The organism is Breznakia sp. PFB1-19, assembly GCF_029893935.1.
GTDB lineage: Bacteria > Bacillota_I > Bacilli_A > Erysipelotrichales > Erysipelotrichaceae > Breznakia > Breznakia blatticola.
Map to the genome: position 1 here is coordinate 1 of NZ_JARXXJ010000017.1, position 43,169 is coordinate 43,169.

Annotated in this window: 39 protein-coding genes; 8 read left to right on the top strand and 31 right to left on the bottom strand. The window is 33.9% G+C overall.

From position 1 onward, the window contains the following. Positions 1-96: 96 nt before the first annotated feature. From rnr to M2098_RS08450, 10 genes are all read right to left on the bottom strand, one after another. Complete coding sequence (rnr, locus tag M2098_RS08405; protein WP_280683562.1) at positions 97-2,193, bottom strand: ribonuclease R; 2,097 nt, start codon at positions 2,191-2,193, stop codon at positions 97-99. A 69-nt stretch (positions 2,194-2,262) separates the two neighbouring features. Next, on the bottom strand, positions 2,263-2,484 hold the full coding sequence (gene secG / locus M2098_RS08410; RefSeq protein WP_134170231.1) for a preprotein translocase subunit SecG: 222 nt from the start codon (positions 2,482-2,484) through the stop codon (positions 2,263-2,265). A gap of 139 nt (positions 2,485-2,623) precedes the next feature. Beyond that, the gene (eno, locus tag M2098_RS08415; protein WP_134170248.1) at positions 2,624-3,937 is read right to left on the bottom strand and encodes a phosphopyruvate hydratase; all 1,314 of its coding nucleotides are present in this window, start codon (positions 3,935-3,937) and stop codon (positions 2,624-2,626) included. A 199-nt stretch (positions 3,938-4,136) separates the two neighbouring features. Continuing rightward, on the bottom strand, positions 4,137-5,831 hold the full coding sequence (locus tag M2098_RS08420; RefSeq protein WP_280683564.1) for a M3 family oligoendopeptidase: 1,695 nt from the start codon (positions 5,829-5,831) through the stop codon (positions 4,137-4,139). Between the two features lie 93 nt (positions 5,832-5,924). Then, positions 5,925-6,113, bottom strand: coding sequence for a hypothetical protein (locus M2098_RS08425; RefSeq protein ID WP_280683566.1), 189 nt, complete (start codon positions 6,111-6,113; stop codon positions 5,925-5,927). Continuing rightward, the gene (locus M2098_RS08430; RefSeq protein WP_280683568.1) at positions 6,094-7,122 is read right to left on the bottom strand and encodes a dipeptide ABC transporter ATP-binding protein; all 1,029 of its coding nucleotides are present in this window, start codon (positions 7,120-7,122) and stop codon (positions 6,094-6,096) included. The genes M2098_RS08425 and M2098_RS08430 overlap by 20 nt, the downstream gene beginning before the upstream one ends. Beyond that, a complete protein-coding gene (locus M2098_RS08435; RefSeq protein WP_134170256.1) occupies positions 7,122-8,135 on the bottom strand; it encodes an ABC transporter ATP-binding protein in 1,014 nt (337 codons plus the stop codon). The genes M2098_RS08430 and M2098_RS08435 overlap by 1 nt, the downstream gene beginning before the upstream one ends. A gap of 9 nt (positions 8,136-8,144) precedes the next feature. Beyond that, entirely contained in the window at positions 8,145-9,065 is a 921-nt protein-coding gene (gene opp4C / locus M2098_RS08440; protein WP_280683571.1) for an oligopeptide ABC transporter permease, read from the bottom strand. Between the two features lie 10 nt (positions 9,066-9,075). Beyond that, a complete protein-coding gene (locus M2098_RS08445; protein ID WP_280683573.1) occupies positions 9,076-10,056 on the bottom strand; it encodes an ABC transporter permease in 981 nt (326 codons plus the stop codon). 113 nt (positions 10,057-10,169) lie between these two features. Then, complete coding sequence (locus tag M2098_RS08450; RefSeq protein ID WP_280683575.1) at positions 10,170-11,894, bottom strand: ABC transporter substrate-binding protein; 1,725 nt, start codon at positions 11,892-11,894, stop codon at positions 10,170-10,172. A gap of 187 nt (positions 11,895-12,081) precedes the next feature. Here M2098_RS08450 and M2098_RS08455 point away from each other — a divergent pair, with 187 nt between their 5' ends. The 3 genes from M2098_RS08455 (at position 12,082) to M2098_RS08465 (ending at position 17,105) form a co-directional block, all read left to right on the top strand. Continuing rightward, on the top strand, positions 12,082-13,575 hold the full coding sequence (locus tag M2098_RS08455; RefSeq protein WP_280683577.1) for a carboxypeptidase M32: 1,494 nt from the start codon (positions 12,082-12,084) through the stop codon (positions 13,573-13,575). Positions 13,576-13,589: 14 nt separating this feature from the next. Continuing rightward, positions 13,590-15,593: a S9 family peptidase gene (locus M2098_RS08460; protein ID WP_280683579.1), complete on the top strand. Its 2,004-nt coding sequence runs from the start codon at positions 13,590-13,592 to the stop codon at positions 15,591-15,593. A gap of 105 nt (positions 15,594-15,698) precedes the next feature. Further along, positions 15,699-17,105: a C69 family dipeptidase gene (locus tag M2098_RS08465; protein ID WP_280683581.1), complete on the top strand. Its 1,407-nt coding sequence runs from the start codon at positions 15,699-15,701 to the stop codon at positions 17,103-17,105. A 75-nt stretch (positions 17,106-17,180) separates the two neighbouring features. Here the strand turns inward: M2098_RS08465 and M2098_RS08470 are convergent, their stop codons facing one another. The 8 genes from M2098_RS08470 to M2098_RS08505 form a co-directional block, all read right to left on the bottom strand. Then, a complete protein-coding gene (locus M2098_RS08470) occupies positions 17,181-17,603 on the bottom strand; it encodes an SseB family protein (protein WP_280683583.1) in 423 nt (140 codons plus the stop codon). A 76-nt stretch (positions 17,604-17,679) separates the two neighbouring features. Further along, positions 17,680-18,714, bottom strand: coding sequence for a helix-turn-helix transcriptional regulator (locus M2098_RS08475; protein WP_280683585.1), 1,035 nt, complete (start codon positions 18,712-18,714; stop codon positions 17,680-17,682). Between the two features lie 163 nt (positions 18,715-18,877). After that, the gene (locus M2098_RS08480; protein WP_280683587.1) at positions 18,878-19,885 is read right to left on the bottom strand and encodes a Fic family protein; all 1,008 of its coding nucleotides are present in this window, start codon (positions 19,883-19,885) and stop codon (positions 18,878-18,880) included. 138 nt (positions 19,886-20,023) lie between these two features. Further along, positions 20,024-21,505, bottom strand: a complete 1,482-nt coding sequence (locus M2098_RS08485; protein ID WP_280683589.1) for an ABC transporter permease subunit — start codon at positions 21,503-21,505, stop codon at positions 20,024-20,026. Beyond that, entirely contained in the window at positions 21,502-22,749 is a 1,248-nt protein-coding gene (locus tag M2098_RS08490) for an ABC transporter permease subunit (protein WP_280683591.1), read from the bottom strand. The genes M2098_RS08485 and M2098_RS08490 overlap by 4 nt, the downstream gene beginning before the upstream one ends. Next, entirely contained in the window at positions 22,736-23,626 is an 891-nt protein-coding gene (locus M2098_RS08495; RefSeq protein ID WP_280683593.1) for an ABC transporter ATP-binding protein, read from the bottom strand. Before M2098_RS08495 ends, M2098_RS08490 begins: the two co-directional genes overlap by 14 nt. Before the next feature lie 113 nt (positions 23,627-23,739). Then, a complete protein-coding gene (gene tpiA, locus M2098_RS08500; protein ID WP_280683595.1) occupies positions 23,740-24,486 on the bottom strand; it encodes a triose-phosphate isomerase in 747 nt (248 codons plus the stop codon). Positions 24,487-24,495: 9 nt separating this feature from the next. Then, entirely contained in the window at positions 24,496-25,674 is a 1,179-nt protein-coding gene (locus tag M2098_RS08505; protein ID WP_134169834.1) for a phosphoglycerate kinase, read from the bottom strand. 133 nt (positions 25,675-25,807) lie between these two features. On the opposite strand from M2098_RS08505, the gene M2098_RS08510 reads away from it, so the two are divergent. After that, positions 25,808-26,641, top strand: coding sequence for a hypothetical protein (locus tag M2098_RS08510; protein ID WP_280683598.1), 834 nt, complete (start codon positions 25,808-25,810; stop codon positions 26,639-26,641). A gap of 37 nt (positions 26,642-26,678) precedes the next feature. Here the strand turns inward: M2098_RS08510 and M2098_RS08515 are convergent, their stop codons facing one another. From M2098_RS08515 to melB, 3 genes are all read right to left on the bottom strand, one after another. Beyond that, complete coding sequence (locus M2098_RS08515; RefSeq protein ID WP_280683600.1) at positions 26,679-27,044, bottom strand: desulfoferrodoxin family protein; 366 nt, start codon at positions 27,042-27,044, stop codon at positions 26,679-26,681. Between the two features lie 236 nt (positions 27,045-27,280). Next, positions 27,281-27,946, bottom strand: coding sequence for a DUF6198 family protein (locus M2098_RS08520; protein WP_280683602.1), 666 nt, complete (start codon positions 27,944-27,946; stop codon positions 27,281-27,283). Beyond that, positions 27,900-29,327, bottom strand: coding sequence for a melibiose:sodium transporter MelB (gene melB, locus M2098_RS08525; RefSeq protein ID WP_280683604.1), 1,428 nt, complete (start codon positions 29,325-29,327; stop codon positions 27,900-27,902). Before melB ends, M2098_RS08520 begins: the two co-directional genes overlap by 47 nt. 132 nt (positions 29,328-29,459) lie before the next feature. Between melB and M2098_RS08530 the strand changes: the two genes are divergently transcribed. Beyond that, positions 29,460-30,353 (top strand): AraC family transcriptional regulator, encoded by an 894-nt coding sequence (locus M2098_RS08530; protein WP_280683606.1) that lies wholly within the window; start codon positions 29,460-29,462, stop codon positions 30,351-30,353. 42 nt (positions 30,354-30,395) lie between these two features. Here M2098_RS08530 and M2098_RS08535 read toward each other — a convergent pair whose 3' ends face one another. Further along, positions 30,396-32,615, bottom strand: coding sequence for an alpha-galactosidase (locus M2098_RS08535; RefSeq protein WP_280683608.1), 2,220 nt, complete (start codon positions 32,613-32,615; stop codon positions 30,396-30,398). A gap of 200 nt (positions 32,616-32,815) precedes the next feature. Between M2098_RS08535 and M2098_RS08540 the strand changes: the two genes are divergently transcribed. Continuing rightward, the gene (locus tag M2098_RS08540) at positions 32,816-33,163 is read left to right on the top strand and encodes a hypothetical protein (RefSeq protein ID WP_280683610.1); all 348 of its coding nucleotides are present in this window, start codon (positions 32,816-32,818) and stop codon (positions 33,161-33,163) included. Positions 33,164-33,279: 116 nt separating this feature from the next. Here the strand turns inward: M2098_RS08540 and M2098_RS08545 are convergent, their stop codons facing one another. The 3 genes from M2098_RS08545 to M2098_RS08555 form a co-directional block, all read right to left on the bottom strand. Next, a complete protein-coding gene (locus M2098_RS08545) occupies positions 33,280-33,771 on the bottom strand; it encodes an isochorismatase family cysteine hydrolase (protein ID WP_280683612.1) in 492 nt (163 codons plus the stop codon). An 83-nt stretch (positions 33,772-33,854) separates the two neighbouring features. Next, positions 33,855-34,262 (bottom strand): WYL domain-containing protein, encoded by a 408-nt coding sequence (locus tag M2098_RS08550; protein WP_280683613.1) that lies wholly within the window; start codon positions 34,260-34,262, stop codon positions 33,855-33,857. Further along, entirely contained in the window at positions 34,263-34,757 is a 495-nt protein-coding gene (locus M2098_RS08555) for an HTH domain-containing protein (RefSeq protein WP_280683614.1), read from the bottom strand. It lies immediately after the preceding gene. Positions 34,758-34,938: 181 nt separating this feature from the next. On the opposite strand from M2098_RS08555, the gene M2098_RS08560 reads away from it, so the two are divergent. After that, entirely contained in the window at positions 34,939-35,499 is a 561-nt protein-coding gene (locus M2098_RS08560; RefSeq protein WP_280683615.1) for a hypothetical protein, read from the top strand. Positions 35,500-35,788: 289 nt separating this feature from the next. On the opposite strand, the gene M2098_RS08565 is transcribed toward M2098_RS08560, so the two are convergent. The 6 genes from M2098_RS08565 to M2098_RS08590 all read right to left on the bottom strand — a co-directional run bounded on the left by M2098_RS08565 (position 35,789) and on the right by M2098_RS08590 (position 41,972). Further along, positions 35,789-36,520, bottom strand: a complete 732-nt coding sequence (locus M2098_RS08565) for an SWIM zinc finger family protein (protein ID WP_280683616.1) — start codon at positions 36,518-36,520, stop codon at positions 35,789-35,791. Next, complete coding sequence (locus tag M2098_RS08570) at positions 36,513-39,140, bottom strand: DEAD/DEAH box helicase (protein ID WP_280683618.1); 2,628 nt, start codon at positions 39,138-39,140, stop codon at positions 36,513-36,515. The genes M2098_RS08565 and M2098_RS08570 overlap by 8 nt, the downstream gene beginning before the upstream one ends. A gap of 141 nt (positions 39,141-39,281) precedes the next feature. Further along, positions 39,282-39,569, bottom strand: coding sequence for a hypothetical protein (locus tag M2098_RS08575; RefSeq protein ID WP_280683619.1), 288 nt, complete (start codon positions 39,567-39,569; stop codon positions 39,282-39,284). Positions 39,570-39,665: 96 nt separating this feature from the next. After that, complete coding sequence (locus M2098_RS08580; protein ID WP_280683621.1) at positions 39,666-40,454, bottom strand: hypothetical protein; 789 nt, start codon at positions 40,452-40,454, stop codon at positions 39,666-39,668. Between the two features lie 76 nt (positions 40,455-40,530). Next, entirely contained in the window at positions 40,531-41,376 is an 846-nt protein-coding gene (locus tag M2098_RS08585; protein ID WP_280683623.1) for a nucleotidyl transferase AbiEii/AbiGii toxin family protein, read from the bottom strand. After that, positions 41,373-41,972 (bottom strand): abortive infection protein, encoded by a 600-nt coding sequence (locus tag M2098_RS08590; RefSeq protein WP_280683625.1) that lies wholly within the window; start codon positions 41,970-41,972, stop codon positions 41,373-41,375. The genes M2098_RS08585 and M2098_RS08590 overlap by 4 nt, the downstream gene beginning before the upstream one ends. Positions 41,973-42,362: 390 nt before the next feature. Between M2098_RS08590 and M2098_RS08595 the strand changes: the two genes are divergently transcribed. After that, positions 42,363-42,929, top strand: coding sequence for a hypothetical protein (locus M2098_RS08595; protein ID WP_280683627.1), 567 nt, complete (start codon positions 42,363-42,365; stop codon positions 42,927-42,929). Positions 42,930-43,169: the final 240 nt, after the last annotated feature.

Below are 43,169 nucleotides of genomic sequence, written 5' to 3' on the forward strand. Positions count from 1 at the left end.
ATTGAAGTTTTTATAGAGGATTCACCTCTAAACTAAGACAATCACCTATTTATATGCCAATATCATTCTTTACTTGACATATGATAGTTTGTCTAGTTATTTCTTAACAATCACAAAGTCAATCTGCTTACGCATCTTGCTAGCATCTTCGACTTTAATTAAGACTTTTTGTCCCATTTTATAAATTATACCACTTGTTTCTCCAACTAATGCTTTTGCATTTTGATCATAGTGATAATAATCATCTTCTAAACTTGTAATATGTACAAGTCCTTCCACTGTATTTTCCAATTCCACGAATAATCCAAAACGCGTAACTGAAGATATCACACCATGGAACTTTTTACCAATATAACGTTCCATGTATTCACATTTTTTCATATCATCCACATCACGTTCTGCTTCAATCGCATTACGTTCCATTTTCGATGTATGTTCACTTGCTTCATCTAAGAATGCTTCGTCTTTTTCGATCTGTTTAAGATCAGTTGTCGCCTTAAAGTAGTAACGTTTCAGCATTCGGTGGACAAGTAAATCCGGATAGCGTCGAATCGGAGACGTAAAGTGTGTATACTCTTTTAATCCCAAACCAAAGTGTCCCAAATTGACCATATCGTAACGTGCTTTTTGCATACTACGAAGCATATACGTACTTAACACATCAAAATTTTCATTCCCTTTTGCTTGCACTAATAAATCTTGCAATTGCTTTGGATAGATATTTTGTGGGTCGGCTTTTAATGGATATCCTAATGCACTACTTAAGTTAGCAAATTCGCGAATCTTCTTAGGATCTGGATTTTCATGCACGCGATACATACTTGGCATTTGCATATGCTTTGTATGCGAGGCAATACATTCATTTGCGGCAATCATAAAGTCTTCAATCATGCGTTCTGCATCACCGCGTTCACGTAATACGATATCTTTGACTCTTCCTTTTGCATCTACAAGGATTTTGCTTTCCTTCTTATCAAAATCGATTTCTCCAAGTTTTGCTTTACGCTTTTGTAGGATCTTAGATAATTCCAATCCTAATGTAATCATCTCTTGTACATCTTTATACTTGCGTGTGACTTTAAGATCACCTGCAAGTATTTTATTTACATCAGTATACGTCATTCGATGACTACTTTTAATTACACTCGGTACGATACGATAATCAACAACTTCACCTACTAGGTTGATTTCCATCACACAGCTCATCGTTAATCGATCCACTTTCTCTTGCAAACTACATACCCCATTACTTAATAGTTGAGGCAACATTGGCACAACACGGTCTACAACATATACACTTGTTGAACGTTTATATGCTTCTTTATCGACAAGTGAACCTTCTGTTACATAATGCGATACATCGGCAATATGCACTTGTAGTTCATAATTACGACCTTTCTTTTTGATGTGGATTGCATCATCTAAATCTTTTGCATCTTCCCCATCAATGGTAATAATACACTTATCTCGAAAGTCTTCACGACCTTCTATTTGGTCAACTTCAACTGTTTCTGGGATTTGTTGGGCTGCATCAAGCACGGCTTTGGGAAAGACTGGCTCAATATCATGCTCAAGTAAAATCGATAAGATATCCACTCCTGGATCATACTTGTATCCAAGAATTTGTAGAATGCGAATGTGCATCGTTTTTCCATACTTTTCAATGAATACTTGTACTTTTGTGTCATTGACCATTTTAAAGGCATCTTTATTCACAATCTTGAATTTTTGTTCAGGCATTGGTGTATCTGGTAAAAACCACATCCGACCATCCTTTTTCTTAATGACACCTACTAACGTGTTCTTATTGCGTGAAATGACTTTGATAATTTCACATTCCACACGACCTTCATTGTCTTGATGAATTCGAGCTAACACCTCATCTCCATCCATAATATTCTTCACTTCATAACGGTTTGCATACACACTTGTGTCTTCATTTTCCACAAACCCAAATCCTTTTGGATTCTTTCGTAATATACCTACAAAATATCCAAGTCGTTCCAAAGGAAAATAACGGTCTTTTTCATCAGTAATGATGATGTATTCATTTTCCAGTGAATTCAATGCTTTTAGTAAAGCTGTAAAGTCTTCGCTACTCTCTACATGGAAAGCACGTTTAAAGTCCTCTACATTCATCCCTTTATACTTTTGGCTTTGCACCGTATCCAGGATCATGTTCATATATTCCATATATTTTCCTCCTTTCTATGAAATAAAAAAAGACCAATAGGTCTTTCTATATTCTAATCGCAATAACTACTAGAAGATTCTAATCGCAATAACTAACATAAAGAAAATAATACCCATTACAAGCGTAATTCTGGCTATTACCTTCTCAGGTCCACGTTCTTTCACATTTGCAAATAGGTTCAAACCATCTCCACCTGTAAAAGCACCACTAATTCCATCAGACTTTCCACTTTGTAATAACGAAAGGACGATAATAGCTCCAGAAACTATCATTAATAATACATCTAACATTTTATACATCCTCCTTTCATATGCCTTACAATTTTAGCATATAATTTAACGTATTTCAATAGGCAAGTTGTGAAACGCATTTTTGCCACCTATAAAGAAAACGACCACCGAAGTGATCGTCTCTATTGATGAATGTAAATTATTTCTTAATGTTGTAGAAAGCGTCCATTCCTGGGTAAACAGCGATGTCGTTTTCTCCACGGTCGTTAAGTTCATCGTTAATACGTAATAATTGGTTGTATTTCGCGATACGGTCTGTACGTGACATAGAACCAGTTTTAATTTGTCCAGCGTTTAATCCAACTGCGATATCAGCGATTGTTGAATCTTCTGTTTCTCCTGAACGGTGAGAAACTACACAAGTGTATCCAGCTTTCTTAGCCATTTCGATAGCGTCGAAAGTTTCTGTTAAAGTACCAATTTGGTTAACTTTGATTAGGATTGAGTTAGCAATTCCTTTTTCGATTCCTTCTTTTAAGATTTTAGGGTTTGTAACGAATAAGTCATCTCCAACTAATTGGATTTTGTTTCCAAGACGGTCAGTTAATTTTTTCCATCCGTCCCAGTCGTTTTCTCCTAAACCATCTTCGATTGAAACGATTGGGTATTTTTCTACCCATTCAGCATACATATCGATCATTTCGTCAGTAGTTCTTGTACCTTGACCTGATTTAGCTAAATCGTAGTTTTTAGTTTCTGCATTGTAGAATTCAGATGCAGCAACGTCCATTGCGATGCAAATGTCTTTTCCTGGAACGTATCCAGCAGCTTCAATAGCAGCAACGATTAATTGTAATGGTTCTTCGTTTCCATCTTTACAGCTAGGTGCGAATCCACCTTCGTCTCCAACGTTTGTGTTGTATCCTTTAGCTTTTAATACACCACGTAATTTGTGGAACGTTTCAGCTCCCATACGTAATGCTTCTTTGATGTCTTTAGCACCAACTGGCATAATCATGAATTCTTGGAAGTCTACAGTTGAATCTGCGTGAGATCCACCGTTTACTACGTTCATCATTGGAACTGGTAAAGTTTTTCCATTGAATCCACCGAAGTATTTGAATAAAGGCATTCCGTAGTAATCAGCAGCAGCGATTGCAGCAGCCATTGATACACCAAGGATAGCGTTAGCTCCAAATTTTGATTTGTCAGGTGTTCCATCTAATTCGATCATTGTTTTATCGATCATTGCTTGGTCAGTTACGTCTAATCCGATAACTGCTTCAGCGATAATATCGTTTACGTTAGCAACGGCTTTTGTTACACCTTTTCCATCGAAACGAGTTTTGTCTCCATCGCGAAGTTCTAAAGCTTCTCTTTCTCCTGTAGATGCTCCTGAAGGTACCATTGCACGTCCATATGCACCAGATTGTGTAGTTAATTCAACTTCTACAGTTGGGTTACCACGAGAATCGATTACTTCTCTCGCGAAAACATCAATAATAATTGGCATTTTGTAAATTCCTCCTTGTGTTTTGCACGTGATTATTGTAACACAAAGGATTCTTTATGGAAAGGTAAATGAAATCATTTTCCAAATAATAGTTATTTTTTTCACAAAAAGAAATCAATTCCTTCCTAAAATCATCAAAACACGTGTATTTATGCGTTTAATTACATATTTTATAAAGAAAAAGCAAGACGAATCTTGCTTATAGTTTTGTATCATCAATTGTATCGTAATACTGTGAAATCTTATCCATTACATCAGCTAAACATCCTTCTGAGAATGGGTCTTTTAGGTTTGCTTTTGCGACAATTTGTCTAAATGGTAAAGTACCACCTAACTTACAAATTTCATAGTAATCTGCAAATGCATTTGCATCTTTATTTTGTAGGCGTAGCCAGAATTGTAAAGCAACTACTTGTGCCAATGTGTAATCTACATAATAGAATGGATCAGAGAAAATATGCGCTTGTCTAAACCACCATGTTCCTTTGTCTAAGAATGGAATATCACTATAGTCTTTATGTGGTAAATATTGTTTTTCCAATTTTCTCCATGTCGTTTTTCTTTCAGCTGGCGTCATTTCTGGATTTGCATATACTTCATGTTGGAAGTGATCCACAGTAATTCCATAAGGTAAGAATTTTATAGCACCGCCTAAATGTGTATAGTAGTATTTTTCTACATCTTCTTCAAAGAATTTAGGCATCCAAGGCCATGCAAAGAATTCCATACTCATTGAATGAATTTCCGCGCTTTCATACGTTGGCCAAATACAATCACTAGGTTTAATATTTCTAGATGAATACACTTGGAATGCATGTCCAGCTTCATGAGTTAAAACATCTACATCTCCAGCAGTTCCATTAAAGTTACTAAAGATAAATGGACTTGCATAATCGGAGATAAACGTACAGTATCCACCACCACGTTTTCCAGGTTTTGCCACTAGATCAAGTAATTCATTGTTTACCATGTAATCAAAGAATTCACCAGTTGGCTCACTCAATTCATGATACATATTTTGTGCGATTTTCACCATTTGATCTTTATCATATTTTGGTGTTGGGTTTCCCGTTGTAAATTCATATCCATTGTTGTAAACCGCAAGTGTATCCACACCTAAACGTTTCTTCTGTGCATCATATAAACGTGTAGCTACAGGCACAACATCGCTAAGAATTTGTTTACGGTACGTTGCAACATCATCCGCATTATAATCAAAACGATTCATACGTACATATCCAAGTTCAATAAAATTATTGAATCCTAATTCTTTGGCAATCTTTGTACGAACTTTCACCAATCGATCATAGATATCATCAATTTCACTCTCGTGTTCTTCCATGTAGCCCCAGTATGCTTTATGCGCACCTTCACGTGTTGCAACATCTGGATCATCCATCTTTCCACCTAAGCTTGCAAGTGTATATGTTTCACCTTCAAATTCAATTTGTGCTTTTGCAATTAGTTTCTCATATTCACTAACTAAACGATTTTCTTCTTGTAGGTCACCTACAACTTTTTCATCATATGACTTTAATGCATTCTCTGCTTTCCAAAAATAGGTCATCGGAACATCTTTTTCTAGTTCTGAACGAAATGGACTATCTAATACAATTTTACTAATCTTAGAGCTAATCCCCATTAAAATTGGAATATGCTCATCCCAAAATGTGTTTTCTGCATCATAAAATGCATCAGTTGTGTCAATGGTATGACGAACATGCATTAATGAATACATACTTTCTGCATGAGATAAAACTTCATCTGCTTTATCAAATGCTGTTTTAAATACCTCATATGTATCTGCATGTTTTAGTTGTTCGACAAGTTTGTCAATTTCACTTTTTAACGTATCAAAATTCGTACGTTCATATTTGTAATCCTTAAATTTCATACATTTCACCTCTATGTTCCATTATACTCAATTTTATAGTTGATTTATACAAACTTGCAAAAGAATTGAAAAAAGACTACAGCGAACTGTAGTCTATCCAAACATCCATAAAAATAATTGAATGATAATAAAGAAAAAGAATATAACAGCTAAGACAACAGGAATGATGACACTTGCTGCTGCAATCAAGATGGCTAGAAAGTCACCTTTTTCAAGGTTGGCTTGCTTTCCTTCTTGAATATCTTTCTTTTTTAAGATGTCTCTAATCTTCGGTTTTGACATTAAATTCACCTGCGAAATGACATTTTACAAAGTGATCTGGAGCGACTTCTTTTTCCGCTGGATCAGTTTGCTTACAAATATCTTTTGCAAATGGACAACGAGGATGGAATTTACATCCACTTGGCAAGTTTACGTTACTTGGAATTTCCCCTTTAATCATCGACATTTCCAAATGTTCATTTGGATCTGGCTTAGGAATCGCTGCCATTAATGACATTGTGTATGGGTGTTGTGGATTGTTGAAGATTTGATCTTTATCAGCAATTTCCACAATACTTCCTAAGTACATAACTCCAACACGATCACTGATGTGTTTTACAACACTCAAGTCATGTGAAATAAAGATATAAGAAATCTTTTGTTCTTCTTGTAAATCCATCATTAAGTTCAAGATTTGTGATTGAATCGATACGTCAAGCGCACTAACTGGTTCATCACAAATAATGAATGTTGGATCAAGTGCTAATGAACGTGCAATCCCAATACGTTGACGTTGTCCACCAGAAAATTGGTGAGGGTAACGATAACAGTAGTAAGGTGGAAGCCCACATTTTTTCATTAGTTCAAGAACGTGTTCTTTTAGTTCATTTCCACGTTTAAAGTATCCGTGAGCTACTAAAGGTTCACTAAGAATATTGTAAATATTCATTCTTGGGTTTAATGAAGAATATGGATCTTGGAAAATAAATTGCATATCTTCACGAAGTTTACGCATTTCTTTTCTTGATTTTGCCAGTACATTTTCACCTTTGAAAATAACTTCTCCACTTGTTGGTTCATGAAGACGGATAATCGCACGACCTAGCGTAGATTTCCCACATCCTGATTCACCTACAAGTCCTAACGTTTCACCTTCGTACAGTCTGAAGCTTACACCATCAACCGCTTTTACGAATTGTTTATTGAAACGTCCTTTTCCAACAGGGAAATGTTTTGTTAAGTTCTTAACTTCCAAAATGACTTTTTTGCCATTTGGTCCAACTTGAACATCTTTAACTTGTTCGCTCATTATTTCCCCTCCTTCTTATTTAAATCAACATCTTCATATAAGAAACAACTTACATGGTGACGTGATTTGATTTTACATGTTGGAGGTTGTGATTCACGACATTTATCCATTACATTTGGACAACGGTCTGCGAAGTAACATCCTTTTGGTAAATATAAAGAGTTTGGTACAGAACCTTCGATCGTTGCTAAACGACCTCCTTCTGTATTAAGTGAAGGCATACTTGCCATTAACCCTTTTGTATATGGGTGTTTAGGGTTTGCAAACAATTCCTTAACTGGAGCTGTTTCCACTACTTTCCCTGCATACATAACGTTAACGTTATCTGCCATTTGCGCAACAACCCCAAGGTCATGCGTAATTAACATAATTGAAGTTCCAAGTTTCTTTTTCAAATCATTCATCAATGAAAGAATTTGTGCTTGGATTGTAACATCTAATGCCGTTGTTGGCTCATCAGCAATCAACAGTTTTGGGTTACATGCAAGAGCCATCGCGATCATTACACGTTGACGCATTCCCCCAGACAGTTGGTGAGGATAGTCCGTTACAACTTTTTCAGGACGTGCAATACCAACAAGTGTTAGCATTTCAACAGCACGTGCCTTAGCTTCTTCTTTTGTTACATCTTCGTGAAGCAATACAGCTTCCATAATTTGATCCCCAATTTTAAATACTGGGTTCAGTGAAGTCATTGGTTCTTGGAAAATCATTGAAATTTCATTTCCACGAATGTCACGAATTTCTTCATCAGACATTCCTACCATGTTTTTTCCTTCGTATTCGACAATACTTCCATCTACAATTTTCCCTGGTTCATCAACTAAACCAAGAATAGACATTGCAGTTACACTTTTTCCACATCCAGATTCACCAACGATTGCTAGTGTTTCGTTTTCATACATACGGAAGTTGTTTCCATCAACTGCCTTTGAAACTCCTTTTTCTGTGTAGAAATATACTTTTAGATCTCTAACATCTAATAATTTCTTGTTTCTAACTAATTCTGCCATCATACACCTCTATCGTACATCTTTAGGATCAAGCGCGTCACGTAGACCCTCTCCAACTAGGTTAATGGAAATAACCGTTAAGAAACACATAACACCTGCTGGCATCCATGTCCAAGGCATGTTTTGGAAACGTGAAATATCACGTGCAAGTTGCATTAAGTTTCCCCATGTCGGTGTTGGTTCTGTAACTCCCATCCCTAAGAATGATAGTCCAGCTTCTGTTAAGATTGCACTTGCCATCGATAATGTAGCATTTACAATTACAATTGATAGTACGTTTGGAATCAAGTGTTTAAAGATTTTTGAGAAATCGCTTAACCCTAATGATTCACAAGCTTGCATAAATTCTTGTTCACGAAGTGATAAGATTTGCCCACGTACCAAACGCGCAAGCGTTGGCCATGATAATAACCCAATCAAGAATGAAACAACAATCATTTTAATATTACCTTCTACCCACATCATCGTAGCTCCTAAGGCAATGATCATTGGTGTAAATGGTAGTGAATAAATAATTTCAGTAAAACGCATCAATAAGTTGTCAATTAGACCACCATAGTATCCTGCTGCTCCACCAATAATTACCCCTAATAATACAGTAATTACAGCTGATACAACCCCTACTAAGATTGAAATACGTCCCCCTAGCAACAAACGGAATAGAACATCACGTCCTTGTTCATCTGTTCCTAATAAGTGTGATAAACTTGGTCCTTGCCCTTTAGCAGCGAAATCGAAATCGTTAACGCTTTGTCCCATAATAATCGGTCCAAAAATAACCGCAAGTACAATAATCACAAATAAAATAAGTCCTGCCATCGCAATTTTGTTTTTCTTAAATTTGTTCCACGCGATTCGCCACGGTCCAAGGACTTCTTGATCTTCTTCTCTTACAACCACATTTGGTTCAATAACTTGATCTTTACTCATATGTCCCCCTTTACTCCGTTTTGATTCGTGGATCGACCACAGAATATAATACATCAGATAATAAGTTACCTAATAACATCAATACAGCAGAGAATAATAACACAGCTGTTGTAACACTTAAGTCACGTGAGTTAATAGCTTCAATTAAAATCCATCCTAAACCTGGCCACAAGAAAACAGTTTCCAAAATCATTGCCCCACTGAATAGTGAAGGAATGTATGAACCAAGTAAAGTAACTAAAGGAATGAGGGCATTCTTAAAGGCATGACGGTAAATCACGACTTTTTCTTTCAATCCTTTCGCACGTGCTGTACGAATGTAATCTTGATTAATTACATCAATCATCGCATTACGAACATATCTCGACAACGATGAAAAACTACCAAACGCAAGTACAATCACTGGAATTACCATGTGACTTGCAACATCGGCTATATTTGCAAAAATATTTGGATATCCAAAGGCTGCTTGAATTGGATCACGCATACCGTTCATTGGTAATAATCCAAGTTGCAACGATAAGAAGAATACGAGAACTAACCCAAAGAAAAAGGTTGGTACTGATATTCCAAATAAAGAGAATACGGTCCAAAAGTTATCAAATTTGGAGTATTTCTTTGTTGCCTGTTTGATTCCAATAGGAATAGAAATCAAAACTGCTAAAATAAGTGAAATTACATTTAATAAGAATGTATTCCAAATGTATTCACCAATTAATTCAGTAACTGGTTTTTTGTATTTAATTGACTCACCTAAGTCACCTTGTACTAAACGTCCTGCCCAACGAATGTATTGTTCGGGCATACTACCATTTAACCCTAACTGTTCGCGAATTACTTCTTTTTGTTCAGGCGTAACTTTCGACCCCATACCTAAATATGCATTAACAGGATCCCCTGGCATACTTCGGACGGTCGCAAAAATCAATATTGAAATGATGAATATAACAGGAATCATATTCAACAAACGTTTCAATATGTACTTTATCATAATAACCTCCTTTATGTTTCAATTTTAAATATACGCATTCCTTATTATAACAAAAACAGGAAAATAGGGAAAGATATTCTTTCCCCATTTTATCGTTTTCTAAATTCTAAACCTTATTTCATTTTTGCATCTTTTAATGCAGCAGTCCAGTTGTAGAATGTGTTAGTTTTAAATCCTTCAATTTTTTCACCGTTGTACATATCGAAGTATGTGTTTCCATATACTGGAACTTTAACACAAAGTTCTCCAAGTTTAACAGCGATTTTGTTGTACACTTCTTTTTGTGCATCTTCATCTAATGTACGAAGAGCTTCATCAAGTAATGCATCTAATTCAGGATCGTTAATTCTTGAAAGGTTATCTCCACCGTTTTTAGCTTCACTTGAGTGGAAAGATGAGAATACATCAACTTCAGTAGTTGTCCATGATGTTGCCATGAAGAAGATGTTCCATTCTTCCAATGCATCATCACTGTATACTTTGTCTAATAATGTGTTGAAGTCAACAGTTGCGATTTTTACATCAGCTCCCATTTCTCCCCAGTTCTTTTGCCACATAGGGATAATGTTAGAAAGAATATCGTGATCTTTCATTGTTAACGCTTTAATTTCTAAACGTTGTCCATCTTTCACACGGATTCCGTCTGCTCCACGAACCCATCCAGCTTCATCTAATACTTGGTTTGCTTTATCTAAATCATATGCAAAACCATCTAATCCTTCGATTTCTTCAGTACCACGTACGATATCTCCCATGATTGATCCTGGGTTTGCATACATTTGAGGAACGTAAGCACCTACACCATCAATTCCTTCACATTCTGGACATTCGTAGTAAGAATCCACAAATGCTTGACGGTCAAATCCATACATCATAGCTTTACGCACTGCTACATCACTAGTTACACCTGAAACAGTGTTCATTTCAACATATCCCATACCTGCACGTGGGTAAATAGAGAATTCTACGAAGTCAGTTGCAGAAGCAGGTCCAACTTTTTTAGGTTCGATCATACCTGCAAGCATATCTACTGATTTGTTTTTTAATTCTGTCCAGTCAGTTGTCATTTCTACTGGTTTAATAATTACTTTAGCGATTTCGAATCCTTCACCCCAGTAACTTTCGCTCTTTTCGAATACAGCACCTGTTGCAGCATCCCAAGATTTCATTACGTAAGGTCCAGTTCCGTTTGGTTCACCCATAGCATCTTTAACTGCTTTAACATCACCGAATGCATAATCAGCAAAGTCTTCAGCGTTAACGATTGCTTGTTTAGCAACTGTTAATAAGTTATCTGAACGTGCTTCAGTAAATGTAAATTGGACTTCTGTATCAGAAACAACTTTAATTCCTGTGAAGTCTTCTAATTTACCAGAACCACCTTCATATTTTTTAGTATCTGGGTTCATTACCCCACGGTAAGCGTCAAGTCCTTCTAAGTAAAGAACTTTTGCTGAGTAACGTCCATCGTATGATGGGTCTGCTAATACTTGGAAAGTAAATGCAACGTCATCTGCAGTTAATGGATCACCATTAGAGAATTTAATGTCTTTTTGTAATTTAAACGTAATTGTTTTTCCATCTTCGCTAATTGTTGGTTCTTCTTTAGCTAATTCTGGAACTAATACGTCATCTTTGTCATAATCCATTAATGAATCATAAGCTAAGTCTACAACGTATCCATCGTAACTACTTGCATAGTATAGTGGAGAGAATGTCCCTGTTAATTTCTCTGCTCCCATCACAAATGTGTCTGAGCTTTCTGATGATGATCCTCCACACGCAACAAGCGTAATCATCATCGCGAAACAAGATAATAATGTTAATACTTTTTTCACTTTGTTCAAGCCTCCTCTTTATATAATTCCTTGAATGATACTATTTTACAATGTTTTTGAAAGTAATACAACACAATTACGTAATAAGTTTCATTTTTTACATCAATTAATGTAAATTTTTTCAATGTTTGCAAATTATAACATTATGTAATTATTTATGATAAAGTATTTACAGAGGTGATAACATATGAATTTAGAGACATTAAGAAACAACTATGAAGCTTACAAAAATAAAGTTGCTGCATATGGACTTGCACAGAATTCCATTCATTTTGATTTAGCAACTAGCGCACCAGAAGATGGAAAACCATATCTTGGAGAAATGAGTTCTATTCTATCAGGAGAGATTTTTAGTTACATTACAGATGCACAAAATGTAAAGATGATTGAAGACTTGCGCGATGCAACAGATGATCCATTAGAAAAACAAGAATGTGAACTGCGTTTACGCGATTTATACAATACAGTAAAAATACCAAAGGACATTTACATTGATTATCAACTAGAACTTGCAAAAAGCCAACGCATTTGGGAAGAAGCAAAAGAAACAGATAACTGGCCACTATTTAAAGATGAACTTGTGACTGTTATTAATAAAACAAAGAAATTACACGAATACTATAATATAGAAGGAAGTGTTTATGACTTTATGCTTGATCAATTCCAAATTGGAATGAACACCAAGAAATACGATGCTTTTTTCCAAACCATCAAAGATGAACTTGTTCCTTTTATTAAAAAGTTAAAAGAAACTACACAAATTGATGATGCTCCATTATTTGGATCATTTCCAAGTGAGAAGCAAGCACAATTTACTGAAATCTTAAAAGAAACACTAGCGATGGATCCTAAGAAAATCTACATTACCGAAAGTATCCATCCATTTACAAGTTTCTTTTCTAGCCAAGATGCACGATTCACAACACGATACCATGAAAACAGCTTAATGAGTGCAATCTTATCAACTATCCATGAATATGGACATGCACTATATGTATTGCAAGTAAACCCTGCATATGAAAGAACTACATTCTTTAGTTCTATTGGATTTGCCATGCATGAAAGTCAATCACGTTTACTAGAAAACCATGTAGGACGTGCAAAAGGATTCTGGCAACTAAATTATCCAAGTTTACAAGCATTATTTAATGAGGATCTAAAAGATGTAACATTTGATGCGTTCATGAAAATGATCAACAAAGCAAATCCTAGTTTAATCCGTATTGAAGCAGATGAACTTACATACCCTTTACATATTCTCATTCGTTATGAACTTGAAAAGATGATTTTCAATGAAGATATCGATTTAGATAACCTTGATGTATTATGGGCTGATAAATATGAAGAGTATTTAGGTGTTCGTCCAAGCAATGCAAGTGAAGGTATCTTACAAGATATGCACTGGTCGGCTGCATACTTTGGATACTTCCCTACATATGCTTTAGGTAGTGCGTTTGCTGCACAGTTCTACAACCAAATGGAAAAAGACTTTGATGTACAAGAAACAATTGCACAAGGCAACTTTACAAAAGTACAAGATTGGTTAGCTACAAATATTCACCAATATGGTGCAAGCAAAACAAGTGATGAAATTATCCAAGAAGTATGTGGTGAACCATTTGATGCACACTACTATACAGACTACTTAATCAAGAAATTTAGTAAGCTATATAATATATAAAAAAGGAGCGACACATGAGAAAGATTGAATTACGCGATTTCTTAGATTTTAAACATCTAAGTCAATTGAAAGTAAAAGATAAAAATGCGATCTATGTTGAAACAGTAATGAACGCTGATGACAACGTGTACGAAAGCGATCTTTATCAAATTAGTGAGATCACGATCAAAACTGGAGACAATACGTTGTATCACACAGGTGATAGCAAACGTAGACGTCTAACAAATTCCAAAGATGTTAGCAACTTCATCTACACGGATAAAGATACCATTCTATTTGCAAGTATGCGTGATCCTAAAGATAAAGAACGCGCAAAAAACGGTGAAAGTTTCACAAGCTTTTATGAATTACACACAAAAGGTGGAGAAGCAACAAAAGCTTTTGAAATACCTTTTCCAGTAAGCGATATTAAATTCATTGATAGTAATACATATATCGTAAATGTAAGTTATGACTTGCGTTATGCACCTATGTTAGAAGATGGCAAAAAAGAAGAAGTAGCAAAAGCAAAGAATGCCAACAAAGACTGGGAAGAACTAACAAAAATCCCATTTGTTCAAAACGGTGGTGAGTATATTGGATACACTGTATCACGTTTATATCTATATACACGCGATACAAACAAACTTACAGCAATCACAAATACATATGAAAATGCCTATATCTTAGATGTCTCTAAAGATAAAGAAAAAGTACTCTTCGCTACAAGCAAAGACGCTGCAAAACCAAGTATGAAAGAAGGCTTGAGCCAAGTAAACCTTAAAGACTTAAGTGTTGAAGAACTCGTGAAGGAAAGTGAATACAGTATTGCAACTGCATTCTATCGTAGTCATGACATCCTTGTTCTTGCCAATAAGGAAACACCTTACGGAATTAACGAGAACGCAAAATTCTTCAGCTATGCTAATGAAACAATGACCCTTCTTTCAAATCCAGATCGTGCATTTGGAAACAGTGTAGGAAGTGATGTTCGCTATGGTGGTGGATTCAACATGAAAATGTTGAACGATACACTGTATATTCTTTCTACAGAAACATGCACATGTAACTTATACAAGTTAACAGCAGACAATCACTTTGAAGAGGTACTAGATGTTGATGGAAGTATTGATGCATTTGATACAGAAGATGGTCAAGATTTCTATTACATTGGACTTATTGAGCAAAACCTACAAGAAATCTACAAAAATAAAAAAGCAATCACACACATCAACACAACACTTGATGATGCATACGTTGCTACACCTGAAATCGTAACGTATAAAAATGAAGATTATGATATGGTAGGTTATGTCTTATTACCAAAAGATTATGATCCTGCTAAATCATATCCTGCTATTTTAGATATTCATGGTGGTCCAAAAACCGTCTATGGAAAAGTATATTACCATGAAATGCAAGTATGGGCTAACCAAGGATATTTCGTCTTCTTTACAAACCCAAGAGGAAGTGATGGTCGTGGAAATGATTTCATGGATATCTTTGGTAAATATGGAACAATTGATTACGAGGATTTAATGGTTTTCACAGATGTGGTACTAAAAAAGTATCCTGCCATCGATACAAATCGTTTAGGTGTAACTGGCGGAAGTTATGGTGGGTTTATGACCAACTGGATTATTACTCACACGGATCGATTCAAAGTTGCAGCAACCCAACGTTGTATTTCTAACTGGGTAAGTTTCTATGGAACAAGTGATATCGGTTTCTACTTTGCACCTGACCAAAACAAGGGAGATATCTTTAGTGATAAGGGAATTGCCAAACTATGGGAACACTCTCCACTAAAATATATCAGCAATGTAAAAACACCAACTTTGATTATTCACAGTGATAAAGATTACCGTTGTCCACTTGAACAAGCAGAACAATTATTTACTGCATTAAAAGTTCTTGGTGTAGAAAGTAAAATGGTTGTCTTCCATGGCGATAACCATGACTTATCACGTTCAGGAAAAATCCAAAGCCGTATAAAACGTCTATCTGAAATTACAGATTGGATGAACGCACATCTATAAACCTAGAGACCGCAAGGTCTCTTTTCATTTGTCTTACTAACTGTTTTATAAACATCGGCATATAATAAAACTAAGGATATTTATAAAATAAAGGAGGAATTATAAATGAAGAAACGTTATGAAGGTGATTGTACAACCATCCTTGTTGGAAAGAAAGCAAGTATTGATGGTTCAACTATGATTGCCCGTAATGAAGATGGACATGAAGCAATCGGTCCAAAACAATTTATTTTAGTTAAACCTGAGGATCAACCAAAACACTACAAAGCTATCTTAAGTAAATTAGAACTTGATTTACCAGATAACCCACTACCTTATACATGTATGCCCGATGCAACAAGAGAAAGAGGAATTTGGGGAGAAGCGGGAATCAATAGCAAAAATGTTGCAATGAGTGCAACCGAAACAATTACTACCAATGCCCGTATCTTGGCAGCTGACCCATATGTTGAAGATGGCTTTGGTGAAGAAGATATTTTCACACTAGTTCTACCATATATCCATAGTGCAAAAGAAGGAATCTTACGTATGGCCAAACTACTTGAAACGTATGGAACCTATGAACCAAATGGTATTGCCTTTAGTGATGCCGATGAAATATGGTGGATTGAAACCATCGGTGGACATAACTGGGCAGCGATTCGCGTACCTGATGATTCCTACATAGTGGCAAGTAATCGATTTGGAATTGATCAATTTGACTTTAATAGTCCAGACTGCATGTATTCCAAAGGATTACCTAAACTTATTGATGACTACAAATTAAATCCATTACCTAATGGACCACTAAACTTACGTAAAATCTTTGGTAGTTATCTTACAAAAGATCACCACTACAACAACCCTCGGGTTTGGTATGTACAACGCTATTTCAATCCAAAGATTGAACAAGACCCACAAGATGGAGACATTCCATTTGTGCGCAAAGCAGATCAATTGATAACACCAGAAGATATCAAATTCTTACTGAGTTCGCATTATGAAGACACACCATTTGACCCATACGATTTAGCTAGTCCAAATCGTCGTTTATTCCGCCCAATCGGAATCAATCGAAACCACTGTGCCCATATACTACAAATTCGTAACGATGTACCTAGTGAACTTGTTGGATTGCATTGGGTAGGATTTGGACCAAACAGTTTTAACAGTTTTGTGCCTTTCTATAGTAATGTAAGTGAAACACCAAGCCGCTACAAGGATACAACTGGAACTTGTGATATGAATAATATGTACTGGTTAAGTTGTAACCTCGCCTTATTAGGTGATGCAAATTATGACTTATACAAAGACAGTCATACGAAATATTTACTTGATGCGACTGCAAGTTATCGCAAACGCATTCAAGATGCAGATAAAGAAGCAATGAATATGGATGATGTTCAAGCATACTTAGAAACAGTGAATCGCGAGCAATCTGAAGATTCCTATGATCGTGCAAATGCACTACTTCAAGAAATGATGGAAGTAGGAACTACACACATGATTCTTCGCTATACACAAGGCGATTAAAACCTTCTTAATAACACACAAAAGCACATCGCGTAGATTTCACGTGATGTGCTTTTTTTGACTATGTCAAAATTATTAAAAAAAGTAATTGAGTTGATCTTTAGTAAATAGAAAATTTTCACTAAAAGGATTAATCACAAATCCACCATATGCTTCATTACTTTTGACCGCATTCACATACTGGTCAAAGGAAATAGTTGTGTATTGCACAGTAGGTTGCCAATTTGTTAATTCCTTTACACTTGTGAACGCCGTTAGTAAACGTATTCCACTTTGGTCAGAAATCGTACAGTACACAAGTTTGGCATTTGGATCAATTGGTCCATCACTATCGATAGGATCACTCCCATCCGGATTAAGCAATTTCACTGGAATAAAGTACACTGCCTTTGCAGCATCTCCTAATACTGTATAGAAATTTGCTCTATTTTTTTCATCATTCCATTCTCGTAAACTCTGAACTAACTTTTCATTATGTATCGCTTCTTTATCGCTCATTATTTTCCTCCTATTATAAACATTAATATCCTCTAATCATTCCCACTTTCAAGCTTTACCTTGTTTTGCAATCCTATTATTTTATATCACTCAATAAGTCATGATACGCTTCATTTTCTTGTAAGAATTCAAAACTATCAATATCTGTAAAGTTTTCAATCAGCATATCTTTAACTTTCAATAAATGATTGGCATCAATTTCTTTAAAATTCATATGCTTGTATAATTTTTGCTTTGTAAATTGATCCATATGTGTGACACTATCCAACATTCCTTGCATGATTTCGATGCACTTTTGTTCATCCTTTTTCACGATAGCAAGTTCCAACTGACAAGATAGTTCATAGTATGTTCCCATTTCAAACACTTTAGCAAGTTCCACTTGTTTGTTCACATACACTTGTGCAAGATCATAATCTTTAGCTTCCATAGCAAGTATATATAAATCCTGAACATATGCATTTGTGCTTTGATACGATTGAAATACAAGTTCTTCTAGCTTGCGATATGCTTCTTCAGTTTCACCTGTTTTGGCGCATAACTGGGCTTCTTTTCGCTTGCGTTCTAAAGGGTTGGATTCAAAGTATGATATATATTCTTTTGCCTTTTCGTAATTTTCTGTTTGATATGCATGTTGATACAACATATTTGCAGCTTGTTGCACAATCTCTAGGTTTGTACTGTGTAGTAATCCTTCTAAGTGCTCAAGTATGAAAGCAGTATATGAATCAACATCTTCATGTTGTAAAAGATACGAGTAAAAAATAATACAAACAGAAAGGATAAATTTTTCGCTTCTTGGATATGTCTGAAATTGCTTTTGTATCCAATCGAAAATATCATTTAATTCGTCATTTTCCATCATCGTTTCCAATGTACGAAGTAAATCACGAATTTCTATATCACTTAAATCCTCTTTATAGTCCAACAGTGTATCTATGTCAATTTCTAGTAGTCTAGCGATTGATGCCAAAAGTGTGATATCTGGTAAACTATGTCCATTTTCCCATTTATTAACCGCAGGTGCACTAACACCTAATCGTTTTGCCATTTCTTCTTGCGTAAGACTTTTTTCTTTTCGATACGTTCGTATAACTGTTCCTATATTCATAATATCCACCTTTACTACTTTTATCTTACACATCTGTACTTAATTACGCAATTTCCTATTTGTTAACTTTACATCAAATTTCTTAACTATAAGTTACATTTCGTATCAAAAAAACAGCTTACAATATCAACTCGATATTATATGATGACTATATGATTGGCTCTTACTTTACAGAATTTAATTGATATAAACGATTTTTATTTTCCCCTACCGGTGATAAAACACCAAGTTCTATCAATTTATGTATGTAACGCCTTGTTGTTACAGCTGGCCTCCCACTTAAAAGAGAAGACTTAGTATTTGATATACTTCCATGTTTCAACAAATAAGACTTAATACTGTAAAAAAACTCTATTTCTTTCTCATTCATCTGTTCTAAAATGTCTAAGCTCAAAATATCAGCTCCCATTTTTTCAGTCACTGTGTTTTCAAACGTAGATATAGTTTTATAAATCATCTCCAGCATAAATTCAATAAATTCCGTAGAATCAAAATCTTTACACCCTACCTGAAGTACATTATAGTAGCGTTGCTGATTTTCATAAACAATAGTTTCTACTGGTATCCATTCAAAGACTTTATGCCATTTTGACAATAGCAGATTTTGCCATAAACGGCCCATACGCCCATTCCCATCCGCAAACGGATGAATCATTTCAATCTCAAAATGAATAACACAACTTTTTATCAAATCAGGAATTGTATCCATTCTTGCCCATTCAAACAAATCTTGGATATGACTATACACGAATTGGGGACGAGTTCCAATGTGTACTACATTTCCGTCATGGTCATACACACCAACATCACTAGTTCGAAACTTACCACTTTCTTTGATAAGTTCTTTAGTCATCAATTTATGAGACTTTAAAAAATCATCAATCAAATACGGATCCATATTAAAAACTAACTCATATGCTTCATAGGCGTTTTGAACTTCCTTAATATCTTTTGGTGCACCAAGAACACGTTTTCCTGCTATTATATCCGTCATTTGTTCAAGAGTAAGAGTATTGTTTTCAATTGCCAAAGAAGATTGAATTGAACGAATGCGATTTTCTTTTCTAAGATGAAGATTTCGCTCTTGTACAATTTCTAGACGAGTTATTTCTTCTGTGATATCTACAATTAAATTCAGCATTCCATTTGTAATAGTAAACTTCGGTTTCATTATTCATCCTTTCATTCGATAGTTATCAATCATATTTTATCATTTATCTATCACTTTATCTATCACTTTATCTATCACTTTATCTATCACTATCCGGTATAATCTAAAAGTCATCCCAGCACTGAGATGACTTTTCTGTTAATAAAACTTTTTGAATCGATAAATTAGTTTTCCTGCAATATACATAAGTAGTGTATATATTGGCAAAACGATATAAATATACGGCCATCCAAAAGATGATGTACCTTGCAAGTTATGAATCGGATTACTATAAGCAAACGGATTGATGACATTCATTTTCTCTAGTGTTCCTATTGGACATATTACATGTCCAATAACTACAATTGCCATAAATACTAAGCATCCAATCAACCGATTATTGATAAGTGTATTGATGAAAACAAATAACATATAGGTAAATGCTACATAGCAAATCACTGCTGCAACCAATAATAAATTGAATTGCCATAGTGGTAGTAAATCCGAACTCAATGCTGGTTTTTGATTGTAATAATCATAACGTTCTGGTGAATACTCACTTAATCCATAGTGTAATGTTTTTGAATCAATTTCACCAGAATAGTATAAATCCTCTAATAAATCACTCGTATTTGTGACAACGTTGACACTCATCGTATCTCTAGTTCTCATGATCATTGGATAGGATGTATATGCTCCATGATCACTTACAAACAGTATTCCTGCAATTAATATAACCGGAATAAAAACCATAAGTAAACTACTCGATAATCCCGAAATAATCTTTCCATCATAGCTTAATGTTCTTCGTTTTGGTTGAATCAATATGGATTTTAATGTTCCTTGTTTTCTATCTTTATCAAACAAGTTAAAGAACATCAACATAATAAGTACAGGTACTGCAATTTGAATACTATTTGATACAAGTTGATATAATACGGTCGAACTATTGACACTGTATGGAGTTAAATCGCGTATTTCCAGTCGATTTAATGTATCCGTATATCGAAGGATAAATTGAAATGTATAGAAGTTATTTTCATAGTATCCAAATCCAGCATTGGCATTACGAATATCTTCTTTGTAGTCATCCAAAGCAAGTCGAACATCTTTCATTCCATGCGCAGCAGCGATTTTATTCACTTCTGCAATTTGATATGAATAATCCATATCACTCATTTTTGGGATTCTTTGGTATTCGTAAAGTGTTTGAAAAATAAATTCCTTCATATTCATTTCACCGAGCACTTCATAATCAATTTCTTTATTCTTGATCATTGTTTGGATATGTTCAATTTCACCATCTAGAAAATCATTAATGACTTTTTGTGATTTTGTTAGTTGAACAATTTCTCCATATTCATCATAAATCCCTATATCATTTTTAAAAAGATAAAAATCCATTTCTTTTTGGATCAATAAATCACTGAGTACTTCATCTATATTTTCATCTTTTTGTATGTTTCCATTTGTTTGTTGTTGCACAATGTCCATGATTTCATCATTCATCATGCGTTTTTGATCTTCATTTTTTAACTCGACAATCGTAAATACGTATACAAGTAACACAAATACTAAAGCGATAATGAACTTCTTACTTTTTATAATGCGTTTGCATTCATAGAAAAAATACGTTTTCATACACGTGCACCTCGCTTATCAAATACTTGGAAATTTCCAAAGTCTTTTCGTTTTAACATCCAGATATTTGCAAAGACGAATACTGCAATATGTATGCATGCACATGCCACAACAAGTAAAATCGAAACTTGATTGATTTGTGCAATGAAAATATCACCAAACACGAATAAGTATGGGAAAATGTAATATAAGATTGGCTCTGTAACATTCAACAAACGCATAAACACCAAAATCACAAGTACAATTCCTGTTGCGATCATCGCATTTTCGAAAAACGAAAGGAGTGTTGTAATACAAGCAACTAGTGCATTAAACGAAAGAATTGCTAATACTGATGTTCCTATTGCATAAAGTAAATATGTGGATGTCGGAATAATTTCCGTACGATTGATGATCTGCGGATAGCCAAAATTACCAAGTCCACCAATAATTGATGCAACTGTAAATCCAATAAGTGCACACACTGCAATCATCACAATCATACAAATGGTATGAAAGATAAAACGTGAGATCGCTAATCGTGTTCTTGATATAGGAGCACCCATTAATAGTTTATACGTTTCATTGTCATTTTCGATGGTATAAGCATACACCATGTGAAATGCAAACAAGCAAAAGATAATAAATAAACTATATCCTTTAAACATATTCACTAAAAAGTTTGCACCATTTATTTCATTTGGACTATCGTATTCTGTCATTTGATGATCCTTTAAATATTGATAAAAATACCCTTGAGCTTTCAACTCTGTTTGGACGCGATCTAATGTACCTACACTACCTTCTTCAAATAGTTCTTGTTTCAGTGCATTGGTTTTTAAACGAGTATCTACCCAACGTTCTTTTTCACTGTAACGAGTTGGTTCATAGTCATACATCAACGGGACAAACACCATTTGAAACTCTTCTTCTAACACAAAATATGCATCATTATATTTATCATAGGTTTCCTTTACCTTTGCATACTCTTCATCTTGATGCCACAATAATGGATCAATTCCTTCTACTTTGAACATTTGTTCCATATCAATAATTGTTGCAATAGCAGAATCAGATAAATTCGCAACACTTGTTCGATACGGGCGTAAATCTAACAGTAACTGTCGATCATATTCCTTTGTCTGTTGATTGGCTTGCATCATATTGTAACCAAATAAACAAAGAATCGCTAAAAACAGTGCAATTATCCGTTTACTTGCCGCAAACTTACGAAATTCATAGGCAAAGATATTAGCTCTCTTCATGATAAATATCCTTATACATCGTTTCAACACTTTGTTCAATCTTCGTAATTTCTAGTATTTCAATTTGCGCATCTTGAAGTGCACGTAATAAAGTATCAAGAGTTATATCTTTAATCTCCACTGTATATGCTTGAAATAAATCGTGATATTGATAATTTAGACCTAACTGCGTAAACACTTCATGTGCTTTCTTACTTACTTTTACTTGATATGAAATCTTTTGTGATTGCTCATAAGTTGATGCATCTACCATTGATCCATCTTTAATAAAGATGACACGATCGGCAATTTTCTCAATATCTGATAGTGTGTGACATGAAAAAAGAAAGCCAACCTCTTCTGTTTGGGCAATTTCTTTTACCATACTTAATAAATCTAAAATGCCTGAAGGATCTAGCCCATTCGTTGGTTCATCTAACATAATAAGTTTAGGTTTACTCATTAGTGCGATTGCAAGTGCCACACGTTGCTTCATCCCCATTGAGTATTGACCAACCTTTCGATTGATGTGTTTTCCTAGTTTTGTCATGTCAATCATTTCTTGTACGCGTTCTTTACTCACGCCACGAAGTGAAGCAAATAATTTAATATTATCTTTTCCACTCAGTTCAGGATATAGTGCGGGACCTTCGATAAATGAAGATTGCTCACTTAATGCAGCAATTCGATCTTTTTGAATATCATGTCCATGAATCAAAATTTGTCCTTGATGAAACTCTGTTAAACCTGCAATACATTTCATTGTCGTACTTTTTCCTGTTCCATTTGGACCAACAAACCCTACAATTTCATGAAGAGCTACATGGAAGTTGACATCATGTAAAATATCACGACTCCCATATTTTTTGTGTAATTCTTTTACTTCTAATACATTCATACATTCTTCCTCTTTTCGAAATTGACACACTTACTTATCTATAATCATACACAAAAAAATAATGACACGCAAAAAAACGTCCAGGATACCCCAGACGTTTCTAAGTAATATAACTATTTTACTTTTGACATGATGTCATTGAATGAATCTTCTTTTAAAGAAGCTCCACCAATTAATGCACCATCAATATCAGGACAAGCCATGTATTCAACAATGTTTTCTGGTTTTACAGATCCACCGTATTGAATACGTACTTTTTCAGCTGCTTCATCTCCGTACATAACTTTAACTTGGTCACGTACGATTGCACAACAGTTTTGTGCATCTTCTTTCGTTGCTGATTTACCAGTTCCGATTGCCCAGATTGGTTCGTAAGCGATAACCATGTTAGATACACAGTTTGCGCAAAGATTTGCTAATGATCCAGTTAATTGTTCACGGATCACTTTTTCTGTTTCTCCAGCATCGTATTGTGCTTCAGTTTCACCGATACATAAGATTGGTGTCATATCGTTGTCGATTAATTTTTTCGCTTTTTTGTTTACTGTTTCATCAGTATCTCCGAACATTTCTCTTCTTTCAGAGTGTCCGATGATACAGTGCGTAATACCGATTTCTTTTAACATTGGAACACTTACTTCTCCAGTGAATGCACCATTATCTTCAAAGTGACAGTTTTCCGCAGCAACAATTAAGTTTTTTGCAAGTTTGTTAGCTTCGTTTAAAGCTAAGAATGATGTAGCAACTCCAAAGTCTGCTCCATCGTGTGCGTTAGCATCACATGCTTGAATAAAAGCAGTTGCTTCCGCGATTGTTTTGTTCATTTTCCAGTTTCCAACAATAATAGGTTTTCTAGCCATGATATCTCCTTATTTATCAGAAATTACCGCAATACCAGGTAATTCTTTTCCTTCCATGTATTCTAATGATGCCCCTCCACCTGTTGAGATGTGAGAGAATTTGTCAGCAAATCCTAATTGGATTGCAGCAGCAGCACTATCACCACCACCAATAACAGTAGTAGCCCCTGGAAGTTCAGAGATTGCTGTACATACTGCTAAAGTTCCTTTAGCAAATGGTTCCATTTCGAATACACCCATAGGTCCATTCCAAACAACTGTTTTTGCACCTTTAAGTGTTTCTTCAAATAATGCGATTGATTTAGGTCCAATATCTAGTCCCATCCATCCTTCAGGAATATTTCCTTCGATTACTTGTGTGTTTGCATCAGCAGCAAATTTGTCAGCACATACACTGTCAACAGGTAATACAAGTTTGTCTCCAGCTTTTGCTAAGTATTCTTTGGCTAATTCAATTTTATCTTCTTCTACTAATGAGTTACCAACTTCAATTCCTTGTGCTTTAAGGAATGTGTAAGCCATACCTCCACCAACAATAACTTTGTCAGCTTTTTTAAGTAAGTTTTCAACTACCATGATTTTATCAGATACTTTTGCTCCCCCAATGATAGCAACAAATGGGTGAACTGGGTTATCTACTGCTTTACCAAGCATATCTACTTCTTTTTCTACTAAGAATCCTAATGCGTTTGGTAAAATTGAAGGGATTCCTACTGTTGAAGCATGTGCACGGTGAACAGAACCAAATGCGTTTTCAACAAATAAGTCTCCTAAGCTTGCCCAGTATTTAGACAATTCAGGATCATTTTTTGTTTCTCCTGCTTCGTAACGAGTGTTTTGCATAAGTAATACGTCACCATCTTTTAAGTTAGCAACCATATCTTCTAATTCTGCACCACGAGTTACTGGACAGAATGTAACATTAACTCCAGGCAATTTTTTTGCTAAGTCAGCAGCAACAACTTCTAATGAGTTTTTTGCTTTGTCTTCTTCAGTTTTAATTTTTCCTAAGTGAGACATTAAGATAACTTTCGCTTTATTATCAATTAGGTATTGAATTGTAGGTAATGCTTGTACAATTCGGTTGTCATCAGTGATTACTCCATCTTTTCTAGGAACGTTGAAATCACAACGACAAATGACGCGCTTTCCAGCTACATCTAAATCTTTAACAGTTCTTTTTGCCATAATAGCCTCCTATTTCGTAACGTGTTTATTATATCACTTTGTTTTTTGTAATTAAAGTGCTTTGCGAATTTATTCACATTTCAAACATCGTCTATTTTAGTGTATAATAATAACATTAACAGGAGACGTATTCATGGAAAAGAAAGAGACTACACAAAAGTCAAACAAGAATCAAAAATCTTATAATAAAAATAAGAAATATCATACAGATAAAAAGAAACAAACAAGTACTGCTAAACCTGAAAAAAAGGTACAACAGCCTACAAAACAAGAACAACCAGTAAAGACTAAACCAAAACATAGTCGTAGCAATGGAACGAAATTAAGCAAATCAAATGTCAATCCACAACAACGTAGATCCAATCATACAAATCAAAAGCCACAGCAAAAACAAAACCGTAAACCACAGCCACAAAAACAAGCTCCAGTGCAAAAACCAAAGGAAAGCAAACAACGTCAACATAAAGATGTGACACTAAAAACAACTGAGGTATTTTACACTCGAAATCTGGAACCTTTAGAAACAGGTTTTGTATTTCCAAGTATTGAAATTATGAATCCGCTGGAAGAAGTGCTTGATTTACATGATATTCGTGAACCAAAAGTATACATTACACTACCTTCACTTGAAGATAATGCAATGATCAAAGATGCCAAACGCTTAGAAGTTCTACTCGAAAAATATCCAGATGTGAAGTTTTATCTCATCACAAATGAACCCGTGTATACACAATTGCGTCTTGCTAGAGAAAAACAACTCAAAGGTTTCGAGTTGCTATCCGACTTTAAATTACGTAATTTTGCAAGATATACAGGTACGTATATTTACGAAATTGAAAACCTTGTCAAAGCAGTATTCATTGTGGATCACCATGATCAACTAAAACATGTGGAATACTACGATGATTTATATTCAAACTTCCAAGTGGAAGTTCTTGATGTAGAAATCAGTAAAATTAACCAATAGATAGACAAAGAGGCAGTGTGAAACCGCCTCTTTTATATTACATTTCTAATTTCCAAAGTCCGTGGATGTTACAGTATTCATATACAGCAACAACTTCTTCACCTTTGATGTTGAATTCTGCATATGCTTTATCACCTGGGTGTAAACGTTTCATCATCATTCCATCTTTTGTTTCTACAACGATCATTTCGATCCAGTGAACATCAACCATTGGGTGTTCAACTTCACCGATTTGTACTTTTAATACGTCTCCATCATTTGAAACAATATATGGAACGTGTTTTTCACCAGCCCCATCTGATGTATTAGGTACTAATACTTCATTTTCCTTACCTGCACAAACATTTCCTTCAGATAATACAGCTACGATTGAATCGCAACCTTCACATTTAACAAATTGCATATCTTCCTCCTATATTTATTTATCTATATATAAAGGATAGCATTATATATCTTTTGTTGCATCTAAAGTGCTTGTGAAAAATCGTCTTGTTAGATGTCAAAGTTAATGCAATAGATGATTGCTGTAAACATGCATTATAAATATTTCTAAAAGGACACTCGACGTTTCTGTCAAGTACCCTTTCTTTAATATTCAAGCAACCCACACTATAATGCTTTTTTGCTTACTATAATTATTTATACGACTACTGTACATTTTGTTCTCTCTTTTATTCGTTGATTAATAAGTGTTCGAAAGTACGTAATAAGAGGACCTGTACAGAATGCTGTAATAAGTGTTCCTATTCCAATTGGAGCACCTAAAACAAAACCAATAGTCACACAAATACAATCACTAATAATTCGAATCCATCGAAATGGGATTCTTACATGAAGTTTTGTTTCAATAATAAGCCCAAATGCATCATATGGTGCTATCCCCAAGTCCCCTGACATATATAACGCTGCACCAAAGCAACATGCAAGTAAACCAAATGCGCAAAAACAAATTATTGTTACTGTGGAATATGGAATTTGTTGAATGTAGCTAAACATGAAATCCGCTAAATATCCAACAGCAAATACTCCTAGAAATGTTCCCAGATGAATCATAGAACGTGCATATCGAATCATCACTAAAAGTAAGATAACATTTGCAATCATTTGAACTGTACCAAAGTTAACTTGAAGTGTTTGTGCAATTCCTATATTCATAGTCACAAACGGATCCGTTCCTTGCATACTATAACGCATACAAGCAATTCCTAAACTTAGTATAATTACACCGCTAATGACAAGTCGTACTTGTAAAATCTTATTACTGAGATTCACTTGCAAGTGTTCCTGATTCAACGTTTGCTTCACTTGGTATTTCTACATTTTCAGTTTTAGTCTGTTCTTCTTTATGTAATTCTTGAACATCTAAAGATAACTGTTGTAGACGTGCTCCTTTTAATTTATAGAACTTACGGTAGATCGCTAAACTCAAAATAACAAAGATAATTGGGACAATACATGTTAACACACGAATTCCAGTAATTGCAGATGCTGATTGTTGTACATTTGGTACATAACCAACCAACGACAATCCAACTCCTGTTAATAATCCAGAAACTGCTTGTGCAAGTTTCATTAAGAATGTTTGTGCTGAACAGATAATACTTTCATTTCTTGTTCCAAATTTTAATTCCCCATAATCAATACAATCGGCAATTGCAACTGTTGTAACCCCTAAAGATAGACCTGAACCAAATTTCAAAATAAGACCTGACCCCATAACAAGTACTACACTATTTGGTGCATACATTCCAGAGATAAATAACAATAACATTCCAATAATTGGCATTCCGCATGCCACAACATAGGTTTTTTCTCTTGATAATAATTGACTAACTTTGGGAAATAACATTAAACCTAACATTTCTGCGAAAATCGTAAAGAAGAATAGTGAGAAGAATGTTTCATTTCCTACTACATATTTAAAGTAGTAAATCATAAATCCATTCAAAATTTGAATTGCTAAGTTAAATGTTAGCAACAAGCCAATAAAAGCCAATAATTGATCATTTTTCGTGATAACTTGAATCATCTTCTTTAATGTAATCTTTGCTCCCTTTTCTTGGTTAAGTGTAGATTTTTCTGGAACATTGGTTACTGTAATTCCAATTGTGATAATAAAGAAGATACTAATAAGAATTGAAATGATAAAGAATCCTGTTTGCTCATTTCCATTTCCTAGACCTTGAACTGCTTGTAATCCAAATGTTCCAACTAATAATCCTGCCAAACTTGCAAAGATTCTAGGAATCACGGATACTTTTTCACGTTCTTCAGGATCATTTGTTAAGTTAGGCAACCATGACCAATATGGAACATCCATAATCGTGTATGTCATTCCAAATACAACATATGCAACTGCAATATAGATATACAAGTTGGTTCCAGTTAATCCAAAGTTAGTAAACAACAAGATAAATGCCACCGCATTTAATAATGTTCCGATCGTTAACCAAATTCGAAACTTTCCAAATCGAGTACGTGTGTTGTCAATAAACATCCCCATAATCGGATCATTGATGGCATCCCAAATACGAGCACCAAAGAATAGTGATCCAACAAATGCTGGTGCTAAATATAATACATCTGTTAAGTAATACGATAAAAAGGTTCCCACAAAACATATAACTGCATCTTTCCCTAAGGCTCCTAGCCCAAAGGAATATTTTTGTCTAAAAGGTACTTTCATAATACATTTCCTCCTAATCAAGGTGCGCGCTTATCCTTAACTAAAGTATAGTATTGTGAAAGCGATTACAGTAGAGTATAATGTTTTCATAAACAGTCAAAATGTTATATTTTGTGTTAGAGGGATACGTGTATGGAAAGAAGTTATGTAAAGACTTTTGGTTTTGATGAACACCGTGATTTGAATCTTTTGTTTGCAGGTAAAGCAGAATGTAGTCCACTCCATAGTTATGGTCCTGCAGTTCGACCAAACTACATTTTTCATGTCATCACCAGAGGAAAAGGTGTCTACTATTTAGAAAATCAACGCTTTGAATTAGAAAGCGGCATGGGATTTCTTATTCCCCCAGAAATACAAACCTTTTATCAAGCAGATAAAGACGATCCTTGGGAATACTACTGGATTGCTTTTTCTGGAACACTTGCAAGTACATACATGAAAGCGTTGGGATATGATATGTATCATCCTGTCTTTCATGTAGACCAAATAGAAAGTATTCAATCAATTATTGAAGAGATATTATGCATAGATCAAATTCTCATTCAAGATGAGCTCATGTTAACATCACATTTATATCATTTGCTTTCAATTATTAAATTAAGTAATGATCACACAACTATCGCAAAAGATCAAAGCGCCAATCCATACATCCAAGATACTATTAATTACATAAAGGAAAACTATGCAACAAAGATTTCTATTAGTGAACTTGCAAACAGTTTATCCTTAAATAGAAGTTATCTTTCTTCATTATTTAAAAAAGAAATGAATGTAACTCTTCAACAATATATAACCGACTATCGTTTGACTCGAGCAAAGGAACTACTTGGTTTAAGTAATTTCACGATTGAAGAAATTGCTGAATATAGTGGATATCTTGATCCTTTAGTCTTTTCCAAAGCCTTCAAAAGAAAAACAGGCGTTACACCAAGTACATATCGAAAACAAGAGTATGAAAAGCAACAGGAGTTTGCTAGAACTGGTGAATCCTTAATGCTCAATGAAGACGCAAAAATCATGAAATAGAAAAAATGACAACAGCCATCAACTTAGACTGTTGTCATTTCTTTATTTTGCTTGGAAAACCCAAACCTTAGAATCAAAATCATGTGATGTTGGACGGCCATCAATCACCTGCCCACAAGAAGCATCACTACTTACAAATCCAATATTTTGTAGTTCATCCCCATAGTAAACTTGTTTACTTGAAATTTCTTCATACATATACTGTTCATTCAACCCTTGTAAGTATAAACGTGTAAATGGTCCATTTACTTCATTTAATACTTTATAATATCCAACGATTGCAGTTTTCTGATCTTGTGAAACCACCATCCAAGCAGTGTAATTTCCTTCAAATGGACTCATCAATCGATAGAAGGTTCCTTGGTGTATAATTTTTCGATATTGCTTCACAAATGAAATTTGTTGTCTTACCATTTCGCGGTCATCTTTCGATAATTTCGTTGGATCTAATTCATACCCAAAAGAACCAAAGTAGGCAACATTTCCACGTGTAGAAATTGGTGTTTCCCTAAATACTTGTTCATTTGGACTCACTGATACATGTGCACCAATCGAACTAAGTGGATATACCATAGAAGTACCATATTGAATCTTTAAACGCTCAATTGCGTCCGAATCATCGCTTGCCCAACCTTGTGGCGAGTAATACAGCATTCCTGGATCAAAACGTCCACCTCCTGATGCACAAAACTCAAATAAAATATCAGGAAATTCACTTGTAAGTCGTTCATACAAATCATAGACACCTAGTATATATCTATGGAACACTTCTCCTTGTCGCTCTGGTGGTAAAGATGATGTATATGGTTCTGTAATACATCGATTCATATCCCACTTAATGTAAGAAACTTTTGATTCATGAAGAATTTTCGCCATCATTTCATATATAGCATCAACTACTTGTTTTTGAGAGTAATCCAAAACATATTGATGACGACCATGTGAACAAGAACGATCTGGCGTTTGAATAATCCAATCCGGATGCTTGCGATACAAATCACTGTCTTCATTTACCATTTCTGGTTCAAACCACAATCCAAATTTCAGTCCTATCTCTTCAATACGATTTGCTAATCCATGTATACCATTTGGTAATAGATCACTATTTGCTACCCAGTCACCTAAACCAGCACGCTCATGACGACGACCGCCAAACCAACCATCATCAAGAACAAACAATTCTACACCATCTTCATAAGCTTGCTTGGCAAAGGTAACAAGTAAGTCTTCAGTAAAGTCCATTCCAGTTGCTTCCCAATTATTGATTAAGACTGGACGTTCTTTATCTCTCCAAACACCTCTAGCTAATCGGGTGCGGTATAGTGTATGAAATGCCTGACTCATGCCATTTAATCCACTTTGACTATAGGCAATGACAACCTCCGGTGCTTGGAAACTTTCATTAGGCTCTAATAGCCAATCAAAGGTCATCGGATTAATTCCCATACTTACACGCGCAACATCGTATGTATCTACTTCAACTTGTGCTAGAAAATTACCAGAATACACAAAACTAAATCCGATTACTTCTCCATTATGTTCTGTAGCATTTTCTCGTTTCAATGCAAGAAATGGATTTTGATAGTGACTTGATGATCCTCGATTACTTTCGATTGCTTGAATACCACTAGTTAACGGACGAAAGTGTGGTACTCTCTCACGACACCATGCCCCTGATAACTGCAACATTTCATATTTCATATCTGGTAAGTCTAATGACATACTCATCAATCGTTGCAAATGAAGTTTTTGTGTTCCCTCATTATGAATACGAACACTACGAGTGATGATTGGTAAATTTTCATAAATTGAATATGACAATACTACACGTAATTTTGTCACTGGATCTTTCAGTGTGATTTCTAATGTCTCTGCTTCATCATCGCTTTCAACATAAGTAGCAGGCAACCCTTTTAATGTTGGTTTTCCTTTTAGCACATTGTGACTTTCATAAACAAATGCACTAATCGTACTTCCATTTTCTTGTTGAACGGTTATGGCTGGTTGTCGAAAATCAGTAGATCCATAAACAGGAAACTCTTGCCGCAAATGCTCTCTAGAAAAGTCAACTTCTCCTTTATACACATATGCTGTATTTGGACGATATTCGTTTTCATGTAGATAGTCATAATGATCTCTAACATGTACTTTTTTTCCAAAGTATAAATTGCCTAATGAACCATCTTTCATTACTTCAAAAATGTAACTCATCTCATGATTTTGTAGGTGAAACACTTTTGTCTTTTCATTGATTACAATCATTATATAATGCCTCCTTGTAGCTATATGTTGATTGTAATCCCTTTCATTTCTTTCGAAGAGTTAGCTTCGTTGTAAGAAACAGTCAAAATGTTAGTTGTTTATGTAATCAATGCATCACAAGCTTTCCATACGAAATGAAATGTTGATAACACAAAATGACAATGCTATAATAATTTCAAACATTGAGGGGATGTGAGTATATGTTAGGGATGGTTATTACCAACATTGCATATTGGACAATTGCATTTGTAATTTATGGAATTCGTTTATCAAGCAAAAAGGCTCTGATTTTTGGTGATTATACATTTTATTACAAATTGGATGATGAAAAAAAAGAAAAATATATGGATGAATCTAGAATTCTTGTAAAAAAAGCACTAATTGCTTTGGGTATTGTGCTAAATTTTCCATTTGTTATTAATGCGTATATCACGAACGATACCATCGGTTTAGTACTACTAATTGCTTCTTATTTACTGTATGTAACTTGGTATTTACACGAAGATAGAAAACTAAAACAACGATTTACAAAAGAGTCTTCGAGATAGTGGTAAATCTACTTTTACAACTTATATAAACAATAGAAAAAGTAATCTAAAAACATCTCTAGGATGTTTTTTTAGTTATTACGTAATAGGTAAATCAATAATAATGATACCTTTATTTATACTGCAACTAAATCATTGAGTGAAGTGATGTTACTTCCTTTACTTCTATAGTACTCAATCATTTCATCAACTTTACGTTTATCATAACTTGTAATGCAATCCGAAATTACATTTACCGTGTATCCATTTTTCGTTAAATTATATACACTAGATTTGACACAAGCAATCGCATCAGCACCAGTGATATAAAACTCTGTGATTTCGTTTTCATTAATAAATGAAACAAATCCTTCACTTGTTAATATATTTCCTTTAGATTTTTCAAAAATGTGATCAGAAACTACATACAAATCAGAAGCTAATTCCGCACCTTTTGTGTTCGGTTTAAAAGTTCTTGTTCCTGATGACAAATTATAATGCTTAATATAAATAACCTCCATCTTATTTGCAGTTGCAAAGTCAATTGAATGGTTAATGTTATCGATAATGTCTTTATAGTTTTTTGTTATGTCGTTTTGAATATCTATTACTACTAATGCTTTTTTCATGATGCTGTCTCCTTTTATCGTAAATCTTTCTTTTTATTTAGAAAGATACTCTAAGGATATCATTTATAACTTGCCACACTGTGTCATATATTGTATTTTTCTAGTAATTTTTTTGCTTTTTCGATAATTCGCGTTCTTACCACATCAGGAGTAATAACTTTTACTTTATCACCACAAGAAAGTATATAACTATCTAATAAATCATTATTTGGCATCTCTGTATATACATATATACCTTCTTCTTTTATTTGGATATCTTCTTCCTCAAACTTTTCAAATACCCGAGTACGCATACTTACGTCAAATAAAAGTGTTACTTGAATCATTTCCATTTCGAAATCATCAGATCGTTCAAAAATGTTCTCTGGGATATCTCGTACAAAGTACTCATCAATCATTTCAATATCAGGAATTCTTGTAAGTTTAAAAAAGCGATAATCCTTTCTCATTGTGCAAAATCCATACAGATACCAATCAAAGGATTTAAACACTTACTTTAATGGTTCAACTGTCCGATTCGCTGCTTCTCCATTCCCATTATAATAAAGGAATTGTACTTTCTTATTACTAAAAATTGCACTTTGCAGTATTTGAAATACTTGTTTTCGTACACCATTTTTCGTCCAACTCGAATAATCAAATGCAAACCAATTCGTATTTTGCTTTTGAAATACTCCACTTAGTTTTGATAATAGTGCATCACTTGCATCATTATCGATTCCATTCACATTTTGTAAAGCCATAAGTATTTGACCTTGTTCTTCATCACTAAGCAACGATTTATTCAAGACAAAATTTTCTTGAATAAAAATACCACCATTTTTACCTTGCAAGGCATATATAGGAATACCTGCACTACTTAGTACATCGATATCTCTATAAATCGTTCGTTTAGACACTTCAAAGTGCTCAGCAAGTTTGCTAGCAGACATATTTCCTTTATCTAGTAAAAGATATATCATCTGAAAATATCGGTTATCTTTCATTTGTTATCCACCTTTTCTTAATTATACTAAACAACGCATTTCACGTCATTCAAATCATACAGATACTTTAAAAAGATAAATATTTAAAATCTAAAATCATTAATACTTTTAGTATCAAAACTTTATTGTATTTATGATATTATGATTATAGAAGAACAATCATATGTAAAGGAGATAGTCTATGAAAAAGAAGTTATTATTGGTCTTAGTATTATTATTGAGTACAGGATGTTTTGCGAACGGGAAATCTGCAAATGAAACGGATAAGAAAGAAGAAGCAAATGAGGTAAAAAAAGAAGAAGCAAATAATGAAGAATCAAAACAACCAGTTGAAACAAATCCAGTTAAAGATAATGAAACAATAAAGAATGAGTTGCTTAATAACGACCGAACGTCGATTGCTGGAGATTACGTAAACTCTAATGGCGATGTGGTTACGATAAACATAGATGGAACATTATATTTCCATGATCCTGAATTTGGTAGCAACCCAAGCAATCAACTTATATCCCCTGTTGAATATAATGAAAAAAACGACACATATTGGTGGGGTATTGGCAACAAAGATTCTGTAGGTGGATATGCTGCTGGAATTTATCTTCCTGGAACTGACATTGAGTGCTATGTACCCACGGATGATGGAAGTGAAAAAACAATCATCGTATCTACTAATAACGATAAAATTAGAATGACTTCAGGACAAGCGATGCCCGCTGAAAGTGATATTTACACCAAAAAGTAAGTTGTAATTATTTGCTTTAGTTATCATAAATAAGAATAGTTAATAATATACATGTAGGATACAAATGAACATACGTGTTATGTATTAACATATAGTTCGTAAGCGTCAAATAACTAGAGTAACCTAAAAAGAGCTAAGATTACACAAATATGGACACTTTTCACCTAACAAACTGACATCAAATTATAAGTGTTTCAAGTACAAATCTCTCGTCTATCATCGTGTAAAACACTAAGCACGATAGGATCTACTACAACTCTTTCAATTGTTTGTTCAGTTATGTATATTTTTATAAGATACCAAATAACGAAGATATATCATCTTCATTAAGAATTCGCTTGCTTTTCACATGAACATTTTCTAACATACTTTCTACTTTATTAGCAATTGCAACATCAATAAAGCGGTCAACTTCAATTCCACGCAAGCGGAAGAATAATAGTGGGTCATTATCAAAGCGAGCTCCCACACCATATAATACAGCTGCAACATGTTTACACATATTTGCCCAATCAGGACAACTGCAGTTAAAGCTTATCTCTTTTGGTGATGGAAATAAGCCTTCGCTTGAAAGGAAAACATCTTTTAATTCTTCAGGGAATTGCCCACTAACAAGGGCTTCTAAATTCTCAATTTTATGGCTGCTTTTTTGAATAATTACTTGGCACTTTGCTTCTGAAAGTGGGCTGATTCGGACTTCAATTTTGTATGGAGTTTTGCGATTTCCTTGTACTCTTGCAGCAATTTTTCCTTTTTCGATTTTCAAATCAATAACCGTTCCCATTCGAACATAACGTTTTCCTCTTGGTAATCGAGAATCATAATCAGCATATCTCTCAAGATTCGTACACCATGCTTTACCCCACCAGTTATTGGCAATACTTCTACCAGTAATAATTATAGGTTCTAATTCCACACCTTTTTCCTTCATCTTTTTCTGCGAATTAGATGAATTAGTTTTTAATGTACTCTCTGATGGTTGATCATAGTATGATTCGGACTTCCAATAATTTCTACTCATATCCTGCTCCTGTATCTAGTTTTAACATATCCATTAATTCTTGGTTGCTCATCTCTGTAATCCAGTTTTCTCCGCCAGAGCCAATTACATTTTCAGCAAGTTCTTTTTTTGAATTAATTAGTGCATCGATTTTTTCTTCAATCGTGCCTCTACAAACAAATTTATGTACCATTACATTTTGCTTTTGACCAATACGGTAAGCACGATCTGTTGCCTGATTTTCAACCGCTGGATTCCACCAACGATCAAAATGAATGACATGACTTGCTTTTGTCAAATTCAAACCAGTCCCTCCTGCTTTTAAAGATAAAATTACATACGGAACATATTCTTCCCCTTGAAATGTATCAACAATTTCTTGGCGTTTTTTAATTGAAGTCTTTCCGTGCAATACAAGTCCTTTTTGTTTAAAGATACCTGTTAGAAAATCTTGCAGTTGAGGTATCACTTCAGTAAACTGAGTGAAAATTAATAGACGTTCTCTTTTTTCATAAATCGTCTCGCATAACTCGCGTAAATATTCAAACTTTCCACTTTCGTTTGGTGTATAAATCTCTTGTCCTAAATATTGATCTGGGTGATTACATAATTGTTTAAACTTTGTTAAATATGCAAGTACTACCCCGCGTCGATTGATTCCTTCCACTTCATGTAAAGTTCTACCTAAATCATCAACAAGTTTACGATACAATACCACTTGTTTCTTCGACAAATTAATGTGATCAATCATTTCGATTTTGTCCGGTAAATCACTAATAATCTTTTTATCAGATTTTAAACGACGTAACATAAATGGTGAAACAATAGATTTTAAACGTGCATAACCTGAAGCTTCTTTAGCTAGTTCCTTACAGAAATCACCAAATTCTGTTGAAGTCCCAAGCAATCCTTTGTTAAGAAAATCAAATAATGACCATAAGTTTGTCAAATTATTCTCAATCGGTGTTCCTGTCATTATAATGCGCATTCTTCCTTGTAGTTTCTTGATCGCTCTTGTTTGTTTTGTTGATGGATTTTTAATCGCTTGTGCTTCATCTAGAATAAGTGTATCCCATACTTCATCTTTGATACTTTCTATGCGACTAGCCATTCCATATGTTGTCATCACCAAAAATGATGATTGTTCTTTAAAATCAAGTTCTAACAGTTTTGCACTTTTCCCATGCAAAATATAGTAATCCATTTCAGGTGCAAATTTATTGATCTCTTTTTCCCAGTTTCCTAATAATGATGCAGGAACCACAAGTAATACTTTTGCGTCCGTTTTTGTAGTACGTAAACGCTCTAAATAAGCTAGAACTTGTACCGTTTTACCTAACCCCATATCATCAGCGATACATGCTCCTAAACCTAGTTGATGCATATAATCGAGCCAGTGAAATCCATTTTTTTGATATGGACGTAAGGTTGCTAGAAAACTACTCGGTTCTTTTGCCCCTTTGATAATTGATGGTGTTCTCAATTTATGCAAGAATTTATTCATCCACATTCCATTACTTATATATACATTGCCATCTGGATCTTCTGTGTCGTCTGTTCCATGCAATCCCATTCGTAATGCTTCAAATAAACTTACATCATCACGATCAACTTCGTCAATTTGATCTAGCAATTTTTGTAACTTCTCATGATTGACTTCTACCCATTTTCCTTTTAGTAATGCAAGTCCTTCACTTTCCTTTAAAAGTTGTTCCACTTCTTGTCTTGTCAGTTCCACTCCATCAACCATAAGTTTTGGTTGCAAACTCAACAATGAATCTGCCCCAAGTAGTGTAGGTTCTTTTTCTCCTAGTACCACATTCATTGAAACCGACGCACTCTTCTGCTTCCACCAATCTGGAACTCGGCACAAGACACCAGCTTGTTCAATTGCCGGTATATCTTTTAAAAATTGATATGCTTCTTGTTCGTCTAAGCCAAGTGAATGAAATAATTCACCACTTTCAATAAACCCACCAATTAGATTTGATACATCTGCGACTTTATTTAAACAACCTAGAAGCTGCAAAAGTTTTGAACGGTCATTCTTAAACTCTGTCAGTGCATACGCCAAAGGTACATGTTTTACTTTTCCTTTACTTTCTTCTGTAGCATATGTAGCTAAAAATGCAAATGGATATTCCCCCTCCTTGTTTTCGACCAAATGAAAAAAGACACGTTCAGGCACTCGTAAATTTTGGCTTTTTTCAGTAATATATAAATTTACAGAACCTTTATAAGCTTTAATCTCAGTTCTAAATATTTTGAGTAATTCTTTAATTATATTTGCAATCCATTTCTTATCAACATATTCATTACCAACAACAAATGGTACCTTACTTAATAAGTCATTCATCGCATTTTTTGATAACTTAAGTTTTGCTTTATCTCTTAACAATTCCAGGTCAGGACTATTCGTTATTTCTCTAAAAAAAGTCTGAACTATTTCTCGCAAGTAATATGCAGAGAAACTAATAGAATCCTCAGTGTTATGCAAGCCAAATTGATATAATGCATAGTAGCGATTTTTCAAAAAAGCTTGTTTCCATTTTTCTTGTTCGTGACTAAGAACGATTTGCGGCTGATCAACCACAAAGCTATCTGTGGTAAAAATGAATTCTAATTTATTATGTTTTGTCATACAACCCCCATATATTTGCCTATAGTATACCATGACAAATTGATACAAGTAGATATTCTATTGCAATATCTACACTTTTTATGACACTACACACAAGAACAATAATACGTTATGCATATCAAGAAAGTAAAAAATCATCAATTATAAATATTGCTTTAATGCCTCCATATATGACTCCTTTAAATAGTAAACTTCTTTAGTTTCACAATACGTTAATACATACTGATTAGAATAGTCATCAAGTCTTGTTACTATCCATCTTAGTTTTTCACCATAATAAATTAGACAAGGTGTTACTGGTCCATAGCCATATTCGCATTCAAAATGAGTTACGGTATTACAATTCTCACAATAAATAATGAAATTTGTACTGTATATTTTCTTTATTAGGGTTCCACAATTTGGACATTCTATAATATCACTTTCCATAATATCCCCGTTTTCTGTTTCTATAAAACATTATCTTTATTATCATTTTAAATTATTTCTTAAGTAGATCATTTCGCATTATTGATTTCTTCTCCACTAAACAAAACGCCATCTTAATCCATATGATGCAATCCATGTATAGTTATATGATGGATCAACTTCCAAGACTAAGCCATCATAAAAATAGACGATACAATCTTTCACTAGAATAGAAGCTTCATAAATAATCCCAGTTTTATTATCACTCGATGGCCTGAGGCTCATTGTATTTACTCCTTCAAAAACTAGTTCTATTGTATCAGTTATTTGACTATCAATTAACATTGTTATTATTCTTTTCGAATCTAAGGGATTCATACTTTTATCACTAGAAACATATCCTCCACTTACATAATTAAGTGATTTTATAATTGAGTCATGAAAGCACATAGTTTCATTCATTAACTTATCAATGTCTTTTTGATCTTCTATATAATTCCACCCTTCTAATTTACTATTTAGAATTCTGTTTTCAAAAATACTATTTGATACTGCTATAGACTCGCCTTTAAGCAATTTTAATAAAGTATCGCTATCCTCATATAACCATTTGGGACCATTATATTCAGAAAACACGATTTCAGGTTCCAGAAGATTTCTATAACTATCTAGAGTTGAAGTTGAGTATTCAATAATCCAATCTTCTGGTACGTCCGGGATAACTGTATTAATTATTACTTCTGTAGAATCTTTTTCTTTATTAATATAATCAAATAATTTTAAATAGTCTCCATCCTCACTTGGTACTCTAACAAGTTGTTTTTTGTGCCAACCTGTATTTATTATTGCATATACTTCCGATTTAAAATATTTCTCTCTTGTTTTATCATACACCCTAACAAACATCGAATTTCTCCTCATACTATACGAATCAAAAACTTCAATCACACATACATTAAATTATATTAATATTTATCCAATATCACTTTTGATTCAATATTTGTGCAAATCTGAATAAATTATTAACAACCTCATTATAACTGATATCAGGAACATATGGATTTTCTTCTTTATAGTTTTCCCACATTGAGTTTAATGAATTCTCATTTCTAATATCTTCTATAATCTCTTCCCAATCATTAAGCAGTTCTAAAGACATACGTTCTGTTGCTGTACGTACTACAGCTTCTTTCAATACATTCATCATAATTCTATTCTCATTCATTTGAAGTAGTGCATACATATCGTAAAAATCTCTCATACGTGTAGTTGCAATATTTCGTCGAATTATTGTTTCATATTTCTCAGCAAGAATCGTTTCCAATGGATACGCTTTTATTTGAATTGGACTGTCGTCAAACATTCTATCGTATGAATACAGTATTGCGTTTGGTGTAATAATATCACCAGTAGTTATATCAATTTTCATTGGAATTCTCATCTTTCCAAATTGAACAATTAAATGAACTCTGAAATTTTCATATTGATCTTCTTCTCGAATGTTAGAAATAGAATCAAATACAAATGTTATCCCATCACCAAGATCTATATTAATTATTTCTCTAATTACCTTTTCAATGTTGGTAGAATTCATATTCAAACCTTGTATCGTTGTATCAAGATCCATTGTTGTTCTAGAAGTAACACCTATAATGGACGCAATCAAGATACCACCTTTAACAATAAAGTTATCTTTGTATTGTGATTTTTCTAATTTAGATAGGAATTGTTCAAACATGACCATTTGTAGCACCTCTTGAGCACGCAAATGATTCTTTTCAGCAAATGCACGTATTTTCCCTTTTAATTGTTCTGGTGTCAGTTTCATGTTAGCACCTCTATATAATTTCTTACTTTAGCTTCAACATTAAGGACCTTAGAATACTTTATTAGTTTTCTCAAGTCCTTTCTATCCGATTTAAAATACATTTTAATCGCATCCTGATAAATTTGTATATCCATATTTTTTTTGTCTTTGATGATATCACAAATACATCTCTCCTTATTATAAACATTTACTTTTCCTCCTTGTGGAGAAGTAACTTCTTCAATTCCAAGTGAGAATAATGTATTTTTCACATAGTGAACCTTTAGTATATTGCGATTATTTTTTAGCCGATTAACATTATATCCTTGAGGAACACTTATGTGTATTTTTTGAGGTGTTCTGTCTGATAACCCATGTAGGAAAAGCGCAGTATTATAGGAGTATACTACTTTACTTCTTTTTGCTTGCAGTAATTCATATTCGTCAATAAATTCATCTGGCAAACTATACACTCCTCGCTTTACACGATTTAGTTTACCTTGTTTGGTAAACTCTGCTAAAACATGTCTACCGACCCCAAGTTTACATGCCTGTTTAACACTTATATATTCATTATTGCTAAGAAACTTAGTTATTATTGAAAAATGATTAGTCATATTATCACCACCTTACAAACGTACTTTAATTATAGCAATTTTAAGTACATTTGTAAAACTGACATATTATTCAATCAAATACATACAACAAAAAAGTTCAAAGAATTGGAACTGTTATCAATATAAAGAAAAAGCCGAAATATCGACGCATATTATTTCTACTCTACTCCCACTTGATTATACTGAATGGATACTGAACATATTTGTTTAGTTTTTGGTTGCTTTTATTACTATTTTCTATAGTTGCTATACTATCTATATTTTTTGACAAGAAAATAGTATCAAATTAGTATCATTTTATTCATCATTGTTTAGATTTAACCAATAACATAAATGAGGGTTATAGACTAGTACATTCTTTTATGCTAATCTAAAAAAAGAGGATATCCAATGAAAATAATAATGACTAAAAAATTTAGTAAGAAGCAGATAGATGCTATAAATACTAATCTTCTACAGTTACCCAAAAAAATAACTGGAACCGAAAAAATGAAAAGAGTGATTTTCGATATGACTGTCTTTTTAATGCTTATCATTTATGCATATCTAAAATATGAGTTTTCTATTGCGTTTATATCTCTCGTAGTATTAACTATTATAATGATTGGATTTCTATTATACTATCATACCAATGAAAGAAAAAATTATATTTTAGAGTTATTTTTTCTTAGAATCAAGGGTAACATCAATACTAAATCTAAATATGAAATTAAAGTAGATGAAGATAGAATATTGATTTTAAAAAGTGGGAAGAAATATGAAGGAATATATGGATTATTATCCTGGAATGAGTTAATCGTATGTGCTGTAGAAAATGATAAAAAAGAAAAAAAGTTAGCTTTTCTTAATTTAGATAGCAATGATAAAACTGAATTTATTAATAAAGTAAAAGATATCTATAATTTGTCTTTAGAGCATGTTGATAACAATGAAAGGCTAAGTAATTATTTAAAATAACATTACTCATCAAAATGATTCTTTAGAACTAAGAGTCCAATGACGCTGATTTCATTTTTTCAAATTTCGTTCTTATGTTACAATTTATAAGATAAAAAATTGACAGTGTAAAAATTTTGTCTAAAAAATCCTCCCTTGGTAGAACGAAAATAACTACCAAAGGAGGATTTTTAATATGAGTAAGAAAGATATCATTAAAATGATAAGAGAAGAATATGGTGTAACTACACCAAATGATGT

Excerpts from the sequence above, each read along its gene's own strand:
- rnr (WP_280683562.1), bottom strand. The coding sequence starts at position 2,193 with ATGGAATATATGAACATGATCCTGGATACGGTGCAAAGCCAAAAGTAT.
- secG (WP_134170231.1), bottom strand. The coding sequence starts at position 2,484 with ATGTTAGATGTATTATTAATGATAGTTTCTGGAGCTATTATCGTCCTT.
- eno (WP_134170248.1), bottom strand. The coding sequence starts at position 3,937 with ATGCCAATTATTATTGATGTTTTCGCGAGAGAAGTAATCGATTCTCGT.
- M2098_RS08420 (WP_280683564.1), bottom strand. The coding sequence starts at position 5,831 with ATGAAATTTAAGGATTACAAATATGAACGTACGAATTTTGATACGTTA.
- M2098_RS08425 (WP_280683566.1), bottom strand. The coding sequence starts at position 6,113 with ATGTCAAAACCGAAGATTAGAGACATCTTAAAAAAGAAAGATATTCAA.
- M2098_RS08430 (WP_280683568.1), bottom strand. The coding sequence starts at position 7,122 with ATGAGCGAACAAGTTAAAGATGTTCAAGTTGGACCAAATGGCAAAAAA.
- M2098_RS08435 (WP_134170256.1), bottom strand. The coding sequence starts at position 8,135 with ATGGCAGAATTAGTTAGAAACAAGAAATTATTAGATGTTAGAGATCTA.
- opp4C (WP_280683571.1), bottom strand. The coding sequence starts at position 9,065 with ATGAGTAAAGATCAAGTTATTGAACCAAATGTGGTTGTAAGAGAAGAA.
- M2098_RS08445 (WP_280683573.1), bottom strand. The coding sequence starts at position 10,056 with ATGATAAAGTACATATTGAAACGTTTGTTGAATATGATTCCTGTTATA.
- M2098_RS08455 (WP_280683577.1), top strand. The coding sequence starts at position 12,082 with ATGAATTTAGAGACATTAAGAAACAACTATGAAGCTTACAAAAATAAA.
- M2098_RS08460 (WP_280683579.1), top strand. The coding sequence starts at position 13,590 with ATGAGAAAGATTGAATTACGCGATTTCTTAGATTTTAAACATCTAAGT.
- M2098_RS08465 (WP_280683581.1), top strand. The coding sequence starts at position 15,699 with ATGAAGAAACGTTATGAAGGTGATTGTACAACCATCCTTGTTGGAAAG.
- M2098_RS08470 (WP_280683583.1), bottom strand. The coding sequence starts at position 17,603 with ATGAGCGATAAAGAAGCGATACATAATGAAAAGTTAGTTCAGAGTTTA.
- M2098_RS08475 (WP_280683585.1), bottom strand. The coding sequence starts at position 18,714 with ATGAATATAGGAACAGTTATACGAACGTATCGAAAAGAAAAAAGTCTT.
- M2098_RS08480 (WP_280683587.1), bottom strand. The coding sequence starts at position 19,885 with ATGAAACCGAAGTTTACTATTACAAATGGAATGCTGAATTTAATTGTA.
- M2098_RS08485 (WP_280683589.1), bottom strand. The coding sequence starts at position 21,505 with ATGAAAACGTATTTTTTCTATGAATGCAAACGCATTATAAAAAGTAAG.
- M2098_RS08490 (WP_280683591.1), bottom strand. The coding sequence starts at position 22,749 with ATGAAGAGAGCTAATATCTTTGCCTATGAATTTCGTAAGTTTGCGGCA.
- M2098_RS08495 (WP_280683593.1), bottom strand. The coding sequence starts at position 23,626 with ATGAATGTATTAGAAGTAAAAGAATTACACAAAAAATATGGGAGTCGT.
- tpiA (WP_280683595.1), bottom strand. The coding sequence starts at position 24,486 with ATGGCTAGAAAACCTATTATTGTTGGAAACTGGAAAATGAACAAAACA.
- M2098_RS08505 (WP_134169834.1), bottom strand. The coding sequence starts at position 25,674 with ATGGCAAAAAGAACTGTTAAAGATTTAGATGTAGCTGGAAAGCGCGTC.
- M2098_RS08510 (WP_280683598.1), top strand. The coding sequence starts at position 25,808 with ATGGAAAAGAAAGAGACTACACAAAAGTCAAACAAGAATCAAAAATCT.
- M2098_RS08515 (WP_280683600.1), bottom strand. The coding sequence starts at position 27,044 with ATGCAATTTGTTAAATGTGAAGGTTGCGATTCAATCGTAGCTGTATTA.
- melB (WP_280683604.1), bottom strand. The coding sequence starts at position 29,327 with ATGAAAGTACCTTTTAGACAAAAATATTCCTTTGGGCTAGGAGCCTTA.
- M2098_RS08530 (WP_280683606.1), top strand. The coding sequence starts at position 29,460 with ATGGAAAGAAGTTATGTAAAGACTTTTGGTTTTGATGAACACCGTGAT.
- M2098_RS08535 (WP_280683608.1), bottom strand. The coding sequence starts at position 32,615 with ATGATTGTAATCAATGAAAAGACAAAAGTGTTTCACCTACAAAATCAT.
- M2098_RS08540 (WP_280683610.1), top strand. The coding sequence starts at position 32,816 with ATGTTAGGGATGGTTATTACCAACATTGCATATTGGACAATTGCATTT.
- M2098_RS08545 (WP_280683612.1), bottom strand. The coding sequence starts at position 33,771 with ATGAAAAAAGCATTAGTAGTAATAGATATTCAAAACGACATAACAAAA.
- M2098_RS08555 (WP_280683614.1), bottom strand. The coding sequence starts at position 34,757 with ATGAAAGATAACCGATATTTTCAGATGATATATCTTTTACTAGATAAA.
- M2098_RS08560 (WP_280683615.1), top strand. The coding sequence starts at position 34,939 with ATGAAAAAGAAGTTATTATTGGTCTTAGTATTATTATTGAGTACAGGA.
- M2098_RS08565 (WP_280683616.1), bottom strand. The coding sequence starts at position 36,520 with ATGAGTAGAAATTATTGGAAGTCCGAATCATACTATGATCAACCATCA.
- M2098_RS08570 (WP_280683618.1), bottom strand. The coding sequence starts at position 39,140 with ATGACAAAACATAATAAATTAGAATTCATTTTTACCACAGATAGCTTT.
- M2098_RS08575 (WP_280683619.1), bottom strand. The coding sequence starts at position 39,569 with ATGGAAAGTGATATTATAGAATGTCCAAATTGTGGAACCCTAATAAAG.
- M2098_RS08580 (WP_280683621.1), bottom strand. The coding sequence starts at position 40,454 with ATGTTTGTTAGGGTGTATGATAAAACAAGAGAGAAATATTTTAAATCG.
- M2098_RS08585 (WP_280683623.1), bottom strand. The coding sequence starts at position 41,376 with ATGAAACTGACACCAGAACAATTAAAAGGGAAAATACGTGCATTTGCT.
- M2098_RS08590 (WP_280683625.1), bottom strand. The coding sequence starts at position 41,972 with ATGACTAATCATTTTTCAATAATAACTAAGTTTCTTAGCAATAATGAA.
- M2098_RS08595 (WP_280683627.1), top strand. The coding sequence starts at position 42,363 with ATGAAAATAATAATGACTAAAAAATTTAGTAAGAAGCAGATAGATGCT.